The following is a 57,671-nucleotide window of genomic DNA, read 5'->3' on the forward strand; positions in this document are numbered from 1 at the left end:
TAGCGTGCGCGTTGTTCTTTATTAATAACCGTCCTCGAAAGTGTCTAGGATGGAAAACCGCACACGAAGCTTTTCAGGTTGAAGTGTCGCACTTGGCTTGACAATCTGTCTGATATTGAATACATACTAGTTAATTCGGAGGAGTTCTATGAGAAACATTTTATCTTCAATACTAATTATTTGTATGATTATTACTTATGTGCCTTTGCCTACATCTTATGCACAAACAGAAGGAGTGGATGTAGGTGAATTGGTAACTGCAGAGAACACAATTGAGGCAATAGAGACGATAAAATCGGTTGTGGAAGAAAATGGAAATAAGGATTTACCCAAAGAAAAATATCTTATTAGATTGAAAAAGATTAACGAAGTTACAAGCGATCTGGTAGACAACAGTGTATCGGAATCTACCTATTTGGAAACAGGTGAAGCACTCACCCATATTGGAATGCTGAACATCGTTGCGATGGAGCTTAATCAGACAGAGGTGCAAGAAATTCTCCAGCAGGACATGGTTGAGTCGATTGAGGTCGATTATCCTGTAGGTCTTTCTGCAACAGAATCAACCTATAAGATAGAGCAGCAAGTCATTAAAGATAGCTCGCAAAGTATTCCTTGGGGCATGCACTCAACTGGAGCCTATTTGGCGAATTCACAGGATAAGTTTGGCGATAAAATTAACGTAGCCGTTTTTGATACCGGAATTGCTGATCATAGTGATTTAACGATTGCAGGCGGTATAAACGTCATAGAAACGAATGGCTCTTATGAGGATCATCATGGGCATGGTACTCATATTGCAGGTACGATTGCTGCAAATGATAATACAATGGGCGTGGTAGGGGTTACCGAAAATGTAAACCTATATGCCGTAAAGGTTATGGATGACTTGGGCAGAGGATATATAAGCTCAGTTATTCAAGGCATCCAATGGGCCATTAGCCAAGATATTGATATTATTAATATGAGTTTCACTACGACTGAGAACAGTGAATCTCTGCAAGAGGCCATTCAATTGGCAAGGGATAACGGTATTCTGATTATTGCCGCTTCTGGAAATAAAGGGAATACCCAGAACGAAGTGATGTACCCTGCTCGGTATCCCGAAGTAGTTGCCGTTGGCGCAGTGAATCAAGCGCATAAAAGAGCTGTATTCTCTAATACAGGTGCGGATTTGGATCTTGTAGCACCCGGCAGTAACATATTAAGCACCACATTAAATGATGGTTATGGTGTCACATCCGGCACGTCCTCAGCAGCGGCATACGTCACAGGAGCTGCAGCATTGCTATGGTCTAAGAATACGGAATTAACAGCTGACGATATTACAAATAAATTGTACAGCACTGCTACACCGTTAGGGGATATCCACGAGTACGGCAAAGGAATAATAAATGTTGCTAAGGCTCTGAATGTTATATCCGGTTCAATTGCTCCCATGTCAGAGGAAACATTAGATGAGCATGAGAAAATATTTATACCTTCAGACACAGATGAGGGTATTAATATTGCCTCTTATGACAAGACAGGTGACGGACAAACGGTAATAGCAGGCGAGCGTGCCGAGGTTTCTTTGAAGCTTAACGGCGATCAGCATGGAAATAACATTCATAGTTCAATTATCGTTGAAGTGTCTTCTACTATGGATTTTTCAAGCATTATTCAAACTTCAACCATTCAAAGCCCTCAGTTGAACCAGATTATATCGTACTCATGGTTAACAGGCCAGAATACGCCGACTGGGACGTATTTTATTAAGTTCAGATATCCAGCTCGTCCAACAGGAGTAGACGATGATATTTTTGTTGTATTTGTAACGCAAGAAGGCGTTGGTCCAGATACCTTTGAACCGAACAATACAATTCCGACTGCTAAAGAGGTTGTTGCAGGTCAATCATATGTATCCTATATTTCAACAGCAAGCGATATTGATTATTATGTCCTTAACGCTCAAAGAAACGGGAGACAGAAGATTACTTTATTTGTCCCGAATAATATGGACTACGAGCTTTATCTTTATGACTCTACGGGCATATTGATTGGGCAGTCTACTAGCGGAGGAACAGGTGTCAATGAGTTTATTGAGGCTACTCTGGTTAAACATTCAAACTACTACATTAAGGTAGAAGGTTTCAGTGGGTCCTACAGCAGAAATCCCTATACACTTTCCTTAGATGCAACCGAGGCGCCGATATATCTGCCTCCTACGGGACTCGTGACTACTCCTTTTGGCAACAGTATTAAGCTAGCATGGAATGCAATGCCTAACGCAATATCTTATTCAGTGAAATTAAATGATCAAGTTATTACAACATCTTTTGATACGGTATACACATTTGTCAATCTGGAGCCACTCACTGCGTATAAGCTTTCTGTTGCCGCGAATTATGACGATGGAACGAGTGTTTACTCAGAAATAACGGCAACGACAGTTATTCAGGAACTGGTTGTATTCACACCGGTTGATGTTAATCAACAATCCAATAGCCAACTATTTAAATTTAGTGCGGCAACTTCCGGAATTTATCGGTTTTTTACTAGTTATTTTCAAGGTAACGGCATAGCAAATGACACAGAATTAAGTATTTATGCAGACGTCAATCTTACTCAACTAATAGCTACAAATGATGATTATAACGGACTGGTATTTTCAGAGATAAAGACTAGTTTGGATGGTGGAAATACCTATTATGTCAAAGTATCAGGTTATGGTAATGATGTTCTACAGACGCGAATTACAGCAGAAGTCGTTAGCTCAGAAATCCCTTATATTCAATTAAATCAACCCCTAGACCTGACTGAGGGAAGTAGCGGTTTGATTTATGTATTTATTCCTCCGACAAGCGGGGAGTTCAATTTCAGTACGAGCTACTTCGGAGGGTTAATTAGCAACGGAGAAAATGATACTCAAATTTCCTTATATTCCGATGCAAATTTAACACAGCTTATTCCAGGCGGTTTCAATGATGATGATGCAGATTCTGTTTTCTCTAATCTGAACATAGGATTAACGCGAGCTAAGCCATATTTTATCAAAGTGACGGGATTTGGTGAGTCTCAAGTAAAAGCTCGACTTCTGGTTACAGCTAATACACAGAATAACCTAATACCTATAGTGAATCGTGCACCTGTGGATATTTCTGCTCCATCTGGACAGAGTGCAATAGCAAGCTTTACTCCTGATCAAACAGGGTTATATAGATTTTTCACATCAAAAGCATCGGGAGGATCTCATCAGGATACCTATATCTCGTTATATTCTGACGATTCTCTTACAAGTCCGTTGGCGGAAAATGATGATGTTACTGGTGACAAGCCGTATGGTGGATTATTCTCAAAACTGGAGCAGCAATTAATAGCAGGTAATACGTATTATGTACGTGTATCTAACTTAAATGTGGCCGAAGAGCTTAGTGTTAAGTTTACGGTGGAGGATAGTTTTGCAAGTACACAGAATGTGGCGCAGCCTATATCCAATCATGATCATCTGGAAACAGATTCGTATGGGAATGAATTAAGAATGAATTCCCTGTATGATGTTGATTATTTTGTTTTTGATCTATTTCAGGCCTCAGAGATCAATATAAATATAGTTGGAGCAATGGGGATCATTGAAAATGAGCAGGGGCGTCCATTTGGGATTTTCAGCGAAAAAGATGAAAAGGTATTTGAACTGGAACCTGGACGGTACTTTGTAAAAGTAAAACATGATCTTTTCAAAAGTTCACAGTATTCTAGTTTTTCTGGTTTTGCGGGTTATAAGTATTATATTTCGTTCAATTTAAATAATACAGAATATTCAATTGGCGAAAGTGCAGATGTACTAAGGAATGCTGCTCCATTTGCTCTCTCTAACGCCGCATCATTTGCCGCGTCTAGCACAGGAAGAGTATTTACTTTAAATGCTACACCTGGAGATGCTGGGTCTGTAACATTTAGTTATTATAATAATGTTAGGGCTTCAAGGTTAGTTATGGAAATTTATACAGGAAGCACTCAAGATAGTCTTCGTGTATATCAAAAAACTGTAGCAGCCGGTAATAAAAACACATATACAAATGTTAAATATGTAGGCGAGGTAACGGAAAATAGAGATTTTTTTGCTAATAAATCGTGGATAGATGGATATGGGAATATATATTGGATTAAAAGCGGGGAATATGAGGTTCGTATTTATCCGGAGAATAATAAACAGTATATGGCATTCTTTCGTCTTAAAGTTTCCAATGATGACCTAAATGAGTTTAACTGGATACCAACTCCGCCAAAAAAAAATGAGAAAGGTGTGACGGTAAACGGTAATAACAAAGGAAACTGCAATGATTGTATGAATTATCATATGAGATACATTTATACAACTAACCAAGGTAATTGGCTTGCTGCCTATGAACACTGGTCTAAGGAAATGTATGGTCCTAGTGGCCTTCAAAAGTTCTGGATAGGGTCAGAAAGACTGGTATATGACCATGATGAAGATGTCATAACAAATGTTCAAAATTGGGCGGATGCATTAGGGTATATCCCCGTGTTAGGAGCCCCTGCTGACGGTTTCAATGCTGTAGTTTATCTCATTCGTGGTAAGGATGTAGATGCATTGACTTCTGTGGCCGCAATGGTCCCTATTTTAGAAACGTTTGCTGGCGCAAAGAAGGCAACTGTTGGCCTGAAGAAGTTTAATAAGTTTTATAATTCAGTCTGCAATTGCTTTGCGAGAGGCACAATGGTAATTACGGACAGAGGAAAGGTGCCAATTGAGGAGGTTAAACTGGGAGACCTCGTTCAAGCTAAAAATGAGATAACAGGCGAGATTGATTTCAAACCAGTGATAGACGTTTTCGAAAAAACAACCTCTGAAGTTTATGTCATTCATGCGGATGGTGAGGAGATTGTTACCACGAATAATCATCCATTCTGGATTAAAGACAAGGGATGGGTTATAGCTGAAGAATTAAAAGCAGGTGATGTATTAGAAACCAATCGTTCAGCCGATGTTGTGATTGAAAAAATTGAAATACGCAGTGAAGAGATGCAGGTTTATAATTTTACTGTAAGTGAATACCATACTTACTATGTTTCAGATTTGGGGATACTAACTCATAACGTTGCTTGTAATTTAGTTAGTTATCTTAATGGTAAATTATCTACTTCAGTACCTGGTAGTTTGATGCAGCAAAAAGGAAAGAAAGTTAAAACTAGTGGTACAGTGTTGGGGGAACAGTTGGAGAGAGCTAATATCCCGAAGCCAGAGATACCAGGAAATATTACGAATTGGGCTGCGCATCATATAGCTCCAACAGGAGGAGTCAGTAAACTTGCACAAGATATATATAAGGTTCTAGATAAATTCAATGTTAATCCTAATTCGGCTGCTAATGGAGTATGGCTCCCAATGAAGCCAGGGGTCAATACGGCGGATATTATGGATGAAGCTACGGAAATTACCTGGAAGGTATCTACGCACAATGGAAGGCATGTGAAATCATACAGTCAATTTGTTTATGATAAAATAAAAAATGCGCAGAGTGCGGATGATGTTCTCTTTCAACTTCATGAGGTTAGAAAGCTATTAATGAGTGGTGACTATGAATTAGGAAGATCTAAAAATAAAAAACCAGCTAAACCGTAAACATGATTGTAATGGTAATAACAGAAAAAAGGAGTGGAACAAATGAAAATTTGGTGGGTCACCTATGCTGAGAATAGCATTGATCTTGCATTAAGGGATTGGGAGAATGATGAGCACTTACTAAGTGAGCATTTCAATGGACAACCACTTAGTTCGAACTGGCGGCCTCTTGAGCTTAAAATTTACCGAAAAGGCAGGGCGAAGGATTATGCAGCAATGGGAAACAATGTAGCTGTACTATCCAAGAAGGCTTATAGTACGCTGGGGCCGCTCATTGAACATAATGTCGAGTTTTTGCCTGCTATTGTAAGCGAGCTAGAGGATATTCATGAGTATACAATGGTTAATGTGATACAGGTATTGGACGTATTGGATTATGAAAATTCGGTTATTCAAAGAATGCCAAGTGGGGGAATAGCTGATATTCCTAAAATGTGCTTTAAGAGAGAAATCAGTAATTTCGACTATACTATTTTTAAAATTCCAGAGAATGCATCTACTCGCATCTATGTATCAGACGAATTTAAACAACAAGTAGAACGAGCAAAATTAAAAGGTTTTGAATTTATAGAAATCTGGGATTCGGAATTTACAGAAGAGATGGAGCAGGCCCGGGAGCAGCGATATCAAGACAGGCTGGCGGAGATTGAGCGAGCAAAAGGGAAAGAATACAACTGGGAAGAGGCTTGTGAACGGTTAAAAGCTAAGGCAGCAGTAGCCAGTGGACATTGGAAGTTGCAAATGGATGAGACATCAAATTTATTAATTGGACGTCTCAACTATGAGCTTGAGTATGATTGGTCGGACCCGATTTATGTGCCGCCTATTCTTCTTGATCTTAAATGGCATGAAGTAGAGCCATCAAAAAATATTTCCTAAAATAATATATAAATAGACGGAGATGATTGCAGTTGAAGAAAAGCTTTATGGTCTTACTATTATTCTGCCTGTTCTGGGAGCTTTCTTCTTTAGGAACGATCGTATCAGCGGCTGATGCTCCCTATACAACGATTCGTATTGTTGGGAATAAAGGGACGAACGGCGTTTACTATGGGGATACGACAGTCGAGTTAAGTGCAAGTGGGAATGCAAATATAGCCTCCATTCAATATAAAGTGGCAAACGAATCTTGGAGAACTTATTCGACGCCTATTCCTCTTTCACCAGGACGATTATATGTTATTACTTATCGTGCAACCGATGTTAATAACAATGTGGAGATGGAGAAAAGTGCGCGCATCACTGTAAAACAAGATACTTCTGCACCAGCAACTACCGTGACAGTAACAGGGACAAAAGGTGATAATGGCTACTATACTGGTCCGATAGAAATACAATTGACGGGCTTAGACCAGCAGTCTGGTATAGATTATTCAGAGTATAGCTTAGATGGAGGGAAAAGCTGGAGCCGTTACTCGGCTCCGCTAGCTTTTAGTAAAGATGGCAGCACAACTCTTTATTATCGTTCTATTGATAAGAGCAGCAATCAAGAAAAAAGCAAGAAAGTAAAGTTAAACCTTGATCAGACTGCACCTGCTGCTCCGTCTATCATGATGGATTCTGCTACATGGACTATAGGACAGGTAGTAGTGGAAATCAGGGACGGGTATGATGAGGAAAGCGGTTCAATAAAATCTCAATATCGTTTGAATGAAAACGATCCTTGGCTTGATTATCGTGAGCCATTCACAGTAGATACGACAGACACTATATACGCACGGACCATTGATTTGGCCGGGAACATTAGTGAAATTAATTCAGAGAGTGCAAAGATTGATCGAAATCCACCAACTGCTCCGGAAGTTGTTTTGGACTATGAGGATTGGACGAATGAAGAGATTTATGTCGTCATTCGAGAGGGGCAAGATGCTGAAAGCGGGATAGGTGGCTATGAGTATAAATTAGGAGAAGAGGAAGAGTGGATACAATATGATTTTCCTTTCTACATAGAAGTTGAAGGAGAGACGGTCATTATTACAAGGGCAGTGGATAGGGCAGGAAATTACAGTCCTACTGCTCAAGCTACAGTTAGAATTGATAAAACGGTGCCCATTCCGCCCGCAACTTTTACAACGACAAATAAGACGGAAAATGAGCTTTCCATATCGTGGAGTGCTGCGACTGACAATGTTGGGATTTTTCAATATTATGTGTATAAAAATAACGAGTTAATGGAAATCACAAAGAATCGGTCGTATAAAGCACTTGGTTTGGAAGCTCACACTAAATATAATTTTACAGTAGTCGCAGAAGATTTAGCGGGAAACTTGTCAAAATCTAGCGAAGTATACACTGAGAAAACATTATACACTCCCCGTTTATATACAGGATCAATCGGATCAGCTTTAATTAAAAGCGATGGGACAGTATGGATGTGGGGAAGTAACAGCTATGGTGGGCTTGGTAATCCTTACACTAATGGTTTTACTAAAATGGTTAAGGTTGAGGGTATTAGTGATGTAATTGATGTGGCATTGGGTTCTTCTCATACTATAGCTTTAAAGGATGATGGTACAGTATGGGCATGGGGCGGTAATTCTGAGGGGCAATTAGGGGATAACACTTTAACTTCCAGACATACACCTATGCAAGTTGCCGGACTAGATTCCGTTGTTTCAATATCAGCAGGAGATGCACATAATCTTATCCTGAAAAGTGACGGGACATTATGGGGATGGGGGAATAATACCTATGGACAACTTTCACTTCCCACCAATGTAACTGGAAATGAGAAGAGGAACTATCCAATACGTATCAATTCCAGTTATAAAATCATACAAATTGATTCAGGAGCGGCATTTAATGTTGCACTGAGTGAGGAAGGGCGCATATTTACTTGGGGGAATAATAGTGCTAAACAATTAGGGCGTACTACTATCCCTTACGGCATGACTAATAATAATTATCTTTTATCTGACATACAACCGCCTACGACGGAGAGATTTGTCTCCATTTCGACAGGCTTTAATCACAGCTGGGCAGTCTCGACTAAAGGGAAAGTGTGGGGATGGGGTGACAACTCCACAGTTGCGCTAACCGGATCCGCTATTCAAAATACATTGCCGTTCCAAGCTCCTACTACGGATGTAACAGCTATTCAAAATACCATAGCAAGTGGAACAGTCACAATAAGCAAAGACAGTGCCGGTAAGACGTGGGTAAATAATAATTTATTTAACGGTAGATATTCTTTCAATAGCAGCGAGATTAAAGAAATAGCTGCTTCTACTAGCTTGGTTGTATTTTTGAAAAAAGATAATACAGTATGGCGATTTACTCATTTGACCCAGCCTGAACTGGTAGTAGAAGATACGCCTCCAACCGTAAGTTTGAACGATATATCTAAGGATAAAAATAATCCAACCATATTTAACGAACAAGAACCGATGATTCAATGGAGCCAATCAGACGGAGCCCTAACCGTATTCTCAGGCTATCAAATTCAGTTATTAAGTAGTGCTGACGAAGTAGTTGCGGATACAGGGCAAATAACAATGAGTACAGATTCTAATTATATGAGCTCTTTTATCAGATCTTCACTACCAGGTAATCAGACGCTTAAGGTTAGAGTTAAAGTGAAGGATGAAAGGTATTGGTCAGATTGGAGCGCAACTGGCTATATTCAGGTCCCAAGCCAAGCTAATGCTTCTGTTATAGCTAGTTACTATAATAGTTTTTGGCTGAAGAATGATGGAACACTTTGGGGTTGGGGCAGGATGTTGGGTGATTCTGGAGCTACTGTCCAAACTCCTGCACATCTCCATAGCTTGGATAATATAAAGGCAGTAGAAACTGGTGAAAATCATGTGCTGGTCTTAAAAAAGGATGGGACAGTATGGGCATGGGGCAAAAATAACTACGGTCAACTGGGAGACGGCACGACGACTAATCGTGAACAACCGGTACAGATCCCGGGCTTAACCTCCGTTGTATCTATTTCCGCTGGTAATAACCACAACACGGCTTTGCGAGCCGATGGTACGGTTTGGACATGGGGAAGAAACAATGCAGGGCAGCTCGGAATGGGAAACATCATCAATTTAGACCGTCCCACAAAAACGAGTTCTTTACAAAACATTAAAAAAGTAGTCTCAGGTTATGATTTTAGCGCAGCTATCACATTTGACGGTAAAGTTTATGTTTGGGGAGATAATAGCTCCTATCAATTAAGTGGCCAATACAAGAATATGGCTACTAATAAGGTGTATAATAGTACCCCTTCCATAGTTCAATCTAATACGTTGCTTGTTGGTGATACGACATATGCAACAGGGTTTCAATTTAAAGATGCCATTGACATTACTGCTAGCTCGAACGCTGTTCTTATTATAAGAGCTGATGGAAGTGTTGTAGGATGGGGTGACAATCGCTCTATGCAGTTGGCGAATAGCTCGAAGCAAAAGCTTAACCCTGTTACAATTCTAGATAATTTAGGTCAACCTATAAGCCTACTAAAGGGTTTCGCTATGAGTGGCTCAAGAAGCTTTTTCCTTAAAAAAGATGGAAGTGTCGTCATTCATGGAGCAAATCACGTAACACCAACTATCCCTTATTTGAAATTAAATATGACTAATGTTGTATCTATTTCTTCGAAGTATGGGCATACTTTGATGTTGAGAGGGGATGGAAGTATTTGGGGATGGGGGAATAATACTAATTACGAATTATCTAATGGTACCACTCAATATTCAATTGATCCTACAAAGGTTATTACGGGTAGTTGATGAATTAGGTGTTGACAGCATTTACAAGCGGTGATAAAGTGGCAGAAGATTAAACAAATGGAAAGGAGGATTATGTCTCATGCGTAAATTTACTGTACATCTAGGAAAGAAATTTGATTTTGTAAATATGAATTTAATGAGCGTAATCCATCCGTGCGTTAATTCTCTTTGATGAATAAGGGAGCTTTCCCATAAATCAAAGGCGTATGGTTGCGTTCGATGCAGCCGTGCGCCTTTTTCAATGCTTTTCGACCCGCTAGAGGTCGGTGATGCATGTGAAGGAAGCGTATCGTGTAACCGATGCGTTTCCTTTTTTTTATGGGAAAAATAAACGTTTGGATGGATATGGGGAGGTATCAAAGCAGCGCTATGTTTATCGTACTTAAGAAGCTTGGATGGTTTTTCAAAATGGATTGGAAGCGCTACGCGATAGCGGGCGTGCTGCTGATTTTGGTTGGCGTACTGGATATTATTCCGCCTTGGATGACGGGCTATGCCATCGATGGCATTTCGCAAGGCTCACTTGCTGACAAAGAGTTTTATTTCATCATTGGCGGCTGGATTGCCATTACCATTGTAGGCTACATCATGTCCTATATTTGGTTTTATCAATTGTTTGGCGGCTCGTTCCTTCTGGAGCGCATTATGCGTTCCCAGCTGATGAAGCATTTTATGAAAATGTCGCCGACCTTCTTTGAGCGCAATCGTACTGGCGATTTGATGGCTCGGGCAACGAACGATTTGAAGGCGGTGTCGAACACAGCGGGCTTCGGCATATTGACGCTCATTGACTCGACCTTCTTTATGGTGACCATTCTCGCGGTTATGATCGCTACAATCAGCTTCAAGCTGACGCTGGCTGCGCTGCTGCCACTGCCGCTTATGGCACTGGCGATGAGCTATTTCGGCGGCAAAATCCACCACCGCTTCATGGAAGCGCAGGATTCCTTCGGCGAGCTGAATGACCAGGTGCTGGAGGCGGTGTCTGGCGTGCGCGTCATTCGCGCCTTCGTACAGGAGGAAGCGAGCCAGCAGCAGTTCAGCCGCAAGACAGACGAAGTGTATGAGAAAAATATTGAGGTTGCCCGCATCGATGCGCTGTTCGAGCCAACGATGAAAATTCTCATCGGCCTCAGCTATTTAATCGGTCTATGCTATGGCGGCTACATGGTGTTCAAGAGTGAAATTACGCTGGGCGAGCTGGTTTCGTTCAATATTTACTTGGGGATGCTCATCTGGCCGATGCTTGCGATCGGAGAATTGATTAACGTTATGCAGCGGGGCAATGCTTCGCTTGATCGGGTTAACGAATCACTGAACTATAAACCGGATGTAAAGGATGCTGCAGATTTAGTCGCAGTGGATGAGCCGGAGACGATTGCATTCCGTAAGGTGACGTTCCGCTATCCTTCGTCGAAGGTCGATAATTTGGTCAATGTTTCCTTCGCGATCCGCAAAGGCCAGACGCTGGGCATTGTTGGACGCACAGGCAGCGGCAAGACGACGCTGCTCAAGCAGCTTCTGAGGGAATATCCAATTGGCAGCGGAGAGATCTCCGTCTCGAATGTGCCCATCGACAAGCTGGAAATTCAGCGCTTGCTCGGCTGGATCGGCTATGTGCCGCAGCAGCCGGTGCTGTTCTCCCGTTCGATTCGCCACAATATTTGGTTCGGGAAGAAGGGTGAGGCCAGCGATGCGGATTTGCAGCGTGCGCTGGAGCGTGCTTCCTTTGCCAAGGATATTCAGTTTTTGCCGGATGGCTTGGAAACGATGGTCGGTGAGAAGGGAGTTGCCCTTTCAGGCGGGCAGAAGCAGCGTGTGAGTATTGCGCGTGCGCTTATCGCTGATCCGGAAATTCTAATGCTCGATGATGCGCTGTCTGCCGTAGACGGCAAGACGGAGGCGGAAATTATTGAGGGCATCCGCACAGAGCGTGCGGGCAAAACAACGCTCATTACGACGCACCGCTTGTCTGCGATTCAGCATGCGGATTGGATTATCGTGCTCGATGAAGGACGTATTGTGCAGGAAGGCACGCATGAGGAGCTGCTGCGAGCGGGCGGCTGGTACAGGGAGCAATATGATCGCCAGCAGCTGGAGTCGAGTATTGAGTCCTAATAAGCAACGGACGAAAAGTGAAGGAAATGGGGGGCGCTAGGGACAATGGGCTTAACAGGTAAACGATTGTTTCAATACGCCATGCTATATAAGAAGCCGATTATTGGAGCTCTTGTGCTGCTGCTGTTAGCGGTAACCGCAGAGCTCGCAGGACCGTTCATTGCCAAGCGCATGATCGACCAGAACATACTTGGCATTGAGAAGACATGGTATGAGACGGCGAAGCAGGATAGCTTCGCGGTTGAGCATAATGGGAAATGGTACAAACGCGTGGATCACCTTACAGCTGGAGAGCCAAAGGGTGACAGTGTGCGTATATTGCAGTCTGGAAGAACGTTTTATTGGCTTGAAGGGCAGCTCCCCTTCGAGGATGGAAAGCGCAAGGTAGAGGGTGAGCAGATGACCTTCACGAGCAAAGCGACAGGAGAGGTGGTTGCTTTTCCTGTAACCGCATTGTCTGCAAAAGAGCTGTTCGCCTTCTACAAGCCAGAGACGCCTGGCATTATAAAGCTTGCGGCGCTTTATTGCGTGCTGCTGCTCATAGGCGGATTTTTGACTTATGGCCAAAGGCTGCTGCTGCAAACGTCAGCTAACAGCATCGTCCGCCGCATGCGTAATGATGTATTCGAGCATACGCAGCGGCTACCCGTCAATTATTACGATACACTGGCCGCAGGCCAAGTCGTATCACGGATTACGAATGACACCGAAGCGGTACGGGAGCTATATGTTTCGGTATTGGCGAACTTTTTCTCGGCCATCATTTATATGTCGGCGATTTATGTGGCATTGTTCCTGCTCGACTGGCGTCTGGCGTTGTTCGCGCTGCCGCTTGTGCCGCTGCTGCTCGTGTGGATCAAGGTATATCGCCGTTACGCGGCGTATTACAATAAGGTTATTCGAGCTAAGCTGAGCGAAATTAACGGCATGATCAATGAGGCCATTCAAGGAATGCCGATCATTCAAGCTTTCCGCCGCCAGAAAGAGATGATGGAGGAGTTTGATGAGCTGAATGATCATTATTTTAAATTTCAAAACAAGCTGCTTCATTTAAACTCCATCACCTCGCATAATATGGTTCAGGTCATCCGCAACATTATGTTTCTTGTGGTCATCTGGATGTTCTGGGGCAATTGGTTCGGCACAGTGCTGCTCGTCGGTACGCTGTATGCTTTTATAGATCTCATGAACCGGATGTTCCAGCCGATCGTCGGCGTGGTGAACCAGCTCTCCAATCTGGAGACGGCACGCGTATCGGCAGAGCGCGTCTTCAAGCTGATGGATGAAGAAGGCATTGATGTTGCAACGGGCAAAATCGAGCGCTACAAGGGCGAAGTGCAGTTCAAGGACGTCACCTTCGCCTATAAAAAAGAAGATTATGTGCTCAAGAAGATTTCCTTCGTTGCTCGTCAGGGCGAGACGGTAGCGCTTGTGGGGCATACCGGCTCTGGCAAAAGCTCGATTCTCAACCTGCTGTTCCGGTTCTATGACTTAAAACAAGGCAGCATCTTAATTGATGGCCGCGATGTACGGGAAATTCCGAAGCAGCAGCTGCGCCAGCATATGGGCATCGTGCTGCAGGACCCGTTCCTGTTCACGGGAACGATCGCGTCGAACGTCAGCCTAGGCAACCCGGAAATTAGCCGGGAGCGGGTAGAGCAGGCGCTGCGCGATGTAGGCGCCTACGAGATGTTTATGCAGTTCCCCGGCGGCATCGATGCGCCGGTTATCGAGAAGGGCAGCACGCTGTCTGCGGGACAGCGCCAGCTGATTTCTTTTGCAAGGGCGCTCGCGTATGACCCGGCGATTCTGATTTTGGATGAAGCGACTGCGAGCATCGATACGGAGACGGAAGCGATTATTCAGAAGGCGCTGGATGTGCTCAAAAAAGGGCGCACGACGTTCGTTATTGCCCATCGCCTATCGACGATTCGCCAGGCCGATCAAATTTTGGTGCTGGATCATGGCGAGATCGTTGAGCGGGGCAACCATGATCAATTGATGGAGCATAGCGGCAAATACTTCGCGATGTATCAATTGCAGCTGGGAGCGCCAGTAACGGCGTAGGGCTGAAAGCTTTATTTTCAGCAAGAGTAGGGAACAGGATCGTATAGAATGCAGGGCGGAGCTGATGAGGCTCCGTCTTTTTTTGTTGAAATATAAGAATTACTTTGCCGCCAGAGGACGGCTATAGCCGTTTACGCTTGGTTTTCTGAATAAATCCTCACGATTTTCAGGTAATATTCAGCTAGGTTTATAACTGAGCTAATAATGGATGCCTATGATAGGAAATGTAAGGCAAATTCAACTGAAAGGTGGAATACAGTCATGAAGGGTACGAAAACGATCGTCGCAAGCGCAATTGCATTATCGCTGGTGGTAGGCGGAGGTGCGCTGGCTATACCGGCCATCCATGCAGCTTCAACGGATACAAGCACGCAAAGCGCCGCGGATGGAAGCGGAGCAACGCGTGAGGCAGGCAAGCACAAGGGCGGATCTTTCGGCTTTGGACAGTGGAAAACGCAGCTTGCTGAATATTTGAAGCTTGATGAAGCGACGCTGGATACGCAGCTCAAAACGCAAACGCTTGCCGAGGTCGCCTCCGCTCAGGGCGTAGACCGCGAGACGCTGAAGGCCAAGCTGGTGGAATGGATGGATGCGGCGGCTGCTGCCCGCAAAGAAAAGCTTCAAAGTGAAGATCCAGACAAAGCGTCCGATGCGACAAAAGCAGACAAGCAGTGGGATAGCTCGGCAATAGCTGATAAAATATTAGATTCAAATGGCCAAGCTGGTCTTGGCGGTGAAGGCGGCCATCGTGGCGGTGGCAAAGGCGGATTCGGCAAAGGCGGCTTCGCAAGCGAGGAAACGGCTGCCGTTCTTGGCGTGACGGTCGATGAGCTGAAAACGGAACTGAAAGCTGGAAAATCGCTCGCTGACGTCGCAGCTGCAAAAGGCGTTGATGTGCAGAAGGTCATTGATCAGAAAGTCAGCGAAGAAACAGCTAGACTGGATCAAGCACTGGCTGATGGCAAGCTGACACAGGAGCAATATGATGCGAAAATCGCTGAGCTGACCGCGCGTGTCACCCAGTTCGTAAACGGCGAGTTCAAGAAGCCGGAAGGCGACGAAGCGGGACATCAAGGCAAGCATGGGAAGCGTGATGCGGCAGCTGATGAATCTACGGACACAGACGCAGCTGCTGATCAATCGGCTTAAGCTGATCGCATAGGGAAATCATCAGGACCAGGAAGAGCATCAGGAGCAAGGGAAAGCATACATGCAAGATAGAAGAAGCTGTGAGACGGTTATTTTAGCCGCCTCGCGGCTTTTTTTTGCATTGTGATACTAGGAGATAGAGCGAGCTGTTATAGGCCGAGCCCATGCATTTTTTTATTAATAGCCGCTTGACGCTTGCGGGCGGTTTTTGATATAGTTCTATCAGTGAACTATTTCATTATCGAATATTTTAGAGAGAAAGCATAAATGGAAAGGAGGAAGCGGGATGGTAGATCAAAAACTGTTGCTGGACATTATTGCGCGCTATGAGGCGACCTATTTTGCCGTCAATCGTCAAATAAACAGCTTGTTCCGGGAAGCGATGCCGGAGGGGCTTACGGTCGAACAATATTCGGTGCTTCGTTATTTGCGGAAGCAGGGGAAGACGAACTCTTCCGAGCTTGCGGATACATTTTGCGTAGGACGAAGCTCCATTACGGCACTTACGACACGTTTATTCGATAAACAGCTCATTGAACGGCAGCAGGACCCAAAGGACAGGCGAGTTACGTATTTAATGCTAACGCCAGCGGGCAAGCAGTTGACCGATCAATCCGAAATAAAAATTCAAGAAATGCTGGCCTTGCATATTCAGCATTTTGATGAACAGGAAGCACTGCAGTTTATTACTACCTATGAGAAGCTGGCTAAAGTTATGTCTGGCACGTACGGGATAGAAGGAGGAGAAACAGAGCAATGAAGACGGTAATCAAGCTAAGATGGGTACTCATGCTCGTATGGCTGCTTGTCACAGTCGGATTAATGGTGAGCGCGCCGAATATGGAAGCACTCGTTCGTGAAAAAGGGCAAGTAGCTGTCCCGCAAGGGTATTCTTCCACGATTGCCGAGAAAATGATCGAGGAGATTGGCGGCAAGGATGCGGGCAATGGCTCTTCGACCGTGCTTGTGTTCCATGATCCAGAGGGCTTGTCCGATGCGGACTTGGCTGCGGCCAAGCAAGGCGTGGAAAAGCTGAAGGCTGGGAAGGAACAATATCATATCACGTCGATTACGACGCATTTTGATACGGAAGAGCTTAAGAAGCAAATGCTGTCCGAGGATGGCAAGACGCTGCTTGTGCTTGTGAAGGTGGATACCTCAAGTGGCGATTTGTCCGGTATAAGAGAGGGACTATACGGCGCCGTTGCGGATGTGCCATTGACGCACTACTATACAGGCGGCTGGATTATCGGTGACGATGTCGCATCCAGCGCGCAAGAGGGCTTGAAGAAGACGGAGTTTATAACCGTTGGCTTTATTTTGATTATTTTGTTCCTCGTATTCCGTTCGGCCGTGGCGCCGATTGTACCTTTGCTGACGGTGGGCTTTACCTATTTGCTGTCCCAATCCATCGTTGCCTTTCTTGTAGAATATTTTGATTTTCCGCTTTCGAATTTTACGCAAATTTTCCTCGTTGCTGTCTTATTCGGGATCGGTACGGATTATTGCATTTTGCTGATCAGCCGCTTTAAGGAAGAACTGGCGCATCGGGGCGGAGATATTCAGGAATCGATTTTGGCAACCTATAAGACAGCGGGCAAAACGGTATTGTTTTCTGGCCTTGCGGTATTTGTCGGTTTTGCCTCTATTGGCTTTTCGACCTTCGTGCTGTACCGCTCGGCGGTTGCGGTAGCGATCGGCATTGCGATTTTGCTGATTGCGTTGTTTACGATCGTTCCGTTCTTTATGTCGGTGCTTGGCGCCAAGCTGTTCTGGCCGTCGAAAGGCTCGCTTGAGCATAAGGAGAGCGGGCTCTGGGGAGCGGTTGGCAGCTTCTCGCTGCGCAAGCCGCTTTGGGCGCTCGTTGTCGTTATCGTTCTGACGGTTCCTTTTCTAGTGGCGTACAAAGGCAATGTTTCCTTTAACTCGCTCGATGAAATTGGCGACAAATACGATTCGGTGAAAGCTTTTAACCTCATTTCGGAAAGCTTCGGGCCTGGTGAATCGCTGCCTTCGACGGTTGTGGTGAAAACAGCTGTACCGATGGATACAACGGATGGGCTGGCTACCATTGAACAAATTACCCGTGAGCTTTCGAAGGTGGAAGGCGTGGCGCTTGTTCGCAGTGCGACTCGCCCAACAGGCGAAGAGCTTGACGATCTCATGGTATCTGATCAAGTGGGCACGCTGAAGGACGGCCTCGACAAAGGCGAGGAAGGCCTTGGAAAAATAAGCAGTGGCCTTGCAGAAGCGAGCACCAAGCTGAGCGAAAATGAGCCAAAGCTTAATGAAGCAGCGGAAGGCGCAGGCAAGCTTGCTGCGGGAACGAAGGATTTGAAAAGCGGCATTGTACAGCTAGGAGATGGCTTGAAACGCATTCAGCAAGGGCTGAATGATGGCTCTGCTGGAGCAGGTGAGCTTGCTGAAGGCTTGAAGCAGGCGAAAACGAGCGCCGACCAACTGGCAGCAGCCAGCAAAGAGCTGTTGGCGAATTATGAAAAGCTGGAAGCAGGCGTAGGCCAGCTATCACAAGCCTACGGCGGCATTGCGGCTGGGCAGCAGCAGCTGGCAGGAGGGCTCGCTGATCTTCACAAAGGCATCAGCGGCTTGGGTCAGAAGTATCCTGAGCTGGCAGCCGATGCTGATTATGCGCAGGTGCTAGGCGCAGCTTCCCAGATGGAACAGACGGCGACAGTGCTCAGTGAGCAATTGACGCAAATGAATGGACAGCTGGGCGGCATTACAGATGGCCTGAAGCAGGCGAACGGGGGACTTTCCCAAGCTTCAGCTGGCCAAGGCGAGCTTGCGAAAGGCTTGGAGAAGCTGGCACAAGGCATTTCCCAGCTTCAGCAGGGTATTGCTCAGGCCGCGGCTGGCCAAGGCCAAATTGTAACGAAGGTTCCTGACATAACGAAGGGTGCTGACCAACTGGCAAGCGGGCAATCCGATTTGCAAGCAGGCTTTGCCGATTTGAACGGTCAGCTCAGCCAGCTGACGGAAGGACTTGATCAAAGCGTGGATGGCATCACGCAGGTAAGCGATGGTCTTGGGTCGGCGAAAAGCTATTTGAGCGAGCTCGGCTCCTCGCCAAACAAGCAGATGACGGGCTGGTTTATTCCAGAGGAAGCGATTGAGAAGCCGGAATTTCAGCAGGCTCTTGATGTTTATATGTCCGAAGATCGGATGAGCGCTAAATTCGATGTTATTTTTAGCGGCAACCCGTATGATATGGCGACAATGGCGAAAATCGAAGATTTGAATGCCGCAGTAGGTCGTGCGCTGCAAGGCACAGCTTATGCGCAGGCTGATTATGCGGTAGGTGGAGTGACGAGCTCCAACCATGATTTGAACAATATTTCGAATGAGGACTACTCTCGTACGATGATGCTGATGCTGGTCGGCATTACGATTATTCTGATTTTGTTGTTCCGCTCCATTGTTATGCCGCTTTATTTGATGGCATCGCTTTTGTTGACCTTCTATACGTCAATGGCGATAACAGAAGTGATTTTCGTTCGCTTGCTCGGCAACTCGGGCATCAGCTGGGCGGTTCCGTTCTTCGGTTTCGTTATGCTGGTTGCGCTGGGCATCGACTATAGCATTTTCCTAATGGACCGTTTCCGGGAATATCGCGATCTTTCGCCGACCCAGGCGATTTTGAAAGCGATGAAGAGCATGGGCGGCGTCATTATGTCGGCTGCGATTATTCTGGGTGGTACCTTTGCGGCGATGCTGCCTTCAGGTGTAATGTCCTTGCTGCAAATCGCGACACTCGTATTATGCGGATTGTTCATGTACGCGCTCATTATGCTGCCGCTGTTCATTCCAGTCATGGTGCGCATGTTTGGCAAAGCCAACTACTGGCCGTTTATGAATGAGAGCGAGCACGAGGCTCGTTATTCAACGACGAAGGATATTTCGCATCATTCCTAAGATTAAGATATGAACCATTCACTAAGCCTTCTTATCCATTGGATAAGGAGGCTTTTTGTGTATGGGCGGCAGTGAAATTGCTATTTTGGCAGATGCAGCGGGCGGCTCCTCGTTCAGAATGCGTTCAGAGGCAATTGGTATAATTAGGGCGATAATAATTGGATTTGGATAGGAAAAAGCATAAGGATAAGGAGAGGAAAGCGTGAAGAAGAAGGGATTCATAGGTTTATTGACCGCTATCATAGCAATCCATTTTATATTTGGCGGACTATATGGAACTGGAACGGTGCATGCAAGCTCCTTGGCCGGACCGCCGCTGGCGGCTATAGCCGGGCATGATTTTACGTATGGCGCTTATGTAGGGGCTCCTTATTATATTGGTATTCAGGATGGAGGCACGAAGGAGTATCATGCTTTTGTGCGATTCAACAAAACGGCGAGCGCACCTGCCGGTTACAAGGTTTACTTGCGAATTAATGTAGGCAATAACCTTGGTGGTGGAGATGAAGGTCTGGCCGTTCGTGGAACGCCTATCGCCAAAGTATGGGCATACAAGACGACGCTCCTTCCAACCAGTGTGGAGAACGCGCATACAGGCTGGCCTAGCATGAGTGATGTGCTGAATACACCCAGCAAGTACGAACTATTGGATAGTGTGATGAGTGGAATTGTCGCTGGAAAGCTGCTTTCCTTCGATGTCACGAATTATTTCAATAATGCTTCGAACGGAATGCTAACATTCTTTCTGACAGGCACAGAAAGCTTGAATGGAACCAACGTTGATCGGTATCGGTTTGATGCCGATCCGTATATTGTTTATGAACAAACCGTTGTGAATCAAGCTCCGACCGTGACAGACTATACGGAATCGGTAGATGAGGACGAATTCGTGACTGGTAACATTGCTGGCTCCGATAACGATGGCGACATGCTGACCTATTCGGTGTCGCAGCAGGCAGCGAATGGGACGGCAACGGTCGATGCGTCAACGGGGGCATGGGAATATAATCCGAATGCGAATTATCACGGTCAGGACGTATTTAAGGTGTTGGTTAGCGATGGCAAAGGGGGGACGGCGACAAGCACGGTTACGATTACCGTCAACCCGGTGAATGATCCGCCTGTTACGAGCGACGACACCGCGACAACCAATAAAAATGAGAAGACGACGGGTCAGGTGACGGCAAGCGATGTGGACGGCGATACGCTGACCTATTCCATTTCGCAGCAGGGGGATCGTGGTTCGGCAGCGGTCGATCCGGCGACCGGAGCATGGGAATATACTCCGATGGATGGTTATTATGGCCAGGACGTTTTCGAGATCGAGGTTAGTGATGGCAACGGCGGCATAGCAACGAGCACAATAAGTGTAACGATTGTGAACGTCAATGTAGCTCCGACAACGTCGGACGATACGGCCACGACCGACGAGGATACAAGTATGACTGGTCAGGTAACGGCAATGGATACGGATGGCGATATGCTGATCTATTCGGTATCGCAGCAGGCAGTGAACGGGACGGCAACGGTTGATGCGTCATCGGGGGCATGGGAGTATAGTCCGAATGCGAATTATCATGGCCAGGACGTATTCAAGATTGAGGTTAGCGATGGCAATGGTGGCATGGCAACCAGCACCATTACCGTAACTGTGACGCCGGTGAATGATCCTCCTGTTACGAGCGATGACACCGCGACGACCAATAAAAATGAGCAGACGACGGGTCAGGCCACGGCAAGCGATGTTGAGGGCGATACACTGACGTATTCCATTTCGCAGCAGGCGGCTCATGGTTCGGCAGCGGTTGATCCGGTGACTGGAGCATGGGAATATAACCCGGATGAGGGTTATCACGGTCAGGATGTATTCAAGATCGAGGTTAGCGATGGTAACGGCGGCATAGCAACGAGTACGATAAGTGTAACGGTTGTAAACATAAATGTAGCTCCGACAACGTCGGACGATACGGCCACGACTGACGAGGATACAAGTACGACTGGTCAGGTAATCGCAACGGATGCGGATGGCGACACGCTGATGTATTCGGTATCGCAGCAGGCAGCAAGCGGAACGGCAACGGTCAATCCGTCGACCGGAGCATGGGAGTATGCTCCGAATGCGGATTATTACGGCCAGGACGTATTCAAGATATTGGTTAGCGACGGCAACGGAGGTACGGCGACTAGCACCATTACCGTAACTGTGACGCCGGTGAATGATCCGCCGACAGCTGCGGATGATTCTGTAACGACTGATGAGGACACAGCGGTTACCGGACAAGTATCGGCAAACGATGTGGAGGGTGACACGCTGACTTATTCCATTTTGCAGCAGGCTACCCATGGAATCGCAACGGTTAATTCGACGAGCGGAGCGTGGGAATATACTCCGGACGCTAATTATTATGGTCAGGATGTATTTAAAATTGAAGTAAGCGATGGCAACGGAGGCACGGTGGTTAGTACGATATCGGTTACGATTACCCCGGTAAATGACGCTCCCGAATTGACGGGTATTGCCGCAACTCCATTAGAGCTATTGGATACGGATACGGAGCAACCCTTTACTGGCGTATCGATAGAGGATGCGGATCCCGATCAGACGCTAACGGTCAGCATCGCACTGGATACTGCGGCAAAAGGCGAATTTACCGCTGCCTCCCTTCAGGCATCCGGCTTCAGTCTGGTTGGCAGTCAATACGAGGCAAGCGGAACAGCCGATGATCTGACTATAGCCATTCGCCAATTGGTATTTGCGCCGAAGGCGAACCGGGTTGCTCCGGGAACGACGGAGACCGTTGTTTTAACTGTGACGGTGGATGACGGGATAGCTGCGCCAGTTGTGGACAGTCAGACTTCTTTGGTTGTGACGTCGGTGAATGACATCCCGACGGTAAGTGCGATTGCCAATCAAAGCATAAGCAGAAATACAGCTACGCAGGCTCTAAGCTTTACTATTACAGATCCTGACGCAGAGCCGAGCGATTTTACAGTAACTGCAGAATCGAGCAATACCGCTCTTGTTCCGCTCAGCGGAATTACACTAGCGGGAAGCGGGAAGCAGCGCACGGTTACCGTGGAGCCTGCTCAAGGAATGCAAGGCTCAGCTGCCATTACGATCCATGTATTGGACAGCAGTCTGGCGGAAGGCACAACGAGCTTTACGGTGACTGTGGGGAACACCAAGCCTGTTGTGACGACGATTGCTCCTCAGCAAATGGATGAGGACGATGTATTGGGCTTGACACTGTCGGGTACGGATGAGGATCAGGATGCGCTGACCTTCCTAGTCGACGATCAGGCGGAGCACGGGCAAGCGGTTATTATCAATGGCAATCAACTCACCTACACGCCGAATCAGGATTTTAACGGGGACGACAGCTTTACAATAAAGGCCTTTGACGGGGTGGATGAATCCGATCCGGTTACGGTCCAGGTGACGGTCACGCCGGTGAATGACCGGCCGGCAGCTGAGAATGCAAGCTACGATGTAGAAAGTCTGACATCTTTGACCCAAAAGCTGCATGCAACGGATGTGGATGGAGATTCATTGACCTTCCGCCTGCTCACAACCGGTACGAAGTCCTCCAGCGTGACGATTATTAACGGCGATGAGTTTGTTTATGTGCCGAGTCCTGGTCAGCTAGGGGCAGACAGCTTCACATATGTAGCTTCGGACGGACAGGAGGATTCTGATACAGCCGTTATTACAGTAAATATTACACCTTATGGAATTAGCGAATTAGGGGCGCTTTCGACCAGCACGGGCAGCCTTTCTCCTACTTTCCACAAGGATACGCTGAGCTACGAGCAAAATGTAGCTTATGCAGTTGAAGCAACGACGATTACAGCTGAAGCCTTTGATCCGCTTGCGACGGTAACGATAAACGGCCAATCGGCAGAAAATCCGGTTACAGTGCAGTTAAGTGTCGGTCTGAATGAAATTCCGGTCACGGTTATGGCGGCTGACTCAACAAAGCCGAGCCGTACTTACCTGGTGAAAGTGACCCGCGCCCAGCAAAGCTCAGGTTCAACTCCTTCAACAGGCACTTCCGTACAAACGGGGACAGTGGCAGCGGGAATCGGCATTTCAGTATATGTAGACGGAGTGAAGCAAGAGCAGACGGCTACGGTGCAGACGTTCACCAGCAATCAGCTGCGCTATGCGACAGTAACGCTCGACAACGACAAAATCATTAAAAAGCTAGAGTCCGAATCCAATCGCGAAGTCACGATTCCGTATACAGAAGCCGCAGATAGCGTGAACAGCTTATTGAATGGTCAACTGCTCAAGGTAATGACAGATAAAACGGCGACGCTTGAAATTCAAACGGCCTCAGCCTCTTATGCATTCCCGGCTTCGCTTATCCCTGTGGATGCGATTGCCAAGGAGCTAGGAGCGCAGAACAGCTTAAAGGACATTATTTTCAGCATCACAATAGCAAAATCGGCAAAATCGGAGTCTGATCAAGTATATGCTGCGGCATCCGGCCAAGGTATGGAGATTGCCGCCTCGCCGCTGGAATTCCATATTTCAGCTTCTTACAACGGAAAGCAGACGGCTGTCTCCACTTTCAGCGGCTATGTGCAAATGATGATTCCAATGCCGGAGGGCGCTGATGCGAGTCGTATTACGACAGGAGTCGTGCTGCATTCCGATGGACAGCTCTATCATGTACCAACCAATATTACGAAGCTGAACGGGAAGTATTATGCAGTGATCAACAGCCTGACGAACAGTACGTACTCCGTCATTTGGCACCCGCGGGAGATGCAGGATCTGGCGAAGCATTGGAGCCGCGATGAGGTGAACGACCTGGCCTCCCGCATGGTTGTACAAGGGACGAGCGAGACGGCCTTCTCTCCGGATGCTTCTATTACCCGCGCTGAGTTTGCGGCGATTATCGTACGTGGTTTAGGCTTGCGCCCAGCGGCTCTACAAGGGCAAAGTAAGTTTTCAGATGTACAGGCCGGAAGCTGGTATGCCGGTTATACGGAAACAGCTGCGGCTTATGGTCTTATTACCGGCTATGCTGACGGCACATTTGGCCCCCTAAAGACAATTACACGCGAGGAAGCAATTGCGATTATCGCAAGAGCTGTAGCTTATACGAAGCTGAGTGCTTCGGGATCTATGGATAAGCTGTCCGCTTTCGTGGACCAGAATGAAATCAGCAGTTGGGCGAAAGATGCTATGGCCGCTGCGGTTGAGCTTCAAATTGTGACGGGGAATTCCGGACAGCTGCATCCGCAGGACGACATTACCCGTGCGGAGGCTGCTGCACTCATTCGCAGACTTCTGCTGCAGGCTGATTTAATCAACGGGTAGTCTGCTAAACAATCGGCACAGAACAAATAATCCGAGGAGGAAATTAAAATGGCAGATTCATATTTAGGCGAAATCAGGCTGTTTGTCGGCACGTACGCGCCGCAGGATTGGGAACTATGCAACGGGCAAGTGCTGCCGATTAAGAATAATGAGGCGCTGTTCGGCCTTCTCGGGGCAACCTACGGAGGGGACGGGCAAACGACGTTCGCCCTACCGGATTATCGGGGCCGGGTTCCCATTCATATGGGGACCAGCTCAACGGGCAGCAAATTTTCTCTGAAAGATAAAGGCGGTAAGGAGACGGTTCAGTTGACGCAGGCACAGCTGCCGGCCCATACGCATATGGCGGCAGCCCATCAGTCCGCAGGCGATGAGGCGTCTCCGACAGGCCATTTTTGGGCGGCGAGCACGGTCAAGCAATATTTTGAAGGAACAGCAGCGCCTAACGCCGCGATGAACAAAACTGCTTTGTCCACGGTAGGCGGCAATCAGGCACATAACAATATGATGCCTTTCATGGCACTAACTTATATTATTTGTATGCGAGGCACCTATCCGATGAGGCAGTTTTAAGCATATAAGACAATAGCTAATCAAGAGGAGGAAGGCGTTTATGGAAGAATGGTTTCTTGGCGAAATACGTTTGTTTGCAATCGACTACGCTCCTGTAGGATGGGCCCAATGCAATGGACAAATACTTAAAGTGAGTGAGAACCAAGCTTTATTCTCGATAATTGGCAATAAATTCGGTGGGGATGGCCAAGCCACTTTCCAACTGCCAAATTTGCAGGGAAGGGCTGCCCTAAATCCAACAACAGACGAAGTATTCCCTGTATATTCGAACGGCGGAACAGAAACGCATGCCTTGACGATAAATGAAATTCCCCAGCACACGCATTCGCTGTCTGCCAGCTCAGCCACAAGTACAAAGGGCGCGGCTGCCTCCAATGTATGGAGTGAAAGCAGCGCAAAGGCCTACAGCAAGACGGCGAACGGGTACATGTCGCCTCAGGCAATCGGGATGACGGGCGCGGGACAGGCCCATTCCAATATGCAGCCCTACGTGGTCGCAAATTTTTGCATTGCAATGACAGGGACTTATCCACCGAAAAATTAATTAGAATCAGAAAGCGAGGCTTGACATGGACGCTTTTATTGGAGAAATTCGCTTATTTACAGGAAACTTCGCTCCGCTGGGCTGGGCCTTTTGTCATGGACAGCAGGTTTCTCTCCCGTACAATCAACCATTGTACTCGATAATAGGAGGTGCGTTTGGCTCGGACTATAAAACGTATTTTACATTGCCTGATTTGCGGGGCCTAGTGCCGATACATCAAGGCAGCGGGGTAGATCTGACTCCGAGGAAGTGCTATGAAAAGGGCGGCAGCATGACAGAAACGATTACCACCTTTGAAATGCCGAATCATACACATCAGTTGAACGCTCAGACATTGGGAAATACGACGGATACAATCAATAATATTTGGGCCACTACACCGCGGGGTACTACAGTTAGTGTGTATAATGAAGAACAGCCGAATGCCAACATGCATGTGAATGCTATAACTGCAAGCGGGGGGTCTCAAGCACACAATAATATACAGCCATACTTGGCGATAAATTATATTATCTGCCTGGATGATGGCGTGTATCCGGTTAAAGCTCAGTAGCAGCAGCGGAGAATAGGATAAAAAAGAAGCGGCCCTGCACAAACGCGTTGGCGAATGTGCAGGGCCGCTTCTTCTTCATGATGAATGGCAGAAGGTTGTATGCTGCTTCCTTATGCCATCGTCTGCGATAGCACGATGCCGCCGTAAGCGAAGGCGACGCAGATGACGATCGCCGGATGGATCTTCTTGCGCTCCATCGCCCAGTAGGCGACGGCGGCAATGGCAAGTGTCTGCCAAAGGCCGGCGGATTGCACGGCTGTGCTTGCCATTTGCCAAGTGAGCAGCAGCATCATGATGGCGACAACGGGTTGCACGAGCAGCGTCATCCCTTTGACGATGGGAGATTGGCGATGCTTTTGCAGCAGCTTAAGCAGAAAAATCAGCGCCACAGCCGAAGGTACAATCGTTGCTGCAAGCGCGATTGCCATGCCTGGAATGCCGTATACATCATAACCGACGAACGCGGCGATTTTCGTAGCAATCGGCCCCGGAAGGGCATTGCCAAGCGCGAGTATGTTTGAAAATTCAGCATCGGTTGACCAGTGGTAACGGTCCACGACCTCATGATACATGAGCGGAATGGAGGCAGGACCGCCGCCATAGCCTAAAATATTTGCGAGAAAAAAACCAATAATTAAATCCAACCAATCCATAGTGACTGCTCCTTATGCGCTCGCGCTCGTATTGTTGTCTTTATCGCGCCGATTGTTTCTCCACTTCTTCACCCATGCGGCAGCCTTGAAATGCATCGCCCCATAGAGAAGGAAGGCGGCAATAACGACCGCATCCTGAATATTCACGACCTGCAGCAGCAGAAAAGCGAGCGCACAGCTGATGAGCCCAGTTACCCAGCCCAGTCCCTTCACCGCACGGTTGCCGAACTCATATGCCATTACGCCAAGCATGACTGCGATAACGGGAATAACCGCGGCGATCATTCCCTGCACAACAGCCGAGCCGCTAAGAATTTGTACAGCGGACAGCAAGGCGATCATCGCGATGGCCGAAGGCAAAATATGAGCAAGTACAGCGGCGAGCGCGCCCAGCCAGCCTTGCAGCCGGTAGCCGAGATAAGCGGCCATCTTGGTGGCTATGGGTCCGGGCAATGCGTTGGCCAGTGCCAAAATTTCAGCAAATTCCTCATCATTAATCCAGTCATAGCGGGTAACCGCCTCATGCCGAATTAAAGGAATAACGGAAGGGCCGCCCCCAAAGCCGAAAATGCCCGTTTTAAACATCGCCAAGGAAAGCTGTCCATATGCTTTGGCGCTTGTTGTCGTCTCCATTTTTTACAGCCTCATTCCCATTCTACTTTTGTAGCGATTGATTAAAACCTGGCAATCAACGCTCATGATGCCGGGCAGCGGGTACAGTTTTTCTTTCAAAAATAGCTCCATTTCCTGATTGCTGGTGAACAGGCCATGCATATGCAGCTTGCTGGGGCCTGTCATGTGATACAGACTAGTGACGACGGGCTCCTCGGATAAGCGATCGGCTACTTCATGCAGAAATTTAGGCTCCACCTCGACATTGAAAAAAGCCGATACCGTCACGCCAATTTTCTCCGGATTGATGACGGCTGTGAAGCGCTCAATAACGCCTTGCTCCAGCAGGGTGTTGATTCTGGCTTGCACAGCAACGCGGGATAAACCAATATCCTTGGCCAAGTCGGTGTAAGATATCCTTCCATTAACATGCAGGGCAGCGATGATTTTACGATCAATATCGTCAATGGCGTGCTCCGCCTGGGCGGGCGGCATTTTGGATTGCATATGAAAAGCTCCTTTTACTCCTTCGAGCGAGAATATCAAAACGTATGTGATAAGTTCGATTCGATTACGATATGAATAAATATATAACCAAATTCATTCCTTATCAATATGGAATTTGTCAATCGTGGGCAAAAAGAATTTTATAGTTGCCACTAGCCGAGCTGCCATGTTACTTTAATACTCAATAGATCATGTCAGATAACTTGACTTATAAAGGGTGGAATAGCATGAACAAGCCGATAACCGGCACGAAGGCCATGGTTGTAAGCCCCCACCATCTGGCTTCGGCAGCAGGGGCGCGAATACTAGAGCAAGGCGGCAACGCCTTTGATGCTGCAATTGCGGTCAGCGCTTGTCTAGCTGTCGTCTATCCGCATATGACGGGACTTGGCGGAGACTCGTTTTGGCTCACATACGAACATAAGGAACAGCAGGTGAGAGCCTATAATGCTAGCGGGCGATCCGGCAGTTTTGCAACGCGCGAGGCTTATGCTGGCGAAGCTGCGATTCCGGTACGCGGGCCGCGCAGCGCTATTACAGTTCCGGGCATGGTGGACGGCTGGCATGCCGTGCATAGCCAATATGGGCGTCTGCCTTTTGCACAGGTGTTAGATATGGCTATTGGATATGCGGAAGACGGCTTTCCGATGTCGCCGGATCAATATGAAAATACGGTGCAGCATGCGGACATGCTGGCACAATTTCCAGCTACAGCGGCGGTATACCTGCCGCAAGGGCGCGTTGTTCAGGCGGGGGAGCGCTTTGTGCAGCGCGACCTCGCAGCGAGTCTTCGCGCTATCGCGGAGCAGGGGCGCGATGCTTTCTATAAAGGCGATATTGCGGAGCGGATCGCTGCTTATTTGCAGAGCAGCGGCGGGCTGCTGACCAAGGAAGATTTTGCCGAGCATGCGGGCGAATGGGTTGCGCCGCTTAAAGGCTCTTACCGTGGGCATGACGTGTACCAGGTGCCGCCGAACTCGCAAGGCTTTGTGGCGCTGATGGCGCTGCAAATGTTGGAAAACTATGATCTGAAAAGTTACGGGCATGGCTCGTTTACGTATTATCACCTTATGATTGAGGCGCTTAAGCTCGGCTTCCGCGACCGCAATTTATTTTTGACGGACCCTGATTTTGCGGAAATTCCGCTCGAACGCTTGCTGAGCCCTGCCTATGCGGCGGAGCTTGCAGCTTCTATTAAGCTGGATGAGGCCTGCTCCATCGATACGAAGCCTGTCGGCAATGATACGGCCTATGCGGCGGTCGTGGATGAGGAGGGCAACGCGGTATCCTTCATTCAGAGCTTGTATTTTGAGTTTGGCTCAGGCGTTGTTGCTGGGGATACGGGCATTTTGCTGCAAAATAGAGGGTCCTTCTTCTCGTTGGAGCCCCAGCACGTGAACCGTTTGGAGCCGCGCAAGCGGACTTTCCATACGCTGATGCCAGCCATGGCGTGCCTGAATGGCAAGCCAAGCCATCTGTTCGGCACGCAGGGCGGCGAAGGGCAGCCGCAGACACAGGTGGCGATCCTTACGCGGATGATTGATTTTGGCATGAATCCGCAGCAGGCGGTGAATGAGCCGCGCTGGGTGTGGGGCCGCACATGGGGGGCGCAAACACAGGAGCTGAAAGTAGAGAGCCGCCTAGCAGACGAGGTTACGGAGCAGCTTGAGAAAGCCGGGCATGATGTCCGCCGCATGAAAGAGTTTGACGGCATTATGGGCCACGCCCATGCGATCACGATTAGCAAGGACGGCGTCCTTAGCGGCGGAGCTGATCCGCGCAGCGATGGAGCGGCAATTGGCTGGTAAGCGGCTCGACTCGGAAGTGTGTGCAAAACGTATGGCAAAGAGTAAAGCAGATCGGCTGTGATGGGCAGCCCATTTTTCAGCCGCGAGTGCGGAGTTGGTTGTAGGCAAAGATACCGAAATCGGCCTGATCGCTAGAATATAGGCGGAGCAGGTTGGACAGGAGAGACAGCAATCATGCAGCATAAAATAATGGATACATTCCATGCTTTTATTAAGCCGGAGCTCACGCTTCCGGCAACTCATACGGGCAATTTAGACGGCCTACGTTTTGCGGTTAAGGATGTGTTCGCGATTAAAGGGCATATAAGCAGCGCGGGCAACCCCGACTGGCTGCGCACGCACGAAGCGGGGGAGCATACCGCCTCAACCATTGAACGGCTGCTTGACGCGGGAGCGGCACTGACCGGAGCAACGCATACCGATGAATTAATGTACAGCTTCAATGGGCAAAACGCCCATTACGGCACGCCGATTAACCCGCTTGCGCCGGGTCGCATACCGGGGGGCTCTTCCAGCGGTTCTGCCGTAGCCGTTGCAGCCGGGGCAGTGGATTTTGCGCTCGGGACGGACACAGGCGGCTCGGTTCGCGTGCCCTCCGCCTATTGCGGCGTATATGGTTTTAGGCCGACGCATGGCGCAGTTGCGATGGATGGCGTCATTCCTCTGGCTCCGAGCTTTGATACGGTAGGCTGGATGGCACGGGACAGCACGCTGCTGCTGAAGGTTGGCGAGCTGCTGCTTGCTGCGGAGGCGGCCACCCGAGTGGAGGGCGGTGCAGCTGCTGCTGCGGAATCGGATGCCGTGGAGACTGGTGAGCCGGCATTAGGAGTGGCGAGCGAGCGTGCAGAGGTGGCAGCGGACAAAACGGAAACAACAGACGCAGCGGACGCTGCGAATGTAAAGCCGTTCAGCCGCTTGCTGATCGCAGAAGATGCATGGAGCAAGGCGGATTCTGCTAGCGCACTACAGCTGAGACCACTCGTTGCTGAACTGGAGGCCGTTATCGCAAATACCGAGCGGCTGACGCTTGCCCCTGAAGGGCTGGAGCAATGGCTTGAAGCGTTCCGCACGATTCAAGGTTTGGAAATTTGGCAGACACATGGCGATTGGATTACGCGCGAGCAGCCTGCTTTTGGCCCGGGGATAGCGCAGCGATTTCGATGGGCAAGCACTTTGCGCAAGGAAGATGGCGAGCAAAAGGTAGAGGAACAGCGCAGCATTCGTGCCAAGCTGCGAGAACTGCTCGGAACAGATAGCCTGCTTGTTATCCCAACCATTCCCGGAACGGCGCCGGACCGCGACATTAGTGGAGAAGCGGCAGACAAGCAGCGTGCTCTAACGATGCAGCTGTGCTGTATAGCAGGGCTGTCAGGCTTGCCGCAAGTAACGCTGCCGGTTGGCGAGGTGGATGGAGCGCCAATTGGTTTATCCATTATTGCAGGGGCAGGACAGGATTTGAAGCTGCTGCGATGGATAGCGCAGCATGCGGAATTATGGGAACGAAGCGAACAGCCAGGCAGCGGAAACGAAGGGGAGGCGGCAAAATAGATGAAGCTGGTGACGATCCATTACGAGGGTGTCGAGCAAGCGTGCATCAACATTGACGGTCGCTATGTGCGGCTCCATACGATTAATCAGTTGGAGCATACGCATTGGCCCATCAACGTGTTTGATCTGCTGCAAGAGGGGCAGCTGGATGCGTTGACGGCATGGTATAACGATGGAGGCAGCAATAAGCTTGCGCAGCTGGAATCAGTGCCAAGCGAAGCATTGGCAGTTGCGCCATTATACCGCCATCCCCGAAAAATTTGGGGTATCGGCATGAATTATGTGAAGGAAGCGGCCGAGCGCGAGATACTATTCGCTGAAGCTGATCCGGTCAGCTTTATGAAGCCGGATACGTCGCTTATCGGCCCAAATGCAGCAATTGAGCTGCCTGCCCAGCAGACGGAGCATGTGACGGCGGAGGCTGAGCTGGCAATCATTATCGGGCGTACATGCAAAAATATAACCGAAGCCGAGGCGCTGGACTGCGTAGCAGGTTTTGCCGTATCAGTCGATGTTACGGCAGCGGATATTCATGCCAAGCATCAGCGTTTCCTGACGCGGGCCAAAAGCTTTGATACCTTTTTTGGCTTCGGCTCGGAGCTGATTACGCGAGATGAAATCGCGGACTTGCCCCAGCTGGCAGTGGAAACCTGGCATAATGGCGAGCTTGTTCATGGCAATGTGCTGGCTAACATGATTTATCAGCCGGCATATCTCGTCGCCTTTCATTCGCAGGTCATGACGCTGCTGCCCGGCGATGTGATTTTGACAGGGACGCCTGGCGCAGCCGTCATTCGCGATGGCGACGTCATCGAGGCGCGTGTTGCCGGCTTTGAGCCGCTGCTGCATCCGGTCAAAGCGGGCTCGCCGCTTTTTTGACCCAGCAGGCCCTGGTTCGACCCGACCTGAGCTTAACAAGCTTAGGCTAGGCATTGCTAAAAACTCAAGCAGAGCGGCTGCTTGAGTTTTTTTGCGTACAGCCGCCGCTCCCCCTGCCTTTTTCGCCGCGTACCAGCAACTTTCAGCAAACCTTCAATTTCACCTAAGATTTACTTAATCTTCATACTTTAGCCTTAAGACTGGAATTGAAATCTGGTTTGAAGGAGGAGTCATCCAAATTATGAATTTGAAAAAGATGTGGAAGAAGGTTACGGTTACCGCTCTGTCGCTAACGATTGCCGTATCGGGTTTTGGAGCAATCGGGAGCAAGTCGGCGGTTTATGCTGCAGAGACGGGCATTGCGCAAAAATATGAGTCTCTATTTGAAGGGGACAAAATCATTACTGTGAACGTGACGATCGCGGACGACGATTGGGAAAGCATTTTGGCCAGCCCCTTGGATAAGGAGTATAAAAAGGTAACGGTAGACGTAGACGGCAATGTGCTGAGCAACGTAGGATTTTCGACCAAAGGCAATTTGACCTTGAAGGCCGTTGCCAGCATGACGGATTCCGACCGCTACAGCTTTCGCTTGAAATTCGACAAATACGATAAAGAACAAACGCTGCTCGGACTGGATAAAATGGTGCTGAACAACAGCTACGCAGATCCTTCTTTTTTACGTGAATATTTGCATTACGAAGCTTTGCGCTCGATCGGGCTGGATGCCCCGCTGACAGTGTTTACGAACCTGTATATCAATGGTGAATTGTATGGCTTCTATGTAGGTGTTGAAGCTATTGATGACAGCTATATGGAAAGAAATTATGGCGAAGATTACAACGATGGCGTGCTCTACGATACGGACGAGAAAAGCTATCTGCAATATGAGGAAGACGGCGACTATGAGACGCTGACGTATGAGCTTGGCACAGAGGATGATAAAGCATCGTTGAAAAATTTTATTAGCGTGCTGAATGATATGCCTGCTGGCGAGAAAGGGAATATCGAGGACGTACTCGATGTAGACTCGGCCTTGAAATACATTGCGGGCAACGCTGTACTGGGCAACTACGACAGCTATAATGGCGATAAGGGCCATAACTATATGCTGTACGGCGATGCAGATGGAAAATTCAGTGTCCTGCCATGGGATTTCAATATGTCATTTAACGGCTATTCCGGTGGCGGAGGCGGGGCCGGTCGCAATGCGGCAGCAGCGGGAACTGCGGGAACTGCGACCACAACTACGACATCCACGGCAACAACGACGTCCACAACGACGGCAGCTACCAATACAAATGCGACAACTGCCTCGGTTGATGTGCCTGTCTTGGGCATCAGCATGGACAGCGTCCCAATGATAGGGAATTTGCTGGAAGTGCCAGAGTATAAGGCCAAATATTTGACCTATGTAAATGAGCTGGTGGACTATCTGGGCGGAATCGAGGATCGCATTACCGAGCTGGCTGATATTATTCGGCCAAGCGTAACGGCTGATCCGACTAAATTTTATACGGTAGAGCAGTTTGAATCTAATGTAGCTTATTCTGCTACAGGCGGTGGAGCAATGGAAGGCATGACGCCTCCTGATGATGCTGGTATGACACCGCCGACGATGCCGGATGGCACGACTGCAGCTAGACCGGACAATGCGGGAACCGCGACAGGAAGCACTAGTAATACGACTGCGACAGATGCTGCCGCAGGCAATGGTACAGCAACTGGACAAGCTGCTGCTGGACAGGGTCCAGGTCAAGGAGCAGGCCAAGGGCAAGGCGGTCAAGGAATGGGCTCGATGGCGGCTGGGTCGCTGATGACTTTTGCGCTCAACAGACTGGCTAACTTGCAGGAGCAGCTGGGGCTGGCCGTGACGCCACTGCCGTCGACAACGACTCCAGTTACAGCAGCGGGAGCTATTTCCGTCCTTTTAAATGGCAGCAAAGTGAGCTTCGACAAACAGGAGCCGGTTAATCAATCAGGGCGGGTGCTCGTTCCGCTTCGCGGCATCTTCGAAGCCTTTGGCGCTGAAGTGAAATGGGATGCAGCAACGAAAAAAATTACAGCGGTCAAGGACGACCGCACGGTTACGCTCACGATTGGCAGCACGACGGCTTACGTGAATGGAACAGCGGTGACGCTGGATGTTCCCGCTTCGGTGGTGAACGGCCGGACGCTCGTGCCAGTGAGATTCATTTCCGAAGGGCTGGATATGGATGCGGCTTGGGATGCGGCAACTGCGACGGTGAAGATTACGAGCAAAGCTTAATTAATATGAACCAAAGCTATTAAAACACAGATCAAAAGAACCGATACTCTCTTCAACTAGAGAGATATCGGTTCTTTTGTTTGATTAACATATTTTTGGGAGGGGATCATCGTGAAAAAAAATATATGGATTGTGATGGCTTTGATAGGCGTCGTCTCAGCGATTCTTATTATAAAGAATTCTGTTTTTTCCTCTACCGTACTAATTAACGGATTTGTTGAAAGTATGAAAGGACTCTTTAATGGCGATGTAGGCGGTCACGAGGAGCCCATGGCATTTTGGAAATCAAATAGGGAGTCTTTAAAGCATCTATCATGGTTCTTATTATTAGCATTATCATATGCTAGTTTTAGCATATGGCTTCATATTAATTTTCCTAAAATTAGCCGTTATGTAAGCGGGCTATCTCTGTTCATTTTGCGCTGTTTAACTCCGATATATATAGCCTTTCATATTATATTTTATCTTGATATTATTGCACTAAATTTGGTGCTCTGTGTATTGCTATCAAATGTGATGACTATCGCTATATCTATGATTTCATCCTTTGTTTACACATTTTTTCAAACTTCATTAATTCAATTCGCAGCCCTCTTTCAGATTGACTTTAATCCTAGTGCTGAAAGTATAGGTACCCAATCATTAAAGGCAGAAGAAATATTTATGTATATAACGCTTACTTTTTTTGTTGTTTTGGTGACCTATACGATTAAAAAAAGCAATGAATTCATCTACAATCTTTCATTCGGCAGGGTTGGAAGTCCGCCAATAAACAAGAGAATTATGCAGTTCAATAGCTTGCTCCATTATAGGAATTTGAGAATTATCGTCTTTTTGCTGGCGTTTATTGTGTTCATTATTTATTCCTTTTTTAATGTTATGAAAGATGTTAATAATATTTTCACTGCTTTTATTATTATGGACGTTGTTTTCTATACAGTAATAACTGGAGTAACAGGCCAGCTCGAAAAACTTCATTCCCGGATAGAGCATCATTATAATAGTTTGTATATTTATTGGGCCGAGCTTGAGAAAACGATAAAGGGCTTCGGGAAAATAGAGGGCTATTTTTCATTTAATAAACATGAGCTTGAATTCAATCTGATTGAGATAGTTTTCATATATAGTTCAAAAAGGATTAGACAGAAATATTTCATAGCTAGAAAAATTTCTGTAATTATGAGGCGGAAATATGCAGAGGCTGAACAAATGCTTGAGGCCATTCAAGCTGGCAGAAAACATATGTTAAATGCTAGGAAGTACAAGCAGAATGAAAAATATGAATGGTTCGAGATTAAACTTGAGGAATTGAAGCTAAAAATGGAGCGTGAGCTGCGTACCTATCTTGTCAATAACCATGCACGTAAACGAATCCAAAATTACTATGTAGATAAAAATAAGCTTTTAAAGTCAAGCTGTTGAAATGGAATTTGGCGGATTGGCTGCTCGCAATGATCTATAAACAATTAAGATCTTCCAAATACAAGCTAATAAAGCTTCGTTACGATGAATATAAACAGTCTGTTCGCGACTTGAATCAGCAGCTTCAATTAGCTAAAGGCGGGACGGTCGGGGAACTAACGGCAATTATACGAGAAGGTGCGAATTGGGAGCTGCTTAGGACGGAAAGTTAACGATTTGAGTGCTTTTATAAGCACAAAAACGGGTACCGAAAGGTACCCGTTTTTGCAATCCCTCTATTATTCCATCTCATCCCGAATCGACTCAATCAAGCCTTTCAGCTTGTTCGCCGACTTCTGGAACAGTGCCGTTTCTTCGTCGGACAGTGTCAGCTCCAGAACGTTGCGGATACCGCTGCGGTCAACGACGCATGGAACGCCAATGTATACATCGGATACGCCGAGGTAGTTGTCGAGCAGGGTCGACACGTTCAGCACGGCGCCTTCATCTTGCAGAATCGCGGTACAGATGCGGTCGAGTGCCAGAGCGATGGCGTAATACGTCGCGCCTTTCGCTTCGATAATTTGGTAAGCGGCATCGCGTGTGCCGGTGAAAATCCGTTCTTTCTGTTCGTCGTTCAGTCCGAGCTCCGTACCCGCAACGTTCGACAGGCTCCATACCGGCAGCTCGGAATCGCCATGCTCCCCGATAATTGGGGCGTGGACGCTGCGCGGATCAATGTTCAGCTCTTCGCCAATCAGATAGCGGAAGCGTGCGCTGTCGAGCAGCGTGCCTGAACCGATGACGCGGTTAACGGGCCAGCGGGATTTTCGCAAGGAGAAGTAGCTCATGACATCTACTGGGTTCGAAGCAATAAGCAGAATGCCATCATCGTTGTATTTCAATACCTCATCAATAATTTGGTCAAAAATCGCCACGTTGCGCTTCAGCAGCTGAATGCGCTCTTCGCCTGGACGCTGCGCCACACCAGCCGTAATAATAATGATGTCCGCACCTTTGCAGTCCTCGTATGTGCCTGCCCATACCTTCGTGCCGCCAAGGAACGGCATGCCGTGGTTCATGTCGAGCGCATCGCCGATCGCTTTCTTCTCATTGGCATCAATGAGCACCAGCTCATCCATGCGATTGCGAAGCAGCAGGGTATAAGCGGTTGTCGAGCCTACAGCCCCAGCGCCAATGACAACAATTCTTGATTTTTTCATATTCGATCTCTCCCTGTCCAATGATGTAATTACTCCTGCAATTCCTTCTGTACTTGCTCTTGTGCGTGATCCTCTTTGTCGAAATAAGGCTTGTTCACGAAATAATACATATATCCCATTAATACGCCGCCGCCAATCAGATTGCCCAGTGTGACAGGCACAAGATTGTGAATGACGCCGCCGTAAGTAATCGTGTCTGGATGGTCGACGACTAGTGCAATAGCGAAGGTGCACATGTTGGCAATGCTATGCTCGTAGCCCGAAATAAAGAAGCAGAAGACGAACAGCATCATGGAAAACATTTTTGCCCCGTCATGCTTCATGCCCATTGGAATGAAAAAGGCGAGACAGACTAGCCAGTTACATAAAATCGCCCGGAAAAACAGCTCCATCGACGACGTATGCATTTTCGCTTCGACGACACTGAGCAGGAACGTATTGACCTTCTCGCTGTCGAACAGTCCGGTTGTCATAATGAGCAGGGCGAACACGGCTGCGCCGAGCAGGTTGCCAGCGTAGCTGGTCAGCCACATTTTGATGGCGTCGGTCCATTTGAGCTTGCGCCGGAGCGCGGTAAACGAATAATAAAACGTATTGCCGGTAAACAAGTCGCCGCCGCCGTATGCGATGAGAATAATCGCAGCTCCGAACGTTAGCGCGGCCATCGGATAAGCGAGTGGAGAATGCTCGGCGTAAAAAAAGTTACCCGTCTTAAAGGCGACTATAACGCCAAAGCCGATGAACATGCTGGCGAGCATGGACCTGGAAATATACCGGATGCGGCTTTGCTGAAAAATCATATGCTTCTTGTGTGCGAGTTGCTCGACCTTGCGTAGCGGTTCAGTTTCCATGAGCATTCACTCCTCTTGCTGCTTACTGAGGTTAGAATAACACAGGAGGGACACGGTCGATTGTGACATTCCTCACAGGTAAAGGCGGAAATTGTTACAGAAATAAGGGATTCCCGGCGGAGTGGACAACTACTGAGCTAATGATTATTCCTGTAATGGCAAAAATTAGGTAGTCTTCTTGTAGATGCAAACGGAGGTGCACATCTATTTGCATAAATATTGAGGCATTAAAGGAAGAGGCTTCACCACAACCAAATTAAATGGAATAAAGGAGAGTTTATTCGATGAAAAATTGGATTGGTGCTCTATTATCTTTGGCCCTTATTATTGCAATTGCTGGTGTGCAGCCTGCCCCTGTATCGGCGGCAGAAGTTGTAAACGCTACCATTATTGTTCCTAAAAATACGACCTACGACGGCAAAGGCAAAGTTTTTGTAGCGAACCCGAGTACGTTAGGGGATGGCAGCCAGGCTGAGAACCAGAAGCCGGTATTCCGTCTGGAAGCAGGCGCAACGCTGAAAAATGTCATTATCGGCGCTCCTGCTGCCGACGGCGTTCACTGCTATGGCAGCTGCAATATTGAGAATGTGACTTGGCAGGATGTAGGCGAGGACGCTTTGACTCTAAAATCTTCCGGTACCGTTAATATTACAGGCGGCGGCGCATATAAAGCCTATGACAAAGTGTTCCAAATGAATGCATCCGGCACGATCAATATTAAAAATTTCAAGGCCAATGACATCGGCAAGCTCGTTCGTCAAAATGGCGGCACCTCTTATTCGGTATCCATGAATGTTTCAAATAGCGATATTTCCAAGGTGAAGGATTCCATTTTGCGTACAGACAGCAGCTCCACAACGGGCAAAATAACAAACACGCGCTATTCTGGCGTGCCGACGCTGTTCAAAGGTTTTGCATCCGGCAAAACCAGCCAATCCGGAAACACGGCTTATTAGGCAATCCTTTCAAAAAAAGACGCGGCAATGCCGCTTAAGCTTTAGCTTAAGCCTTAGCTTGAACCTGAGCCTGAGCCGCAGAGCCTAGCGTTTGGAAGGATAGCCGTCCCCCGTAAGTAAGCCTGTTTATAAATCATCAACAGGGCCTGTGCCGAGATTAGGCGGCACGGGCTCTGTTTCCCATTTGGCGACAATGAGCATATCCAAATGTCTGGCGGAGCGCAGCAAATCCTGCACAATCGTTTTGCGGACGAGCGTTTGCCACGGCGGCCGGCGCGATTGTCCAATAATGAGCTGGGTCGCCTGCAGGTCAGTCAACTTTTTCAGCAAAATCCCGCTAATCTCCTGGCGTCTATCCGCAGCACTTACCGCCAGCTGGCCGCCAAGCCGCTCGCACAGCTGCCGCAGCGCATGGAGCCGCTTTTGCTGCGCCTCGGTTTGCTGAATTTTACGGCTGTGCACATAATGGACATGCCATTCTGCCTTTAAGCGATGAGCGATGCGAAAACCCCGGCGAATCAGCCTCTCCGCCTGATCACCCAAATCGATGCATACAAAAATCACCTCGCGCTTGCGCCAAGGTCCCCGAAGCGAAGGGCCGCGTTCCCACGACTCCAGCCGTTCATCGACATCATCCGCAATTTCGCGCAGCGCCAGCTCCCGCAAGGCAATCAAATTGCCGATTTTGAAAAAAGAGCCCAGCGCCTGCTCCACCTTTTCCAGCTTGTAAATTTTACCGTCGCGCATGCGCTGCGCCAGCATTTGGGGCGTAACGTCAATGAGCTCGATTTCATTCGCCATTTGTAAAATCGCGTCCGGCACCGTTTCTCTCACGCGCACACCGGTCAACTGCTCCACCGCATCATTTAAGCTTTCCACATGCTGTACGTTTACGGTGGAAATAACGGAAATTCCGTGCTCCAGCAGCTGCAAAATATCCTCGTACCTTTTCTTGAGCAGGCTGCCGGGCACATTCGTATGGGCAAGCTCATCGACCAGCACAACCTCGGGGCGGCGCGCGATAACAGCCGTTGTATCCATTTCCTCAAGCCGCGCTGCCCCATAGGGAATAACTGCCCGGGGCAAAATCGCCAAGCCGCCGACCTGCTCGGCCGTTTCCTTGCGCCCATGCGTTTCCAGCCAGCCAATGACGACATCCACACCTTTACGCTTAAGAATGTTGCCTTCCTGGAGCATTTTGTACGTTTTCCCGACGCCGGGAGCGGCTCCAATATAAATTTTGAACGTGCCGCGTCGCATGCGCTGGGCCTGTTCCTCCATTTCGCGGGTATTCAGCCGATGAAAAAGCGCCTCCTGCCCGCCCCGGCGGGTTTTAACGGGCAAAATCCGTTCTCCCTCATGCTCCGCCCGATCCGTCATCACAAACACGTCGATGTTTCGTATTTTGCGGAGCACGCGGTTGACGATAGAGCCTTGCAGGAGCTCCTGCCATGCTTTTTTCTTGGAATGGCCCATCACAATGCGCGTCGCATGCTGCCGCGTTGCATATGCCACAAGTGCGGCAGGCAGCTTGCGCGCATGCGCCAGAGGAAGCTCCTCGAATGCGCCGCCGACCTTCGCTACCAGCTTTTGCATCGAGCGTTTGATCGTTTGCTGCTCCTTCGACAAGCTGCGGCCCGGCAGCAGGAAGGTGACGACGGCAAGCTCGCCATGCAGCCGCTTGGCAATTTGCTGGCCCCGGCGCACATATAGGGAGCCATTGAAGTGATATTGCGCTGATACGACAATCCGCTCGGCTGCCCCCGATGGGCCGCTTAAGCCCAGCGCTTCGCGGTGCTTTTCCAGCGTTTCGTGAACACCCTCTGCCATGAGGCAGAGAGCGACTTCACGCAGAACAGCCAGATTGCCGGGCAGCCGCATAGCCGGATGGAGGGAGCTGCCGAGCAGTCCCTCTTCCATCCGGCTCAGCATCGTCTCAGGAGAGACATCAATAAGGCGAACCTCATCGGCCCATTCCAGCGTGTCCGCCGGAACCGTCTCCTCCGCGCGAATGCCCGTCATTTTGAAAATAACCCCGTCCTCGCCCTCCAGCTCGTAGACATTAATCGTCGTAATGATGCTGATGCCATGCTCCAGTAAATATTGAATATCCTCCAGCCGCGTCTGGAAGCGGGCGCACGCACGATTGCGATGGGCGAGGCCATCGACGAGCACGACCTCCGGGTTGCGGGCGAGCAGCGTCTCCAGCGGCAAATCCTGCTGCTCCTTGCCATCGCGCTGCCACTTAATGCTTGGGATATGCTCCAGCTCAGACTCAAGCACCGTTTGATCCTTATTTGTACTTGGGGCTGGCGTTAAGGCGCAAATGACGACATCAATGCCCTGCTGCTTCAGCAGTTGGCCTTCCTGAAGCAGATGATACGTTTTCCCGGAGCCCGCGACCGAGCCGATGATAATTTTCAGGCGTCCCTTATGCAGCCGGGAGATAGAAGCCAATATCTCCTCTGGCGTCTTGCGTTGATACGGTGGCATTCTGCTCCCGCTTTCTCTTTTTATTTGGCGATTCGTGTGGATAAAGCCAGATTCAGCTCCAGCACATTGACGCGCTTGTCACCGAAGAGGCCAAGCTCGCGTCCTTTCGTATGCGCGTGTACAAGCTCTTCAAGCTCTGCCTGAGGCAGTCCCGTCAGCTTGCTGATTCTTGCAATTTGTACGATAGCCGACTGCGGCGTAATATCCGGGTCAAGCCCGGAGCCGGAATTCGTTATTAATGCAAGCGGCAGCTGTTCCAGTGGCACCTCGGGATTATCCTGCTGCCACTGGGCGATAGATGCTTTCATGCGAGCCAGCAGCTCCGGGTTCGAAGGGGCATAGTTGTTAGAGCCGGAAGCCTCCGCCTTATAGTCAATGCTCGACACCCGCCCCTGAAAATAGCGCTGATCGGTAAAAGGCTGACCGATCAGCGACGAACCAACGACGTTGCCTGCGCTGTCCTTGAGCAGGCTGCCATTGGCCTGGGCCGGGAACAGCAGCTGTGCGGCGCCCGTGCTCACAAGCGGATACACGATACCGCAAAGGAGCAGAAACAGCAGGCTGGCGCGCAGCGACACCCCAATCACAGAGGAGGGCGGAGCTGATGAAGAAGAAGCAGCTGGCATAGGTGACGATGGACGTTTTCTTTTTAAAATAGCATGCATAGCACAATTCCCTTCTTTCTAATAGAAGTTCGTTATATGAATAGGCAGCAGCCGATCTGGATGACGTTAAATCCAAATATGAACCATCATGTCGATGAGCTTAATGCCGATGAACGGCGCGATCATGCCGCCGAGCCCGTAAATGAGCAAATTGCGGCTGAGCAGGCGGGCGGCGCTGAGCGGACGATAGGTGACGCCCTTCATCGCCAGCGGAATGAGCAGCGGAATAATGATCGCATTAAAGATGAGCGCGGACAAAATCGCCGACAGCGGCGAGCCGAGCTGCATCACATTCAGCGCCTGCATTTGCGGAATCGCCAGCATAAACATCGCGGGGATGATGGCGAAATATTTGGCTACGTCATTGGCAATGCTGAAGGTCGTTAGCGCGCCGCGCGTCATAAGCAACTGCTTGCCGATCGAAACGACCTCTATAATTTTGGAAGGATCGGAGTCCAAATCCACCATATTGGCAGCTTCCTTCGCCGCCGTCGTGCCGCTGTTCATCGCCAGGCCGACATCGGCCTGCGCGAGTGCGGGCGCGTCATTCGTCCCGTCCCCCGTCATGGCGACGAGCTTGCCTTCCGCCTGCTCGCGCCGGATGACGGCGATTTTATCCTCCGGCTTGCTTTCGGCAATAAAATCGTCGACGCCCGCTTCTCTGGCGATAGTTGCCGCCGTAAACGGATTATCGCCCGTACACATAATCGTTTTGATGCCCATCGCTCGCAGCTGGTCGAACCGTTCCTTCATGCCCGGCTTGACCGTATCCTTCAAATAAATCAAGCCGAATATGTGCTGATCGACGGCGATAGCGAGCGGCGTGCCGCCTTCCTTGGCAATCCGCTCCGTCTCCTGAGCCAAATCAGCGGGTATGTCTCCTCCTTGGGCGAGCACCCAGCTGCGAATCGCTTCAACGGCTCCTTTGCGCACGAGCCGTCCATCGGCCAAATCGATGCCGCTCATCCGCGTCTCGGCCTGAAAGGGAACGAATTGACCGCCTTCGCCAAGCGCGGCATCGTAGGTTTTATCATGCTTTTTCATCCATTCCAGCACCGAGCGGCCTTCCGGCGTTTCATCCTGCAGGGAGGAAATAGCGGCCCATGCCGCTGCCTCATCTGCCCCAGCAGTGCCCACCGGATTGATTTCGCTAGCCATCCGATTGCCGAAGGTGATCGTTCCGGTTTTATCCAAAATCATCGTATTAATGTCGCCAGCTGCTTCGACCGCCTTCCCGGACATGGCCAGCACATTGAACTGGGTGACCCGGTCCATGCCGGCGATGCCGATGGCGGACAGCAGGCCGCCGATTGTCGTCGGAATGAGGCAGACGAGCAGCGCGATGAGCACGGGAATTTCCAAATTGACGTCCACATAAGCGACAATCGGGCCAAGCGTGACGACGACGATGAGGAAAATAATCGTCAGGCTTATCAGCAGCGTGTTCAGGGCAATTTCATTCGGTGTTTTCTGCCGCTTCGCGCCTTCGACGAGCGCGATCATCCGGTCGATGAACGTTTCACCGGGCTCGCTCGTGATTCGCATTTTGATGCGGTCGCTGATGACCCGCGTTCCGCCCGTCACGGAGTTGAAGTCGCCGCCCGCCTCCTTGATGACGGGTGCCGATTCGCCGGTAATAGCCGATTCATCGACGGAAGCGAGCCCTTCAATGACCTCGCCGTCGCCGGGAATCATTTCCCCTTGCGAGACGATAACGATATCCCCTTTGCGCAGCTCCGTAGAAGGGACGATTTGAATGCTGTCGCCCAGCAGCTTATTCGCCATAATTTCCTGCTTCGTTTTTTTCAGCGAGCCAGCCTGTGCTTTCCCGCGGCCTTCGGCTAAAGCTTCGGCAAAGTTCGCGAACAGTACCGTAAAGAGCAAAATAATAAAAACAGTCAAGTTGAAGCCGATGCGATCCTGCGAGTCGAAGTACCCTGGAAATAGGGTCATGAGCAGAACGATCAGCGTTCCAATCTCGACAACGAACATGACCGGATTTTTCATCATATGGACCGGATTCAGCTTGAGGAGGCTCATCTTTAGCGCCTCGGTCACGAGCGGTCCGGTGAACAGTTTTTTAGCACGTTGGTCATTCATAACGCTTACCCCTCATTTCCCTTTAACGGATCGTTAAAAACTCGGCAATTGGCCCTGTGACAATGACGGGCAGAAACGTGAGCGCGCCGATCAAAATAACGACGCCCATTAGCATAACCGCAAATAGCGAATTGTCCGTTCGGAACGTGCCTATCGTCTCCGGCACCCACTGCTTGCGGCTGAGTGATCCGGCTACAGCTAGCAGCGCGATCATCGACATATATCTGCCGAAAAACATCACGAGCCCGGTCGTTATATTCCAGAACGGTGTATTGTCGGCCAGCCCCTCAAACCCGGAGCCGTTGTTGGCGGCCGAGGACGTATATTCATAAAGCACCTGCGTAATGCCATGAAAGCCCGAATTGGATATAGCGCCTTGCCCCAGGTCGGTTAGAAAAGCCGCTGCCGTTGGCGCGAGAATAATAAACGGATGCACAAGAATGGCGATAGCAATGAGCTTCATTTCGCGCGGCTCTATTTTTCGTCCGAGAAATTCTGGTGTCCGTCCGACCATCAGCCCGCAGATGAACACCGTCAGCATCGCATACATCAGCATATTGACGAGCCCGACGCCTTTGCCGCCGAAGACGACGTTCAGCATCATTTGGGCAAGGGGAACGAGCCCGCCAAGCGGAGTGAGCGTATCGTGCATCGAATTGACCGAGCCGGTCGTGGCCGCCGTCGTCACCGTCGTGAACAGCGCGGACTGGGCGATGCCGAAGCGAACCTCCTTGCCCTCCATGCTGCCTTGCGAAGCGTCGATGCCGAGTGTGGCGATCAGCGGGTTGCCGCTTTTTTCAGCCGTATAGGAAATCGTAAGAAAGATCAGAAACAGCGCCATCATCGCCGAAAAAATAACCCAGCCCTGCTTGCTGCTTTTCGCAAACCGGCCATACATGAAGGGCAGCGCGGCAGGCAGTGCCCACATGGACAAAATCTCAATGACATTCGTCAGCGGGTTGGGATTTTCGAACGGATGGGCGGAGTTGACTCCGAAAAAACCGCCGCCATTCGTGCCAAGATGCTTAATCGACTCCAGCGAGGCGACTGGCCCGATGGCGATATGCTGAACCGCGCCCTCGAGTGTCGTAACGGTCAAGGTAGGGCTAAGCGTTTGCGGCACTTGCAGCGCCACAAGCAGCAGCGTAATGATAATAGCGAGCGGGAAGAAAATCCGCGTATGTGCTTTGACGAAATCCTCGAAAAAGTTGCCGAGCGTTCCGCCTTTGCTCGTAATGCCGCGCACGAAGGCGACAGCAACGGAAAAGCCGGTAGCGGCGGACGTAAACATCATCATCGTAATGACGGCCATTTGCGCAAAATACGTCAGCCCTGATTCGCCGCTGTAATGCTGGAGATTCGTATTGGTCATAAAGCTGATGACCGTATTTAGGACGAGTGTCGGCTCCATGCCGCCGATTCCATTCGGGTTAAGCGGCAGACCGCTTTGCACCCTCAGCAGTACATAGCTGACAGCTACGAGCACGAAATTGAGTGTAATAAAGCTGAGCGCATATCTTTTCCAGCTCATGCCTTGGCGATTTTTGAGCCCGATTACTGCATATATGAGCGCTTCGATTCGTCCAAACAGCTTGTCAGTACGGTTTGGAACGTTTGAAAACACGGAATATAAATAATGCCCAAGCGGCTTTGCGATCAGCATGATCATGCCGACGACTACCGCCATTTGCAAGACGTCCACAGCTGTTCCTCCCTTGCTATAAATGATGAAACGTTATTTGCTAAAATTTTTCCGGATGGAGCAAGGCGTAGACGAGATACACCAGCAAAGCTCCTGTAACGAGCAATATGACAATCATCCCCGTTCCTCCATTTCGCTAATGGACCGATCGCACCAGCGTATAAATCCGGCAATCAGCCCGAAAGCTGCGATTAAGGTCAAAGCCATTCCGATATCCAGCATAGCTGCAGCGCTCCTTATTTCGTTTTATCCCTAGTCATTTTGGAAAAAAAGGCAGCAAAAAAGAAGCCTTGGGCAAAGAGGACTCTTCACCCGCAGCTTCCTTCATCCGGGCATCATACGCCCCTGATTCGCCTGCGATAAGTGTAAGTGTGGCCTCTCCCGTTGACGCTTGCGAGGTTAGCTGTCGGATTCGGGCGCGAGAGACGCCCTACGCTTGGCACTTATCGTGCCCTTGCGATTCACCCCGTGACGCTCCCTGCCATCGTCCATTGGACAACGACAGAGAGCCGTCGATGGTTCCCCCGTTTCTGCGGCAGTGCAGAACTCAGCGTTTGAAACAAAATGCCTGCCGATGTTGCGAGTGCTATTTTCGAAAAAAAGACAACAAAAAACCACAGAGGCGTATGACGCTCTGTGGCCTGATTTACAAGGTCACAATCGTTCACCATTCCTCTCTACACCTGCGCTTACGAGGTTAGCTGTCGGATTCGGGCGGTGAGAGTCGCCCTACATTTGCCTGGAGTTTCATGACACTCCTGCAAACGATTCACCCCTGCGCTGCCAGCTTCCGACTCTCACATCGGATGGCTGCAGTGCGTTTGGTTCCCCCGCTCTTCGCCTATTGGGCGAAGACTCAGCGATCAAGCAAAAACGACTTCGTCGTCCTTCTGGGACGAGCGAAGAGCTTTGCCCTTAGAAATATAGAGAAAGGATAACGAAAACCTATACTTTCCTATATTTCAAGGTGAAACGGCTATCGCCTTCCTTTGGCGGCGCAGCGCGTTTCAGTCCGAGAAATATAAGCCTATTTATAAGTGCAAAACTTATAAATTCTTATATTTCAAAAAAAGGTTCATGCATGCTATGAATCATACTCCCCCGCCGCGATTGCTGTAAAGGAAGCTTACGCCGCAAAAGAGAGCGAATGCAGCGGATTAGTTTGATTTTAAACGCTTACAACGAGATTTATCTTTAGCAAGGTCGATTTATCTCGCGATTTCTTTAAAATATAGGAAAGCATATGATTTTTTTCTTCCTTTCTCTATATTTCATCGCGAAACGGTAGCTTTGCCGCCAAAGGACGGCTTCAGCCGTTTACGCTTGTTTACTCAAAGCACCCCCTCTTTCCAGAAAACAAGGAAACGAATATGATAAATAGCATGCTGACAGAATCAGGTGTTTGCGGCTGCTCGGCCGCGTATTTAAATAGCGGGGGGATGAACGATGTATAAAGTGCTGCTGGTAGATGATGAAGAAGAGACGCGCAGCGGGCTGCTGCACGAAATTGCATGGGAGCGCCATGGCTTTGAAATTGTGGATACGGCGGCGAACGGCAGGGAAGCGATGGAGCTGATCGAGCGTCTGGAGCCGGACATCGTAGCGACGGATATTAGCATGCCGTATATGAACGGCTTGGAGCTGGCGGAATGGACGAGGAAGACGTATCCGCTGACGCGCATCGTTATTTTTTCCGGCTATGATGAATTTGAATATGCCAAGCAGGCGATTGGCTTGCAGGTGGATGAATATATTTTAAAGCCTTTTTCCGCGCAGCAGCTGCTTGAGGTGATGGACAAGGTGAAGGAGCGGCTGGATGATGAGCGTGAGAAGCGGGAAAATATGCAGCTTTTGCAGGAGCATTACCGTACAAGCCTGCCGGTCGTAAAGGAGCTGTTCCTGTCGTCGCTGCTCACCCGCAAGCTTCCGCTGCGGCATATTGAGGAGAAGCTAGAGAAATATGAGCTGGATTTAGCGGGAGAGGCGTACATTGTGTCCGTGCTGCACACGCATGTATTGGAAGCGCTTCCCGGATTGCCGCTCCGCGCAGCGGAAAGCTCGCTTGCGGCCTCCAGCGATCTCGACCTCAAGCTGTTTGCCCTGCGCAATGTGGCGGAAGAGGTGTGGGGCAGACTCGGGCTGGGCAAAGTTTTTCTGCATCAGGATCGGGTGGCGCTGCTCGCAGTTGGACGGGGAGGAAGCGCGCAAGAGCTGATGGAGCGGACGCTGGGCGGGCTTGCTGAAATGCTGCAAAATATTCAGAAATACTTGCGTTTTCCCGTGACGATTGGGGTCAGCTCAACGCTGGCGGATGTCGCGCAGTTAAAGCAGGGCTATGAGGAGGCGCAGCAGGCGCTCGATTATCATAATTTGGTGGGCAGCAACCGGATCATCTGCATTGACGATGTAGAGACGCGCTATGTGGAGGAGCTGCAATTTGACGAGCTCAAGGAGCAGGCGCTCATTCGCTGCCTGCGCGTAGGCACGCATGAGGAGCTGAAGCAGCTGGTGGCTGCGCTTTTTGACGAGATTGAAGGCGTCCATGCCGCTTACCGGGAATACCAGCTTTACATGCTGGAGATGATGACGGCGGTCATGAAGCTGGTGAGGGAGGCAGGGCTGAACCTGTACGATATCGTAGGATACGAGCTGCAAATTTATGAGGAGCTGCAGCAGCTTAGCGGGCTGTCGGAGACGAGAAGATGGTACATGTCGCTCTGCGAGAAAATTCGCCATCATATCGCCAGCCGCAGGCAAAGCTCCTACAAGCAGCTGGTCGAGGAGGCTGTGCGTTATACGAAAGCAAACTTCCATGACAGCGAGCTGTCGATTGCCCGCTTGTGCAGCCATCTGCATATTAGCGCTGGGTATTTCAGCAGCCTGTTCAAGAAGGAGGTGAAGCTGACCTTCGGCGGTTATTTGCTTCAGCTGCGGATGGAGGCGGCGAAGGAGCTGCTGCGGGCGACGGAGCTGAAGACGTTCGAAATTGCCGAGAAGGTCGGCTTCTCGGACCCGAATTATTTTTCACTGTGCTTTAAGAAAAATGTCGGCGTCTCTGCCAAGGATTATCGCAATCAGGCGATGAATATGGATGCGCCATGAGGAAGCGCAGCATCCAGTTTCTCATTTCAGTGGCGCTGTCGGTATTTGCGGCTGCGGCGATTATAATGGTCAGCGTGCTGCTGTTCAACAAGTTTTCGCAGACGGCAGAGACGAATGCGCTGCGCAATACCCAGCAGGTCGTCGATCAGGTCAGCTACAATTTGGAGGATTATATCCAGGGCATGTCGGAAATTTACGGCGTTCTCCACGATACAATCAGCCGCAGCGGCGATGTGAACGAAGAAGAGCTGCGCAGCCAGCTGAATACGATCATCGGCATTCGGGGAGAAATTGTGTCGCTGGCCGTCATCGGGCATGACGGCGAGGTGATGATGAGCATTCCCGGCGTTGCGCTCAAGGAAAATTTGAGTCTTTACAATCAGCGCTGGTTCCAGAGCGCGCTTCAAACGCCGAACCATCTCAGCTACTCGCTGCCGCATGTGCAGAACATGTACAAAATGCAGTACAAATGGGTTGTCTCGCTGAGCAAAGGCATTACCGTAGTAAGGGGCGGGAAAACGGAGCATGGCGTGCTGCTGCTGGACGTCAATTTTAACAAAATCAATCAGCTGTCCTCGCGGGTTGTGCTCGGGAAGAAGGGCTACGTCTACATTGTGGACGAAAGTGCGGGCAATATGGTGTACCATCCGCAGCAGCAGCTCATCTACGCCGGGCTGAAAAGCGAAAACGTCGAGCAGGCGCTGAAATATACGTTCGGCAGCTTTCATGACGAATCCGGAGACGAGGATAAAATGATTACGGTGCAAACGATCGGCAACATCGGCTGGAAGGTGGTCGGAGTGTCCTTTACCGATGAGATTATTACGACAAAGCGCGAGCTGAACGATTATTTGCTGAATCTGCTGCTGCTTTTGCTTGTATTCGTCATTGCGCTGTCGTGGCTTATTTCGCGCATTATTGCCCGTCCGATCCGGCAGCTGGAGAAGTCGATGAAAAATGTCGAGCGCGGCGATTTCCATACGATGACGACCATTCGCGGGCCGCTGGAAGTAGAGCAGCTGTCCAGACGCTTCAATTTGATGGTAGCGCGAATCCGCGAGCTGATGCAGCAAATTGTTGTGGAGCAGGAGGCGAAGCGCAAATATGAGTTTGAGGCGCTGCAATCGCAAATTAATCCGCATTTTTTATACAACACGCTCAATACGGTCGTGCGCATGGTCGGCATGAACCGCAACGAGGAGGTGGTGACGACGATTACCTCCTTGTCGAAGCTGTTCCGCATCAGCCTTAGCAAAGGCAAGCCGATGATTCCGCTGGCGAGCGAGCTGGAGCATGCGCGGAACTATCTCATCATTCAAAATATCCGTTTCAAAAATAAATTCGATTATGTGTTTGACGTCGAAGAGGCCGCGCTGCCCAGCTTGTCGCTCAAGCTGATTTTGCAGCCGCTGCTGGAAAATGCCATTATGCACGGCATTGAGCCGTCTGTCGATAAAGGGTTGATTACCGTTCGGGCATGGATCGAGGCTGGGCAAGTGTACTTGCAGGTGAGCGATAATGGGCTCGGGATGAGCGGCGAGCAGCTGGCGGCGCTGCTCACGGGAGAGACCAACAGTAGTACCGCCAAGCCGTCTGGATATGCTGGAGACCGTAAGGCTGATCGTGACGGCACCATTGGAGGGGCTGCTCCAGAGGCTTCTAAAAGGTCAACCTCCGCCAATTTTGCATCGAGTTCTGCATCCAGTGCGGCTTCCGGCGCGGGCTCCGGCGTAGGCGTGCGCAATGTGCATGAGCGGATTCGGCTGTTTTACGGCGAGCCGTATGGCTTGCAGTTTGAGAGCGAGCTGGAGGAGGGAACGACCGTGACGATACGTTTCCCGTTCAAGCCAGCTGGCGCTGAAGCCGACGAGAGGAGTGAGGAAGGATGAGCGTAAAACGCAGGTTGGGACGGCTCACTATGCTGTGCATGGTGGCTATGGCTGCGCTGCTGCTGGGCTCCTGCACGACGCATCCGGCAGAGGACAGCGCCATTCAGCGCGAAAATATCGACATCAGCCTGCTGCTCAAGCGGCTGGACGGCGACTACTGGAACTCCGTCGTCATGGGCGCCGAAGCCGCATCGAAGGAGTTTAATGTGACGCTGCATATTTCCGGACCGGATAAGCAGGGCAGCCCGGAGCAGCTTTTGGAGACGGCAAAGCTTGCGCTGGTGCATCATCCTGATGCGGTCGTATTTGCCTCCGGAGACGAAGCGGTTACGACCGGCATTGTCGAGGCTAGCAAGGCAGCACGGATTCCGCTCATTGCGATTGACACGGAGACGGAGGAAGCGGGCATCAGCTCGAGCATCACGATTAATCATCATCAGGCGGGACGAGCGGTTGCCCTCAAAATGAGCGAGCTGCTGGCAGGCAAAGGCAGCGTCGCCCTGCTGACGGACGGCCTTGGGGACAACAACCAGCTGCGCCGCGAGGAGGGCATTAAGGAGGCGCTTGCCGAGGAAAGCGGCATGGCGCTTATCGGTATTGAGCCCTGCTTGGAGGCTGACGGCAACTGCCGAAGCGTCGTCAGCAGCTTGCTGGACGAGCAGCAGGTGGATGGCATATTGGCGCTTAATGTCCAAGCCGCCGTATCAGCTGCCCTTGAGGTGAAGCAGCGGGGGCTCGGCGGCAAAATTAAAATTGTCGCCTTTGACAGCTCCATGGAGCTGCTTGAGCTGCTGCAGGAGGATCAGCTGCAAGCGGTGCTGGTGCAAAATCCGTTCAGCATCGGCTATCTTGGCATCAAAAACGCCGTACTCGCTTTGCGGGGCGAGGAAGTGCCACTGCATGTAGCGATGGAAGCCAAGCTGGTAAATAGCGACACGATGTTTTGGCCTGAAAATCAGCGGGTGCTGTTTCCCTTTATCCAGAAGTAAGGAGGATTTTAATAAAAATGATGAGGATTTTACATTCGTTTCCGGCCCCGTTTCAGCCATAATGAGGACACGAAAGAGAAACAGAGCTGCACACGCTCATCAGCATGAACTAAAAATGGGGAGGTCATGATGAAATGAAAAAGGTAACGGCTGCGCTGCTGATCGGCGCATTGACGGTAGCGGCAGGCTGCTCGGCATCAAACGGCAACGCAGGGGGAAGCGAGGGCGACCAGCCGAAGGTTGGGGTCGCGATTTACAAGTTTGACGATACGTTTATGACAGGCGTCCGCAACGCGATTACGGAAGCAGCGGCAGGCAAGGTGCAGGTGGATATCGTAGACAGCCAAAACTCGCAGCCGACGCAAAATGACAAGGTTGACCTATTCATCACGAAGAAGGTCAAATCGATGATCATTAACCCGGTAGACCGCACAGCAGCGGGCGTCATTATTGATAAAGGCAAAGCAGCGGACATTCCGGTCGTCTTCGTTAACCGCGAGCCGCTTGCGGATGATATGGCGAAATGGGATAAGGTGTATTTTGTCGGAGCGAAGGCGGAGGAGTCGGGCACGATGTCCGGCGATCTCATCGTTGATTACTGGAAGGCACATCCGGAAGCGGATAAGAATGGGGACGGCGTACTGCAATACGTCATGCTCAAGGGCGAGCCGGGCCATCAGGATGCCGAGCTGCGGACGAAGTTTTCCGTGCAGGCGATTGAGGATGCAGGCATCAAGGTCGAGAAGCTGGCAGAGGACACAGCGATGTGGGACCGGGTAAAAGGCCAGGAAAAAATGGCTGCGTTCATCGCTTCCCATGGCGATAAAATCGAAGCTGTCCTCGCCAACAACGATGATATGGCGCTCGGTGCGATTGAAGCGCTGAAGGCGGCGGGCTATTTTACAGGCGATAAATATATTCCGGTTGTCGGCGTAGATGCTACGGCTCCTGCGATTCAGGCGCTGGATGAAGGCACGCTGCTCGGCACAGTGCTCAACGATGCGGTGAACCAAGGCAAGGCGACGGTCGAGTTGTCCCGCGTACTGGCTGCTGGCGAAACGCCGAGCAAGGATAACACCGGCTTCGACATTACCGATGGCAAATACGTGTGGATTCCATACCAGAAGGTAACGAGCGAGAACAAGGATCAAGTGCTGAAATAGTCGCCTGAGAGGGCGAGCGGAATAAAGCGGTACGAAAGGAGCAAGGGAAGCATAAGGCTGGCGCTGCCCTTGCTTTTTTTAAACGGTAGCTTTGCCGTCAGAGGACGGCGACAGCCGTTTACGCTTGAAATATAGGAAAGCATATGGTTTTTCATCCTTTCTCTATATTTCATCGCGAAACGTAGCTTTGCCGCCAGAGGACGGCGACAGCCGTTTACGCTTGCAGCAAAACGAGCATTGCCTCCAAAGGCTGGCAGTGCCGTTTAAACACGGTTATTTACTGGATAACTTTAACTTAATTGTTTGTAAAGGGGTGTTATACAAATGCCAGAGCATCCGGCTTATGTGCTAGAGATGAATAACATCTCCAAATCTTTTCCCGGCGTGAAGGCGCTCGACGATGTGACGCTGAAGCTGCGCCCCGGTACGGTACATGCCTTGATGGGTGAAAATGGTGCAGGAAAATCGACGCTGATGAAATGCCTGTTCGGCATCTACAAGCCCGATGGCGGCGAAATCATGCTTGCCGGGCAGCATGTGCACATCAACAGCTCGAAGGACGCGCTGGCTCTCGGGGTGTCGATGATCCATCAGGAGCTGAACCCGGTGCCGCAGCGCGACGTCATGGAAAATATCTGGCTCGGGCGATTCCCGACCAGAGGTCTAGGGCCTTTGCAATTCATCAACCACCGCAAAATGCAGGAGGATACGGTGAAGCTGCTCAAAGATCTGGAGATGGATATTCATCCGAAACAAAAGGTAGGCGACTTGTCCGTATCGAAAATTCAATCGCTGGAAATCGCCAAAGCGGTATCGTTCCACTCGAAGGTCATCGTCATGGACGAACCGACCTCCTCGCTCACCGGAAATGAAGTGGAGCAGCTGTTCCGCATCATTAATGAGCTGCGGCGGCGCGGTGTATCAATTATTTATATATCCCACAAAATGGAAGAGATATTGCGTATTTCAGATGATGTAACCATTATGCGAGATGGCAAGCATGTCGGCACATGGGAAGCGAAGGAGCTGACGATTGATAAAATCATTACCCGCATGGTGGGCAGGGATTTATCGAATCGTTATCCAGAGCGGACGAACGTGCCGGGCGAGGTGCTGCTGCGGGCAGAAGGCTTGACCTCCGTGCATCCGCATTCGTTTAAGGATGTTTCGTTCGAGCTGCGCAAGGGCGAGATTTTGGGACTCGGCGGGCTTGTAGGAGCGCAGCGGACCGAGGTGATAGAAGCGCTGTTCGGGATGCGGGCGCTTAAGCGGGGCAGCATTCATCTGCATGGCAAAAAAATAAAGCTGAAGGCGCCATCGGACGCCATTCGCCAGGGTATTGCGCTGCTCACCGAGGAGCGGCGGGTGACGGGGATTTTTCCGGTGCTGACGATTGCGGAAAATACAGTCATTGCGAACTTGGGCAGGTTCAAGACGCCCTATGGTTTAATTAGCAATGCGCGGATAGGCGAAGTGTCGCAGCAGAGCGTAGAGAAGTTTCGGGTCAAAACGCCATCGACCAAGCAGCTCATTCGCAACTTGTCCGGCGGCAACCAGCAGAAGGTGCTGCTCGCCAGATGGCTGCTGACCGACCCGGAGGTGCTGCTGCTGGACGAACCGACGCGCGGCATCGATATCGGAGCGAAATATGAAATTTATTCGTTCATGATCGAGCTTGCCAAGCAGGGCAAAAGCATCATTATGATTTCCTCCGAAATGCCGGAGCTGATCGGCATGTCCGACCGCATCATCGTCATGCGCGAGGGGCGCATATCCGGCATCGTAGACGGCAAAGCGGCGACGGAAGAAGAAATTATGCGGCTTGCCGCACAGTAGTAGCGGGCAGGACAACTTGGAGGAGTGAATACGATGAATGCACTGGATGCAAAAGGAGTTAAGCATTTTTTCTCCCAAAATGCGATTTATATTATATTGGTTCTGCTTATTATTGGCATAGCAGTTGCTGACCCGAATTTTATCGGCATTACGACGCTGCGGGATATTTTGCTGCAATCGTCGACGCGGGTCATAATCGCTCTAGGCGTAGCGTTTGTGCTGATTACGGGCGGAACGGATTTGTCTGCTGGGCGGATAGTTGGCCTGAGCGCCGTCGTCTCTGCGTCGATGCTGCAAATGTCGGATTATCCGCGCAAGTTTTTCCCGAATTTGCCGGAGCTGCCGATTATCGTGCCGATTATACTGGCGATTGTCGTCGGTTTGATTTTTGGCTTGATCAACGGCATTATTGTCGCAAAATTTCATGTTCCACCGTTTATTGCGACGCTTGGCTCAATGGTTATCGTATATGGCGTAAACTCGTTTTACTTCGATATGAAGCCGAACCAGTCGCAGCCAATCGGAGGCTTAAGCAAGGAATTCAGCAAGCTGGGGACCGGGTATATCGGGCCGAACGGCACGTATTCGATCCCGTATATCGTCATCATAGCGATTGTTGTCTCGTTTATCGTCTGGGTCATCTTCAACAACACGCGGCTGGGCAAAAACATGTACGCCATCGGCGGCAATATCCAAGCGGCTAATGTATCGGGCATTAATGTATCGCGCAATTTGATTTATATTTATGCGATTGCTGGCGCGCTGTATGGGCTGGCAGGCGTGCTGGAGGCTGCCCGCACGGGGGGAGCCACGAACAATTACGGCAATATGTACGAGCTGGATGCGATTGCGGCCTGCGTCGTCGGCGGCGTATCGACCGCAGGCGGTGTCGGGCGCGTGCGCGGCATACTCGCCGGAGTGCTCATTTTCAGCGTCATCAACTACGGTCTGACCTTTGTCGGCGTAAGCCCGTACTGGCAGCTCATTATTAAAGGGATGATTATTGTTGCTGCGGTTGCATTTGATATTCGCAAGTATGTGGCGAAGAAGTAGGGGCGCGGCGATTTGACGAGGCAGTGGCAGGAGAAGTTTTTGCTTTCTAGGTGAGGAATGCGGTCTTGGGGCCGCATTCTTTTTTTGTTATATACAGGTTTAATCCGTGTCGTAGAGCGGCAGTATTTTCTTTTAGCATTTCTTCAGATTCATTTAACGCTGTTTTCATCTTGCCTTCCTATACTTAGCTAAACTACAACGAGTAGGGTAGGTGGAGAAGGATGAGCGGAAATTCGAAATGGTTAAAATGGCAGCTTGGAGCCGCAGGCGCGGCGGGCATTTTTATATTATTCAGTACGGTGCAAAATACAGCGGCTTTTCAGGCGGCGCAAACAGCGGCGGCCGAAGGCAGCACAACCTCCGGAACGGAGCGGCAGGGCGATCAGCAGGATACGGTGGACCAGTGGATGTCCACGGGATCTAGCGACAGCGGCAGCGGCAGCTCGGATTGGAATAACGGCAGCAGCGGAAGCAGCTGGTCAGACAGCTCCAGCGAAAGTGGATCGGATAGCTCCAGCTCAGGCAGTCGCGGCAGCGTAGACGACCGGAGCAGCAGTGGAAGCGGCAGCTCCAGCAGCTCGGGCGGCATGCGCTCCCAGTCAGGCAGGTCCTAACGATGAGCGGGCGGGGGACGATACGGTTTCGGGCGATGAATACGAATGTCGAGATTATACTGGATTATGCAGCGGATGAGCCCCGCACGACAGCCTTTTATGCAGACCGCGCTCGCGACTGGTTTGAGGCAGTGGAGCAGCGGTTTAGCCGCTTCCGCCCGGATAGCGAGTGGAGCAGGCTTGGCCGCTCGGCAGGCAGCTGGGTCGTCGTGTCGGACTGGCTGTTTGAGGTTATTGCAGCGGCGGAGAGCTATCGCCGTCTGACGGCAGGGGTGTTCGACCTGCGGATACTGCCGGGGCTGGAAGCGTCCGGCTATACGGAATCTTTCGAGCACGCGGCGGCGTTCCAGGCGGGAGCTGGCGGGGCTGAGCGGCGGAAGCTGAGCCCTGCTGGCGAGCTGGAGCTGGACTATGGCATGAAGGCGGTGAAGCTCGCCGAGGGAACGAGTATCGACGCCGGCGGCATCGCCAAAGGCTGGGCCGTGCAGAAGCTCGCCGATTGGCTGAGGCGCAGCAGGCGGATTCCGGCAGGCATCGTCAATGCCGGAGGCGATCTGTATGCGTGGAACAGCGGGGACGCAGCGGCGCAGCCAGCCATTATTGATCTCCAGCATCCATGGGAAGCTGGAGCAACGGTTGGGGAACTGCTGCTGGCTAACGGCGCAGTTGCGACCTCAGGGACGCTGGGCAGGCAGTGGGGAACGGGCAGCTCGGCCGCGCATCATTTGATCGATCCGCTGAC

37 protein-coding genes, 1 pseudogene and 2 riboswitches (1 of these 40 running past the window's edge) are annotated in these 57,671 nt (G+C 49.9%); of the genes and pseudogenes, 28 read left to right on the forward strand and 10 right to left on the reverse strand.

Annotated features, from left to right (window positions below):
* From AC6B99_RS14505 to AC6B99_RS14565, 13 genes and pseudogenes are all read left to right on the forward strand, one after another.
* Nucleotides 1-101 (forward strand): annotated as a pseudogene (locus AC6B99_RS14505) (IS30 family transposase); the annotation flags it as partial.
* A 47-nt stretch (nucleotides 102-148) separates the two neighbouring features.
* Complete coding sequence (locus AC6B99_RS14510) at nucleotides 149-5,626, forward strand: S8 family serine peptidase (protein WP_496663592.1); 5,478 nt, start codon at nucleotides 149-151, stop codon at nucleotides 5,624-5,626.
* A 42-nt stretch (nucleotides 5,627-5,668) separates the two neighbouring features.
* Nucleotides 5,669-6,505: an imm11 family protein gene (locus AC6B99_RS14515; protein WP_496663593.1), complete on the forward strand. Its 837-nt coding sequence runs from the start codon at nucleotides 5,669-5,671 to the stop codon at nucleotides 6,503-6,505.
* Between the two features lie 32 nt (nucleotides 6,506-6,537).
* A complete protein-coding gene (locus AC6B99_RS14520) occupies nucleotides 6,538-10,350 on the forward strand; it encodes an RCC1 domain-containing protein (RefSeq protein WP_496663594.1) in 3,813 nt (1,270 codons plus the stop codon).
* 369 nt (nucleotides 10,351-10,719) lie between these two features.
* Entirely contained in the window at nucleotides 10,720-12,468 is a 1,749-nt protein-coding gene (locus AC6B99_RS14525; RefSeq protein ID WP_056036552.1) for an ABC transporter ATP-binding protein, read from the forward strand.
* Nucleotides 12,469-12,513: 45 nt separating this feature from the next.
* Complete coding sequence (locus AC6B99_RS14530; RefSeq protein ID WP_496663595.1) at nucleotides 12,514-14,535, forward strand: ABC transporter ATP-binding protein; 2,022 nt, start codon at nucleotides 12,514-12,516, stop codon at nucleotides 14,533-14,535.
* A gap of 261 nt (nucleotides 14,536-14,796) precedes the next feature.
* The gene (locus tag AC6B99_RS14535; protein ID WP_496663596.1) at nucleotides 14,797-15,684 is read left to right on the forward strand and encodes a hypothetical protein; all 888 of its coding nucleotides are present in this window, start codon (nucleotides 14,797-14,799) and stop codon (nucleotides 15,682-15,684) included.
* Between the two features lie 286 nt (nucleotides 15,685-15,970).
* Nucleotides 15,971-16,444, forward strand: a complete 474-nt coding sequence (locus AC6B99_RS14540; protein WP_496663597.1) for a MarR family winged helix-turn-helix transcriptional regulator — start codon at nucleotides 15,971-15,973, stop codon at nucleotides 16,442-16,444.
* Nucleotides 16,441-19,617 (forward strand): MMPL family transporter, encoded by a 3,177-nt coding sequence (locus AC6B99_RS14545; RefSeq protein ID WP_496663598.1) that lies wholly within the window; start codon nucleotides 16,441-16,443, stop codon nucleotides 19,615-19,617. Before AC6B99_RS14540 ends, AC6B99_RS14545 begins: the two co-directional genes overlap by 4 nt.
* 202 nt (nucleotides 19,618-19,819) lie before the next feature.
* The gene (locus AC6B99_RS14550) at nucleotides 19,820-24,946 is read left to right on the forward strand and encodes an Ig-like domain-containing protein (RefSeq protein ID WP_056036559.1); all 5,127 of its coding nucleotides are present in this window, start codon (nucleotides 19,820-19,822) and stop codon (nucleotides 24,944-24,946) included.
* Nucleotides 24,947-24,994: 48 nt separating this feature from the next.
* On the forward strand, nucleotides 24,995-25,519 hold the full coding sequence (locus AC6B99_RS14555; protein WP_496663599.1) for a phage tail protein: 525 nt from the start codon (nucleotides 24,995-24,997) through the stop codon (nucleotides 25,517-25,519).
* Between the two features lie 40 nt (nucleotides 25,520-25,559).
* Complete coding sequence (locus AC6B99_RS14560; RefSeq protein WP_494861103.1) at nucleotides 25,560-26,063, forward strand: tail fiber protein; 504 nt, start codon at nucleotides 25,560-25,562, stop codon at nucleotides 26,061-26,063.
* Between the two features lie 25 nt (nucleotides 26,064-26,088).
* Entirely contained in the window at nucleotides 26,089-26,616 is a 528-nt protein-coding gene (locus AC6B99_RS14565) for a tail fiber protein (RefSeq protein ID WP_494880986.1), read from the forward strand.
* A gap of 110 nt (nucleotides 26,617-26,726) precedes the next feature.
* On the opposite strand, the gene chrA is transcribed toward AC6B99_RS14565, so the two are convergent.
* Genes chrA through chrS form a run of 3 tightly spaced genes read right to left on the reverse strand, consistent with a single transcriptional unit; the run spans nucleotide 26,727 to nucleotide 28,388 of the window.
* Nucleotides 26,727-27,269 (reverse strand): chromate efflux transporter ChrA, encoded by a 543-nt coding sequence (gene chrA / locus AC6B99_RS14570; protein ID WP_056036572.1) that lies wholly within the window; start codon nucleotides 27,267-27,269, stop codon nucleotides 26,727-26,729.
* Nucleotides 27,270-27,281: 12 nt separating this feature from the next.
* Nucleotides 27,282-27,902: a chromate efflux transporter ChrB gene (chrB, locus tag AC6B99_RS14575; protein ID WP_056036574.1), complete on the reverse strand. Its 621-nt coding sequence runs from the start codon at nucleotides 27,900-27,902 to the stop codon at nucleotides 27,282-27,284.
* Nucleotides 27,903-27,905: 3 nt separating this feature from the next.
* Entirely contained in the window at nucleotides 27,906-28,388 is a 483-nt protein-coding gene (gene chrS / locus AC6B99_RS14580; RefSeq protein ID WP_494861100.1) for a chromate efflux transcriptional regulator ChrS, read from the reverse strand.
* A 227-nt stretch (nucleotides 28,389-28,615) separates the two neighbouring features.
* On the opposite strand from chrS, the gene ggt reads away from it, so the two are divergent.
* From ggt to AC6B99_RS14610, 6 genes are all read left to right on the forward strand, one after another.
* Nucleotides 28,616-30,196, forward strand: coding sequence for a gamma-glutamyltransferase (gene ggt / locus AC6B99_RS14585; protein ID WP_496663600.1), 1,581 nt, complete (start codon nucleotides 28,616-28,618; stop codon nucleotides 30,194-30,196).
* A gap of 174 nt (nucleotides 30,197-30,370) precedes the next feature.
* Nucleotides 30,371-31,744, forward strand: coding sequence for an amidase family protein (locus tag AC6B99_RS14590; protein ID WP_496663601.1), 1,374 nt, complete (start codon nucleotides 30,371-30,373; stop codon nucleotides 31,742-31,744).
* Nucleotides 31,745-32,623: a fumarylacetoacetate hydrolase family protein gene (locus AC6B99_RS14595; protein ID WP_494880992.1), complete on the forward strand. Its 879-nt coding sequence runs from the start codon at nucleotides 31,745-31,747 to the stop codon at nucleotides 32,621-32,623.
* Between the two features lie 241 nt (nucleotides 32,624-32,864).
* Nucleotides 32,865-34,892, forward strand: coding sequence for a CotH kinase family protein (locus AC6B99_RS14600; protein ID WP_496663602.1), 2,028 nt, complete (start codon nucleotides 32,865-32,867; stop codon nucleotides 34,890-34,892).
* Nucleotides 34,893-35,003: 111 nt separating this feature from the next.
* On the forward strand, nucleotides 35,004-36,314 hold the full coding sequence (locus AC6B99_RS14605; protein ID WP_496663603.1) for a hypothetical protein: 1,311 nt from the start codon (nucleotides 35,004-35,006) through the stop codon (nucleotides 36,312-36,314).
* Entirely contained in the window at nucleotides 36,311-36,526 is a 216-nt protein-coding gene (locus AC6B99_RS14610) for a hypothetical protein (protein WP_496663604.1), read from the forward strand. The genes AC6B99_RS14605 and AC6B99_RS14610 overlap by 4 nt, the downstream gene beginning before the upstream one ends.
* A gap of 66 nt (nucleotides 36,527-36,592) precedes the next feature.
* Here AC6B99_RS14610 and AC6B99_RS14615 read toward each other — a convergent pair whose 3' ends face one another.
* On the reverse strand, nucleotides 36,593-37,516 hold the full coding sequence (locus tag AC6B99_RS14615) for an L-lactate dehydrogenase (protein WP_099518115.1): 924 nt from the start codon (nucleotides 37,514-37,516) through the stop codon (nucleotides 36,593-36,595).
* A gap of 29 nt (nucleotides 37,517-37,545) precedes the next feature.
* Entirely contained in the window at nucleotides 37,546-38,367 is an 822-nt protein-coding gene (locus AC6B99_RS14620) for a formate/nitrite transporter family protein (RefSeq protein WP_496663605.1), read from the reverse strand.
* A gap of 284 nt (nucleotides 38,368-38,651) precedes the next feature.
* Here AC6B99_RS14620 and AC6B99_RS14625 point away from each other — a divergent pair, with 284 nt between their 5' ends.
* On the forward strand, nucleotides 38,652-39,323 hold the full coding sequence (locus tag AC6B99_RS14625; RefSeq protein WP_496663606.1) for a pectate lyase: 672 nt from the start codon (nucleotides 38,652-38,654) through the stop codon (nucleotides 39,321-39,323).
* Nucleotides 39,324-39,449: 126 nt separating this feature from the next.
* Here the strand turns inward: AC6B99_RS14625 and AC6B99_RS14630 are convergent, their stop codons facing one another.
* The 5 genes from AC6B99_RS14630 to kdpF form a co-directional block, all read right to left on the reverse strand.
* Nucleotides 39,450-41,816 (reverse strand): histidine kinase, encoded by a 2,367-nt coding sequence (locus tag AC6B99_RS14630; protein ID WP_496663607.1) that lies wholly within the window; start codon nucleotides 41,814-41,816, stop codon nucleotides 39,450-39,452.
* A gap of 20 nt (nucleotides 41,817-41,836) precedes the next feature.
* Complete coding sequence (gene kdpC / locus AC6B99_RS14635; protein WP_496663706.1) at nucleotides 41,837-42,442, reverse strand: potassium-transporting ATPase subunit KdpC; 606 nt, start codon at nucleotides 42,440-42,442, stop codon at nucleotides 41,837-41,839.
* Between the two features lie 105 nt (nucleotides 42,443-42,547).
* A complete protein-coding gene (kdpB, locus tag AC6B99_RS14640) occupies nucleotides 42,548-44,581 on the reverse strand; it encodes a potassium-transporting ATPase subunit KdpB (protein ID WP_496663608.1) in 2,034 nt (677 codons plus the stop codon).
* Between the two features lie 22 nt (nucleotides 44,582-44,603).
* Nucleotides 44,604-46,283 (reverse strand): potassium-transporting ATPase subunit KdpA, encoded by a 1,680-nt coding sequence (kdpA, locus tag AC6B99_RS14645; protein ID WP_056036611.1) that lies wholly within the window; start codon nucleotides 46,281-46,283, stop codon nucleotides 44,604-44,606.
* A 40-nt stretch (nucleotides 46,284-46,323) separates the two neighbouring features.
* Complete coding sequence (kdpF, locus tag AC6B99_RS14650; RefSeq protein WP_081418871.1) at nucleotides 46,324-46,401, reverse strand: K(+)-transporting ATPase subunit F; 78 nt, start codon at nucleotides 46,399-46,401, stop codon at nucleotides 46,324-46,326.
* Nucleotides 46,402-46,656: 255 nt separating this feature from the next.
* Nucleotides 46,657-46,846: riboswitch (cyclic di-AMP (ydaO/yuaA leader) on the reverse strand.
* Nucleotides 46,847-46,954: 108 nt separating this feature from the next.
* Nucleotides 46,955-47,155, reverse strand: a riboswitch (cyclic di-AMP (ydaO/yuaA leader).
* Between the two features lie 574 nt (nucleotides 47,156-47,729).
* Between kdpF and AC6B99_RS14655 the strand changes: the two genes are divergently transcribed.
* The 8 genes from AC6B99_RS14655 to AC6B99_RS14690 all read left to right on the forward strand — a co-directional run.
* Nucleotides 47,730-49,385 (forward strand): response regulator, encoded by a 1,656-nt coding sequence (locus tag AC6B99_RS14655; RefSeq protein WP_496663609.1) that lies wholly within the window; start codon nucleotides 47,730-47,732, stop codon nucleotides 49,383-49,385.
* Nucleotides 49,382-51,274, forward strand: coding sequence for a cache domain-containing sensor histidine kinase (locus AC6B99_RS14660; protein ID WP_056036614.1), 1,893 nt, complete (start codon nucleotides 49,382-49,384; stop codon nucleotides 51,272-51,274). Before AC6B99_RS14655 ends, AC6B99_RS14660 begins: the two co-directional genes overlap by 4 nt.
* Nucleotides 51,271-52,263: a substrate-binding domain-containing protein gene (locus AC6B99_RS14665; protein ID WP_056036616.1), complete on the forward strand. Its 993-nt coding sequence runs from the start codon at nucleotides 51,271-51,273 to the stop codon at nucleotides 52,261-52,263. Before AC6B99_RS14660 ends, AC6B99_RS14665 begins: the two co-directional genes overlap by 4 nt.
* 134 nt (nucleotides 52,264-52,397) lie before the next feature.
* On the forward strand, nucleotides 52,398-53,426 hold the full coding sequence (locus AC6B99_RS14670) for a galactose ABC transporter substrate-binding protein (protein ID WP_056036619.1): 1,029 nt from the start codon (nucleotides 52,398-52,400) through the stop codon (nucleotides 53,424-53,426).
* Nucleotides 53,427-53,750: 324 nt separating this feature from the next.
* Entirely contained in the window at nucleotides 53,751-55,262 is a 1,512-nt protein-coding gene (locus AC6B99_RS14675) for a sugar ABC transporter ATP-binding protein (protein ID WP_099518125.1), read from the forward strand.
* Nucleotides 55,263-55,295: 33 nt separating this feature from the next.
* Nucleotides 55,296-56,315, forward strand: coding sequence for a galactose/methyl galactoside ABC transporter permease MglC (gene mglC, locus AC6B99_RS14680; RefSeq protein ID WP_056036623.1), 1,020 nt, complete (start codon nucleotides 55,296-55,298; stop codon nucleotides 56,313-56,315).
* A gap of 221 nt (nucleotides 56,316-56,536) precedes the next feature.
* Complete coding sequence (locus AC6B99_RS14685; RefSeq protein ID WP_056036624.1) at nucleotides 56,537-56,929, forward strand: hypothetical protein; 393 nt, start codon at nucleotides 56,537-56,539, stop codon at nucleotides 56,927-56,929.
* A gap of 2 nt (nucleotides 56,930-56,931) precedes the next feature.
* Nucleotides 56,932-57,671: the 5' portion of an FAD:protein FMN transferase gene (locus AC6B99_RS14690; protein WP_496663610.1), read on the forward strand. It continues 313 nt past the right edge of the window; the window shows 740 of its 1,053 coding nt (coding positions 1-740); it begins with the start codon at nucleotides 56,932-56,934; its stop codon lies off the right edge, out of view.

Source organism: Paenibacillus liaoningensis (genome assembly GCF_059609455.1).

Bases quoted from the DNA above. Each gene is read 5' to 3' on its own strand.
- AC6B99_RS14535 (WP_496663596.1), top strand. From the start codon at position 14,797: ATGAAGGGTACGAAAACGATCGTCGCAAGCGCAATTGCATTATCGCTG.
- chrB (WP_056036574.1), bottom strand. From the start codon at position 27,902: ATGGAGACGACAACAAGCGCCAAAGCATATGGACAGCTTTCCTTGGCG.
- chrS (WP_494861100.1), bottom strand. From the start codon at position 28,388: ATGCAATCCAAAATGCCGCCCGCCCAGGCGGAGCACGCCATTGACGAT.
- AC6B99_RS14555 (WP_496663599.1), top strand. From the start codon at position 24,995: ATGGCAGATTCATATTTAGGCGAAATCAGGCTGTTTGTCGGCACGTAC.
- AC6B99_RS14675 (WP_099518125.1), top strand. From the start codon at position 53,751: ATGCCAGAGCATCCGGCTTATGTGCTAGAGATGAATAACATCTCCAAA.
- AC6B99_RS14600 (WP_496663602.1), top strand. From the start codon at position 32,865: ATGAATTTGAAAAAGATGTGGAAGAAGGTTACGGTTACCGCTCTGTCG.
- AC6B99_RS14625 (WP_496663606.1), top strand. From the start codon at position 38,652: ATGAAAAATTGGATTGGTGCTCTATTATCTTTGGCCCTTATTATTGCA.
- AC6B99_RS14590 (WP_496663601.1), top strand. From the start codon at position 30,371: ATGCAGCATAAAATAATGGATACATTCCATGCTTTTATTAAGCCGGAG.
- AC6B99_RS14560 (WP_494861103.1), top strand. From the start codon at position 25,560: ATGGAAGAATGGTTTCTTGGCGAAATACGTTTGTTTGCAATCGACTAC.
- kdpB (WP_496663608.1), bottom strand. From the start codon at position 44,581: ATGAATGACCAACGTGCTAAAAAACTGTTCACCGGACCGCTCGTGACC.
- AC6B99_RS14655 (WP_496663609.1), top strand. From the start codon at position 47,730: ATGTATAAAGTGCTGCTGGTAGATGATGAAGAAGAGACGCGCAGCGGG.
- AC6B99_RS14615 (WP_099518115.1), bottom strand. From the start codon at position 37,516: ATGAAAAAATCAAGAATTGTTGTCATTGGCGCTGGGGCTGTAGGCTCG.
- AC6B99_RS14565 (WP_494880986.1), top strand. From the start codon at position 26,089: ATGGACGCTTTTATTGGAGAAATTCGCTTATTTACAGGAAACTTCGCT.
- AC6B99_RS14510 (WP_496663592.1), top strand. From the start codon at position 149: ATGAGAAACATTTTATCTTCAATACTAATTATTTGTATGATTATTACT.
- AC6B99_RS14630 (WP_496663607.1), bottom strand. From the start codon at position 41,816: ATGCCACCGTATCAACGCAAGACGCCAGAGGAGATATTGGCTTCTATC.
- AC6B99_RS14515 (WP_496663593.1), top strand. From the start codon at position 5,669: ATGAAAATTTGGTGGGTCACCTATGCTGAGAATAGCATTGATCTTGCA.
- AC6B99_RS14545 (WP_496663598.1), top strand. From the start codon at position 16,441: ATGAAGACGGTAATCAAGCTAAGATGGGTACTCATGCTCGTATGGCTG.
- AC6B99_RS14530 (WP_496663595.1), top strand. From the start codon at position 12,514: ATGGGCTTAACAGGTAAACGATTGTTTCAATACGCCATGCTATATAAG.
- AC6B99_RS14660 (WP_056036614.1), top strand. From the start codon at position 49,382: ATGAGGAAGCGCAGCATCCAGTTTCTCATTTCAGTGGCGCTGTCGGTA.
- AC6B99_RS14620 (WP_496663605.1), bottom strand. From the start codon at position 38,367: ATGGAAACTGAACCGCTACGCAAGGTCGAGCAACTCGCACACAAGAAG.
- kdpF (WP_081418871.1), bottom strand. From the start codon at position 46,401: ATGATTGTCATATTGCTCGTTACAGGAGCTTTGCTGGTGTATCTCGTC.
- AC6B99_RS14670 (WP_056036619.1), top strand. From the start codon at position 52,398: ATGAAAAAGGTAACGGCTGCGCTGCTGATCGGCGCATTGACGGTAGCG.
- AC6B99_RS14665 (WP_056036616.1), top strand. From the start codon at position 51,271: ATGAGCGTAAAACGCAGGTTGGGACGGCTCACTATGCTGTGCATGGTG.
- AC6B99_RS14595 (WP_494880992.1), top strand. From the start codon at position 31,745: ATGAAGCTGGTGACGATCCATTACGAGGGTGTCGAGCAAGCGTGCATC.
- chrA (WP_056036572.1), bottom strand. From the start codon at position 27,269: ATGGATTGGTTGGATTTAATTATTGGTTTTTTTCTCGCAAATATTTTA.
- kdpC (WP_496663706.1), bottom strand. From the start codon at position 42,442: ATGCCAGCTGCTTCTTCTTCATCAGCTCCGCCCTCCTCTGTGATTGGG.
- AC6B99_RS14685 (WP_056036624.1), top strand. From the start codon at position 56,537: ATGAGCGGAAATTCGAAATGGTTAAAATGGCAGCTTGGAGCCGCAGGC.
- mglC (WP_056036623.1), top strand. From the start codon at position 55,296: ATGAATGCACTGGATGCAAAAGGAGTTAAGCATTTTTTCTCCCAAAAT.
- AC6B99_RS14525 (WP_056036552.1), top strand. From the start codon at position 10,720: ATGTTTATCGTACTTAAGAAGCTTGGATGGTTTTTCAAAATGGATTGG.
- ggt (WP_496663600.1), top strand. From the start codon at position 28,616: ATGAACAAGCCGATAACCGGCACGAAGGCCATGGTTGTAAGCCCCCAC.
- AC6B99_RS14540 (WP_496663597.1), top strand. From the start codon at position 15,971: ATGGTAGATCAAAAACTGTTGCTGGACATTATTGCGCGCTATGAGGCG.